This window comes from Streptomyces griseus subsp. griseus (genome assembly GCF_003610995.1).
GTDB lineage: Bacteria > Actinomycetota > Actinomycetes > Streptomycetales > Streptomycetaceae > Streptomyces.
This window is the reverse complement of record NZ_CP032543.1, coordinates 5,093,975-5,149,478: the sequence shown is the minus strand read 5'-3', so window position 1 is coordinate 5,149,478 and position 55,504 is coordinate 5,093,975. Positions and strand designations below refer to the sequence as shown.

Here is a 55,504-nt window from a genome sequence, read left to right as displayed (position 1 = left end):
CCACCAGATCGTGGCCGTCGGCCCCGGTCCCGCCTCCGTCCCCGTACAGCATCCTTGCCACGCCCGGGAGTTGGCGGGGCAGGGAGAGGTGGATGAAGCCCTCCTCCTGGAGGGTGCGGCCCCGGGTGGACATCTCGTACGTCCCGGTCCCGCGGGCCGCCTCCCAGAGGGCTGCTTCGGCGAGGTGCAGCAGTGGTTCGGTCATCGAACCACGCTAGCGGGCGCTGCTAGTAGGTGCGGCGGCGCGCCCTGCGGGTGGCGAAGAGGACCGTTCCACCGGCGGCCACCAACGCTGCCGCGATGGAGCCGATGATCCATTCGCCGCCGCGCGATCCGGTGTCGGGCAGTTCACCCGGGTGAGACGGGGAGGGCGTCGGCTTCCACGTCGGCGTGGGGTCGGTGGGATGCGGCGTGGGGTGGGTGGGGGTGGGGGTCGGATCCGTGGGGGTGGGAGTGGGGTCGGTGGGGGTCGGGGTCGGATCCGTCGGCGTCGGCGTCGGGTCCGTGGGGGTCGGCGTCGGGTCCGTCGGCGTGGGCGTCGGGTCCGTGGGCGTCGGGGTCGGATCCGTAGGCGTCGGTGTCGGCGTCGGATCCGTCGGCGTCGGCGTGGGGGTCGGGTCCGGGCCGCAGGCCGGGAGGTCGCCGTCGAACGGGTAGGAGTGGATCTCCTGGCCGCCCGAAGCGCCCGACGAGGTGTGGGTGAGCGAACCGGCGGTGTAAAAGCGGCCGTTGGTACCGCTCATGGAGAGCGTGGTGGTGCTGGCGGGCTGCCCGACCAGCACGCTCCCCTGGAACTGGGCCGGCCCGGTCATCGTCAGGTCCGTCGCGTCCGGGAAGTTCCACAGCAGGCGCTCGCGGAGCCCCGGGTTGGGGAGGGCGCCCATGAACGAGGCGACCGTGCGGGCGTCGCCGTAGACGTTGACGAGGACGGTCGCCCCGGCGGGGATGCCGTTGAAGGTGAACCCGGCGTTGCCGCCCGCCGCGGAGACCAGGTCCGCATCCACGTCGAAGACCTGGATCGGCGAGGTGCCGTCCCCGGTGAAGGTGAACGTGTCACCGGACCGCGTCCAGCTGCCGGTGGCCGCGCGGTGCGCGTCACCCTCGTACGCGTAGCACCGGCTGGCCTCGGTGAGCTGCGGGCGCAGGCCGGTGAACGGGGTGACGGCCGCCGGATCGGGGCGCGGGGCCGTCAGCGGGTTCACCGTGCCGGTCAGGCTTCCCGCGTAGGCGACCCGCCCCGCGTGGGTGCCCTCCTCCGCGAGGAGGCGCTCGCCGGGGGCGATGAGGATGTCTCCGCCCACCGACAGGTAGTCGGATCCGTCCGGCGGCGGGACCCGTGAACCGACGCCCACGACACCGACGTTGTAGATCTGCGAGACCCCGGCCCGCTTGTCCATGTCGAACCGGCCGAGGGTGACGATCTTCCCCTCGGCCTCGGCGGCGGCCTCCCGGACCAGGAAGTCCCCGCCGACGTAGATGTTGATGTTCTCGTCGAACCCTACGACCGGGCCGTTGTTGGGGTCGTTCCACACGGACGGGCACCCGCTGCCGAGGCAAGGGCCGAGCCCGCCCGGCAACGGATCGGCGGCGGCGGCCGGGGCCAGCATGCCCACCATCGCCGCGGCCGTGGCCACTGTCACTGCTGCCCGGATCGTGTTGCCGCGCCTGCGCGCCTGTTGTTCCATGCCGCGCAATATGCATCTTTAATGCTAGTCATTTGTTATGACACGCCGGATCTGCCCGCATACGTAGGCCTATAGGAGGGCCAGGAGGGTTCAGAGGGCCAGCAGCCTCTCCTCCAGCCGGGGATCGAGGCCGACCGTCGGCCGGTCCGGCCGCTGGGGCGCGGTACCGCCGCGCTCGCACAGCCAGCTCCAGGTGTCGGCGACGGTCCCGCCGACCGGACGGCAGCGCAGCCCGGCCGCCTCGGCCTTGGCATGGCCGCCCCGGTGCATCGCGTCGTGCAGCTCCCCCTCCGGCAGCCAGATCGGCAGCCCGCTCCAGGGCTCGGCCCCGGCAGCCAGCAGGGTCTCCGGGTCCGTCCAGCGCAGCTCGGCTCCGGAGCCCGTGACCTGGACGCAGGCGTCCAGCAACTCCCCCATGGTGGCGTGGCCGGGGCGGCTGACCGTGTTGTACGGGCCGTGCAGTCCGGCCGCCCCGGCGTCCAGGATCCAGCGGGCGAGGTCGCGCGCGTCGACGTACTGGAGTTCGGTGGTACGTGGACCGGGGGCGATCACCGGGCCGCCGCGGGCGATCCGCGTGAGCCACCAGGGCAGCCGCCCGATGTTCTCCCCGGGGCCGATGATCAGCCCCGCGCGGGCCAGCAGCGCGCGGTCGCCGAAGGCGTCGAGGGCCGCCAGCTCACCGCCGCGCTTGGCCCGGTCGTACGGCACTTCCCCGCCCTCGCCGCTGTCGTCGGGCGAGGCGCCGGTCACCAACGGCCCGTCCTCGTCCAGTCCGGCGGGCGCGGGGTAGGCGTAGACCGAGCGGCTGGAGGCGTACGTGTAGTGGCCCGCGCGGTCCGCCAGGAGCCGGGCCGCGTCCCGTACGGCGGTGGGCACACCGCTCCAGGTGTCGACGACCAGGTCCCAGTCGCCCGCGTGCTCCGCCAGCGCCGCCAGGCCCCGGCCCCGGCCCCCTCCCGTACGGTCGCCCGTCAGCGCGCGCACGCCCTGCGGCGGTGCGTGGTGGCCGCGGTGGAAGACGGTGACCTGCCAGCCCCGCGCCAGGGCGGCCTCGGTGACGGCCCGGCCGACGAACTCCGTACCGCCCAGCATCAGCAGCTTCATGTACCGAGCGTGCCCGCCCGGGCCGCTCCGGGGAACACCCGCACGCTGTCAGCAGAACGGGGAGCTCCCCCGGGTCTCAGGTCCTCGGACTTCCGGGGTTCAAGGACTCAGAGCTCACGGGCTCACGGTCTCAGAGCTCATGGGCTCAGGGCCCTCAAGTCCTCACGGCGTGCGGGCCAGTGGGCTGCGGTGGCGCAGGAGCCATTCGTAGTAGCCGCTGGAGCGCCGGGCCGCCTCCCGGTACGCCGCCTCCAGCTCCGCGTACGCCACCGAGATGTCCGTCTCCGGCCGGGAGACCAGGAGCAGCCGGACGGCCAGCGGGTCGTCGCGCAGCGGACGGATCGCCATGTCGTCGCGCGGCCCCGAGGTGGGCTGGCAGGGCGCGACGGCCTCGCCGAGCACGACGAGGGAGGCGGCGGTGAGGTAGTCCCCGTGCAGGACCGGCGGGTCGATCCCGGCGGCACCCAGCACACGGCGCACCCCGTCCCACTCGCCGTCCACCGTCGGATCGACCATCCACCGGTCGCCGGCCAGCTCCCCGAGCTCCACCACCCGGCGGCGGGCGGCCGGGTGGTCCCGGGACAGGGAGATGAACTGCGGTTCCCGGTCGACGAGTACGCGCTGGACCAGGCCGCCGGGCAGCGTCAGCGGGCTCCCCTCCACCTCGTGCACGAAGGCGACGTCCAGCCGGCCCGCCTCCACCGAGCCCAGGAGGGCGTGGGCCGAGACGTCGACCCGCAGGGAGATCTCCGTACCGGGCAGGGCGACCCGCAGCCTGCGCAGCCAACTCCCCACGACCCGGCTCGCGGTGGAGCCGATCCGCAGCCGGGGCCCCCGGGACCGGGTGGCGTCGGCCTCCGCCAGGGCGTGGCTGACCAGGGCGCTCATCCCGTCGACCAGCGGCCGGGCCCGGCTGAGGACGGCCCGGCCCAGGGGGGTCGGGCGGCAGCCCGTGCGATCGCGGCGGAACAGCTCGGCGCCCAGTGAGTTCTCGATCCGCCGCAACTGGGTGGTCAGGGAGGGCTGGCTCACGCCGAGACGGCGGGCGGCCTGGTGCAGACTGCCCGCGTCGGCGATGGCGCACAGCGCCCTGAGGTGTCTCACCTCAAGCTCCATGGAGCGGAGACTACGACCGGTCGTGCCCACTGCACCAGCGGACTCAACCCCACCAAAGGGCGTTAATTCAGCGGGTGTTGGGCAGGGCGTCATACCGCGATGACAGGGTTGCCCTCCCCGGCCGGGCGGGTGGTGGGCGCGGGGATAGGGCCGCGCTATCGCCGGTTGGCATCATCCCCGGCGGCCGTCCGCTCCCCCACACTCTCCCCGTACCGCCCCGCGCCCCGTCCGTTCAGCGGACAACCCCCACGGCGCGGGTTCACCGGACAGTAGGAGATATCCCCCATGAGACACCTCAGGACCGCCATCGCCTCCGCCATCGCCGGTCTCGGCCTCGTCGCCGCGCTCGGCACGGCTCCCGCGGTCTCCGCCGCTCCTGCCCCTGCGGTCTCCACCCCTTCCACCATCGCCGCGTACACCGGGTCGGCCGAGAACGCCGCCGCGAACAAGGCCTTCTTCGACGCGGTGATGAAGTCCGTCGCCGAGAAGCGCGCCGCCAGTCCGGCGGGCACCCAGGCCGTCACCGTCACCTACAGCACGGCCTCCGCGCCGAGCTTCCGCACCCAGATAGCCAACAGCACGCGGATCTGGAACAGCTCGGTCTCCAACGTCCGGCTCCAGGAAGGCTCCAACGCCGACTTCACCTACCGCGAGGGCAACGACTCGCGGGGTTCGTACGCCTCGACCAACGGCCACGGCCGGGGCTTCATCTTCCTGGACTACCGGCAGAACCAGCAGTACAACTCGACCCGCGTCACCACGCACGAGACCGGGCACGTGCTCGGCCTGCCGGACACCTACTCCGGTCCGTGCAGCCAGCTGATGTCCGGCGGTGGCCCCGGCCCGTCCTGCACCAACGCCCAGCCGGACGCCAACGAGCGGGCGCGGGTGAACCAGCTCTGGCAGAACGGCTTCGCCGCCGCACTGGCCGGCACCGCCTCCTGACCCCGGGCGCCGCATGAGGAGAGGGCCGTTCCGGACGCGGAACGGCCCTCTGTGGTGTGCGCCGTCTGCTGCGCACTGTTTCCGGAGCGCTGTCGTACGGCACGGCGGTGCGCCGCTGCCGCACGCCACGGCGGTGCGCCGCTGCCGTACGCCATGGTGGATGAACTGTTCTCGTACGCCGGTGGCTGCGGCGTCAGGTGCCCAGTTCGGCGCGGACCAGCGTCAGCAATTCCTCCTCGGTCATGCCCAGTTCCCTGGAGTCCGCGACCACTTCGCGGACGCGCTCCAGCAGCTGGGCCCGGCGGGGGGAGGCGGCCGCGGTGACCACGGCGCCTCGGCCCCGGCGCAGCTCGATCAGCCCCTCCTCGCGCAGCCGCTGGTAGCCGCGGAGCACCGTGTGGACGTTCACCCCGAGGGAGTCGGCGAGCACCCGGGCGGCGGGGAGCCGCTCGCCCGGGGTCACCGTCGAGTCGGCGACCGCGCGGCGCACCGAGGCCGCGATCTGGTCGCCGAGCGGCACGGTGGAGGTGGGGTCGACCCGGAAGAGCATGGTCAGCGCCCCGCCCGGTTCCGGTCGACAAGGGTGTTGAGAAGGGCGGCGCCGGTCGCGGAGTCCTCGACGGTGACCGCGAACTCCCGTCCGCCCGTCTGCCGGGCGACGATGGCCTCGCCCGAGCGGACGATGAAGCCGGTACGGCCGGGACGGACGCGGTAGCCCCAGCCGCCGAACTCCGCGATCGCGTCGACCTCCCGGCTGTCCGCCGCCTCGATGCGCTCCAGCGGGACCTGGACCCGGGGCCAGGGCAGCAGACCGGAGACGGTGAGGCCGCGCCGGTCCACGGTGACCTGGGGGCGGCAGAAGGTGACCGCCGGCAGGGCGAGAAGGAACAGCGGTGCGGCCGCGAGCCAGTTGACCGCGTACCCGAGCACCGCCCCGGCGGCGACCAGCGCCAGGGTTCCGAGCGACAGCCATCGGGAGCCGGTGATGCGCGCCCAGCCGGCCACCTCACCGTCGGCGAGCGCGATCCGCTCGCGGTCGGCGGGGTTCTTCCCGGCGCGCGGGTCCTCCGGCGCCGGGACCTGCCGGGCCAGCAGCAGTCCGACCCCGCCCGCGAGGGCGGCCGCACCGAAGGCCACGGCGAGGTGCCACATCGGGAAGCCGTCGGCCGCACCCCCGTCGGGGGCGTCCAGGTTGACGATCAGGGTGGCGCCCAGCACGTACTGGAGGAAGGCCGCCACGGCCCAGCCGCCGCCGATGAGCAGGCGGTGGGCGCGCCCGTAGACCTTTCCGCGGACCACCACGAGCACCCACAGGGCGCCGAGCACCGGCAGCACCGGGGCGGTGACGAGGAGGTAGGTGGTGCGGTCGACATGGCCGTTCACATCGCCGGACGCGTCGAAATGGCTGGCCAGACGGGTGGGAAGACGGTCCTTGAGGACCAGGAAGAGGATCAGGTCGACGAGGAATGCGAGGACAAAGGGCAGGGCCGCGAGTGTGGTGCGGACAAGGTTCTTGCGTGTCATGGAAACCTCCGTTGTTCGCATGTTAGTAGAACAACTAGAGGAAGGGCAACGCGGTACCGGCACTCAGGTTCCGGGAACGGCTCTGCCCCGTACCGGAGTTGCGGTACGGGGCAGAGTGGGCGTCCGTCAGGAAGGGCGTGACGGTCAGGCGGGTTCGAGGGGCCCCAGAGCCTCCAGGGCCACGGATTCCCGAGGCTCCACGGGGAAGGCCCCCCGGTGGCCGGTCCCCGCGCCCCGGGCCGGGCGCGCCTCGAACTCCTGGCAGCTCCAGACCTCCTGGACGAATTCGGTACGCCGGTCCCACAGGTCCAGGACCGCGTCCTCGCCCTCCGCATCCCGGTAGGCGTCCTTGGCGCCCCGGAAGCAGGCGAGGCCGCCGGAGAGGGCGCGGCCGGGGGCCGGGAAGTAGTCGGAGAAGGCGCAGGCGACGCAGGTCTGGAGCCGGATGCCGTCCGGGAGGATGCGCTGGATCGCCGTCAGCGCGGCGGCGAAGTCGCTCTCGGCCCGGGCGGATTCGTAGGCCGCGCCGTCCAGATGGAGGGTGAGGTAGAGGTCCGGGTCGGCCCGGCGCAGGGAGAGCAGGCAGCTGAGAGTGGCCTGGCGCAGTTCGCCGTCGACGAGGACGGGCAGCGGGAGGTCCCACTCCAGTACGCAGTCGGTGAGCGCGCCGTCCGCCAGGGCGAACATGCCGCTCTCCGGAGGTGTGCCGGACACCGGTGCCAGGTCGTCGAAGCTCTCGCCCGCGAAGTCGACCCCTCTGATCCGGATCCGGAGCTGCTGTCCGTCCGTGGTGAGAACGACGGCATCGGAACCGTTGCGGTCCCGGTACCAGCCGGCCCACGACTCATCTGTCATGAGCAGGGACTGTAGCCCCTGCCCGGTGCGGTTCCCGTGCCGCCCTCCCTCTCCGCGGGCGGCTCGGCCAGGGGTGGCGGGCCGAGGGGTCAATCCGCTTGCGGTTCACGCCACATGGGCCACATCGACGGGCCGTCCGGCAGTTCGACGGCGCTTCCCAGGAAGCCGAAGCCGAGCCGTTCGTAGAGCGTGCGGCTGCGGGCGCTGCTCGCCTCCAGATAGGCGGGGACGCCGTCGCGGTCGCAGCGGTCCAGCTCCGTCCGGATGAGCTCGGCCCCGACGCCCTGGCCCTGGCGCTGCGGGGAGACCCCGACCATGAGCAGGTAGGAGTGGGCGCGGTCGTGCGGGTGCACCTTCCCGGTCAGCCTCCCGACCAGCTCGCATCGCTCGTTGTCGGGGTCGGCGGTCTGCCGCATCAGGGCGGGCGTGGGGTCCTCCTCCTCGGGCGCCCCGGCGGGCACCGGCAGCCACAGGGCCACCGCGGCGCCGTCGTCCGCGATGTCGATACGGCCTTCGGCGAGGGTGATGTCGGCGAAGACGCCGAGGAACTTGCCGTGCACCGCCCGCCGGTGCGCCTCGTCGGGGAAGACCCAGCTGCTGACCGGGTCGTGGTGGAAGGCCTCCTCCAGGACCGATACGACCAGCTCCCTGTCGTCCTGGCCCGCCCGCTGAATCCGTATGCCCATGACCGGCTTCCACCCCTTCGCCCGCCGCTCTCGGCGCTCTGCTCTCAACCAACCTCCGGAATACTAGAGTTGATGCGCTCGTGCCGCCCGGTGAGGCCGGTCAGCTGGTGCGACGGGTGACGAATTCGGCCAGGGCCAGCAGGTCACCGGCTCCGTTGGGGTCGGGGACCGCCCGGGAGAGGTGGTGGACCGCCCGGGCCATCCGGTCGGCCGCGCAGACCTGGGCCCAGTCCCGGCCGCCGGCCCGGTCCACGGCGTCGGCCGCCCGGTCCACCTCCGCGGGGGTGGCCATGGGGCCGCCGTAGAGCGCGGCGAGCTCGGCGGCGGCCGGTGTGCCGGAGGTCAGGGCCGCGACCACGGGCAGCGACTTCTTGTGGGCGGCGAGGTCGGCGCCGACGGGCTTGCCGGTGCGGGCCGGGTCGCCCCAGATGCCGATCAGGTCGTCGATGAGCTGGAAGGAGAGGCCGGCCTCGCGCCCGAAGCCGTCCATGGCGCGGACCGCGCGGTCCTCCGCCCCGGCGTAGAGGGCGCCGAGCGCGCAGGCGCAGCCGAGCAGGGCACCGGTCTTGGCGGTCGCCATCGTCAGGCACTCGTCCAGCGTGACCTCGTCCGGGCCGCGCTCCTCGAAGGCGCAGTCGGCCTGCTGGCCCGCGCACAACTCGATGACGCAGGAGGAGAGGCGGGCACCGGCCCGTTGCGCCGCGGGGTGGGTGTCCTCGGCGAGCAGCCGCTGGGCGAGGGCCAGCATGGCGTCGCCGGTGATGATCGCGTCCGGGACGCCGAAGACGGCCCAGGCGGTGGGCCGGTGTCTGCGGGTGGTGTCCTCGTCGATGACGTCGTCATGGAGGAGGGTGAAGTTGTGCGCCAGCTCCACGGCGACGGCGGCGCGCACGGCGCTCTCCGGATCGCCGCCGAGCGCCCGGGCGGCGGCCAGCACGAGGGCCGGCCGGATGGCCTTGCCCGCCTGTCCGGCGGCAGGTGTTCCGTCGGCGTTCTCCCAGCCGAAGTGGTACATCGCGATCCGGCGTATGCCACCGGGCAGCGATTCCACGGCCGACCGCAGATGCGGGTCCACGATGGCACGGGTGCGCTCCAGCAGCGCCGCGGCCTCGTGCCCTTCCGTCGCTGCGTCCGTACTGGTCATGGTCACGGTCACTCCCTGGGGCGGTGCGATGGGGCGGGGCCCCGGCGGCCCGGCCGGTGTCGGCCGACCGGGCCGCCGGGGGTGACACGGGGTCAGCGCCAGCGGCTCACCTCCACGTTCTCCAGTACGCCGAGGGCGTCCGGTACCAGGATGGCGGCGGAGTAGTACGCGGTCACCAGGTAGGAGATGATCGCCTGCTCGTCGATGCCCATGAAGCGGACCGAGAGGCTCGGCTCGATCTCGTCCGGGATGCCGGTCTGCTGGAGGCCGATGACGCCCTGTTCGGCCTCGCCGGTCCTCATGCAGATGATGGAGGTCGTACGGGCGTCGGTGACCGGGATCTTGTTGGACGGGAAGATCGGCACCCCGCGCCAGGCCGGCACGTGGTGGCCGCCGATGTCCACGCTCTCCGGGACCAGTCCGCGCCGGTTGCACTCGCGGCCGAAGGCGGCGATGGCGCGCGGGTGGGCGAGGAAGAGCTTCGATCCGCGCCGGCGGGAGAGCAGCTCGTCCATGTCGTCGGGGCTGGGCGCCCCGTCGTGCGGCTGGAGCCGCTGGCCGTAGTCGCAGTTGTTGAGGAGGCCGAACTCCCGGTTGTTGATCAGCTCGTGCTCCTGGCGCTCGCGGAGCGCCTCGACCGTGAGCCGCAGCTGCTGCTCGGTCTGGTTCATCGGCTGGTTGTAGAGGTCGGCGACCCTGCTGTGCACCTTGAGCACCGTCTGGGCGACGCTCAGCTCGTACTCGCGGGGGGCGGCGTCGTAGTCGACGAAGGTGTGCGGGACCACGGCCTCGCCGACATGGCCGGCGGAGAGGTCGATCTCCGCCTCGCCGTACTTGTTGGTCCGCTGATGCGGGATCGTGAGCAGACCGGCGAGATGGGCGCGGAGCGGCTCCGCGCGCTCCGCCAGATTGAACACGTCCGCACGGCTGAGCGTCAGCAGCGTGCACGCGGTCACGGCCCGGGCCGTGTACTCCCAGACGGCGTCGCCGTCGACGAGGCTCTGGTCGCCGAAGTACGCGCCGTCGGCGAGGACTTCGAGCTCCGCCTCGTCCCCGTAGAGACTGGTGCCGATCTTCTCGACCTTGCCGTGGGCCAGCAGGAAGACCCGGTCCGCCGCGTCCCCCTGCGCGGCGAGCACCTCCCCCGCGGCCACATCCCGCTGCTCGCACCTGCGGGCGAGCTCGGTGAGGACCTCCTCGTCCCCGAAGTTGCGCAGAGCGGGCAGCTCCCCCAGCTCGGCGGGGATCACGGCCACCCGGTCCCCGGTCTGGACGAACGTCACCCGGCCGTCACCGACCGAATAGCTGAGCCGACGGTTCACCCGGTACGTACCGCCCTGTACCTGCACCCACGGCAGCATCTTCAGCAGCCACCGTGAGGTGATCTCCTGCATCTGCGGCGCGGATTTGGTGGTCGTCGCGAGGTTCCGCGCAGCTGCCGTCCCCAGACTCTGCTGCGGCGGCGCCTGCGTGTCGCGAACCTCTTCACCAACGGACATCTGACGTCCTTTCGATCATGGGCTGACCTGCGGGAGAAGCCTTTCAGCAGGGGGACGCGGTCCGCCATTACACAAAAGAGTGTGACTAATCAGCCTTCGGGCGGGGCAGGTCGCTCCCCGTCGCTCCGCGCACCATGAAAGTTGCATCTGAGATGCCACGTATCTAGGGTGGGGCCATGCGGCTAACCCGGTACACCGACGTGGCGCTCCGCGTCCTCATGCGGCTGGCGGTCACCGAAGGTGCGGACCCGCCCACCACGCGCGAGGTCGCGGGCATCATGCGGGTGCCCTACACGCACACCGCCAAGGTCGTGGCCCGCCTCCAGCATCTCGGCCTGCTGGACGCCCGGCGCGGCCGGGGCGGCGGACTCACCCTCACCTCAGCCGGGCACTCCGCCTCGATCGGCGCTCTCGTGCGCGAACTGGAGGGCACGGACGACGTCGTGGAGTGCGAGGGCACCACACCCTGCCCGCTGCGCTCCGGCTGCCGGCTGCGCGGCGCCCTGCGGAAGGCCCAGGAGGCCTTCTACGCCTCACTCGACCCGATCACCGTCACCGACCTGGTCGCCTCCCCCACCGGCCCCCTGCTGCTCGGCATCGACAGCGGACCGCCGCCGGACTGACCCCCCGGACCCCGGAACCGAGACCCTGGCCCGGGAGCGGGGTTCACCTCGCCCAAAAATACGCATCCCAGATACCGATTAACACAGAGGAGCCCCTCCGCATGCTCTCCGACCGGTCCACCGCCACCGTCCGTGCCACCCTCCCCGCCGTCGGCGCGGCTATCGGGGACATCGCCGACCTCTTCTACGAGAAGCTCTTCGAGGCCCACCCTGAGCTGCTGCGCGATCTGTTCAACCGGGGCAACCAGGCCTCCGGCGACCAGCGCAGGGCCCTGGCCGGATCCATCGCCGCGTTCGCGACCGCGCTGGTCGAACACCCCGGCACCCGGCCCGATGTGATGCTGAACCGCATCGCCCACAAGCACGCCTCCCTGGGGGTCACCCCGGGGCAGTACGAGGTCGTCCACACCCATCTCTTCGCCGCGATCACCGACGTACTGGGTGACGCGGTCACCCCTGAGGTCGCCGCGGCCTGGGACGAGGTCTACTGGCTGATGGCGAACGCCCTCATCTCCGTCGAGGCGCGGCTCTACGCCCAGCAGGGTGTGGTCGCGGGCGACGTGTGGCGGGAGTGGGAGGTCGCCGCCCGGATCGAGGAGAACGAGGACGTCGCCACCTTCCACCTCCGCCCGGCGGACAGCGGTGACGCTCCCGCCTTCCGGCCCGGCCAGTACGTCTCCGTACAGGTCGAACTGGCGGACGGGGCCCGGCAGATACGCCAGTACAGCCTCGCCTCCTCCCCCGGCTCCCGGCTGCGCTCCATCACGGTCAAGCGGGTGCGCGGGGAGCGGACGCCCGACGGCGAGGTCTCCCGCCTGCTGCACGAGCACACCCGCGCGGGCGACCGGCTGCGCGTCTCCGTCCCCTACGGGGACCTGGTCCTCGACCACCTGGACGCACCCCTGCTGCTGGCCTCGGCGGGGATCGGCTGCACGCCCATGCTGTCGATGCTGGAGCACCTGGGCGAGCAGGGCCACGACCGCCCGGTCACCGTGGTGCACGGCGACCGCTCCCCCGCCGACCACGCCCTGCGCGCCCACCACATCCGGCTGACGGAGAAGCTCCCGGCCGCCGAACCGCACTTCTGGTACGAGTCCCCGGAGGCCGGCCACCCGGCCCACCGCACCGGCCTCGTCGACCTGAACGGCATCACCGTGCTGCCGGGCACCCACGCCTACCTCTGCGGCCCGCTCCCCTTCATGCGTACGGTGCGCACCCGGCTGCTGGACGCGGGGGTGCGCCCGGCCGACATCCACTACGAGGTGTTCGGCCCGGACCTGTGGCTGGCGAGCACCTGAGGAGGGCGCCGACGGGGCGGGCCACAATGGACGGGTGAACCGCCCCGAGACCCTTCTGCGCCCCCGGGTCCCGTCCCCGCTCCAGGAGGCCCGGGACGACCGCTTCGCCCGGCGCGGGATCACGCTGCTCCTCAAGCGGGACGACCTGATCCACTCCGATCTGCCGGGCAACAAGTGGCGCAAACTCGCCCTCAACCTGGAGGCGGCCGCCGGGCGGACCGTGCTGACGTTCGGCGGTGCCTACTCCAACCACCTGCGGGCCACCGCGGCGGCCGGCCGGCTGCTGGGCTTTCCCACCATCGGGGTGGTGCGCGGCGACGAGCTGGCGCACCGCCCGCTCAACCCCTCGCTCGCCCGGTGCGCCGCCGACGGCATGCGCCTGCACTTCGTGGACCGTACGACCTACCGGGCGAAGGCCTCACCCGAGGTCCTGGAGGGGCTGCTGAGGCTGTACGGGGACGTCGAGGTGATCCCGGAGGGCGGCAGCAACGCCCTGGCCGCACAGGGCTGCGCAGCGCTGGGGCGCGAGTTGCGCGGGCTCACCGATGTGGCGGCCGTGGCCTGCGGGACCGGCGGCACCCTCGCCGGGCTCGCGGCCGGGCTGGCGGAGGGACAGCGTGCCCTGGGTGTACCGGTGGTGCGCGGCGGCTTCCTCGGGGCGACCGTGACCGCGCTCCATGACGAGGCGTTCGGCGGCCAGGCCGGGGACTGGTCCCTCGACGAACGCTTCACCTTCGGCGGCTACGCCCGTACGACGGCGGAACTGGACGCCTTCGCCGCCGACTTCGAGGACCGGCACGGGCTGCCGGTGGAGCGGGTCTACGTCGCCAAGCTGCTGTTCGCGCTGACGGCCCTGGCCGAGGAGGGCGCTTTCGCTCCGGGCACCCGGGTGAGCGCGGTGATCACCGGCACACCGGACCCGTGGAGCCCTCAGGAGTCGTCCGTCTCCCGGTAGGCGGCCGCCTCCTCCAGGTCCAGCCGGCGCAGCAGCGTACGCATCATCTCGTCGTCGATCCGCCGCTCGTCCCGGAGCCGGACGAAGACCTCCCGTTCGGCCTCGATCATCTCGCGGGAGAGCCTCCGGTAGGTGTCGTCCGCCGACTCCCCGGTGACCGGGTCGGCCGCTCCCAGCCGCTCCCACACGGCGTTGCGGCGGCGCTCCAGCACGCTGCGGAGCCGGTCGGCCAGCGGGGGCGGCAGGCTGTTGCGCGGGTCGGTGAGCAGCCCCTCAAGGCGGGCCTCGGCGGCGACCGACGCCTCGCTCTGGGCCTGCGCCTCGATGAGGGTCTCGGTCTGCGGGTCGCGCCCCGGCAGCTTCAGCACGCGGACGAGGACGGGCAGGGTCAGCCCCTGGATCACCAGCGTGGCGATGACGGTGGTGAAGGTCAGGAACAGCACCAGGTTGCGGGCCGGGAAGGGCTCGCCGTCGTGCGTGACCAGCGGGATGGAGAAGGCGACGGCGAGCGAGACGACCCCGCGCATACCCGCCCAGCCGACGATCAGGGGCGCGGTCCAGTCGGTGCCCGGCTCCCGCTCCCGTACCCGCCGGGAGAGCCGTCGGGGCAGGTAGGTGGCCGGGTAGACCCAGATGAAGCGGACCACGACGACGGCGACGAAGATGATCGCCGCGTAGCCGAGCGCCGCCGTCGTGCCGCCCGCTTCGAGCCCCTTCAGGACGAACGGCAGCTGGAGCCCGATCAGGGCGAAGACCGTGGACTCCAGGATGAAGGAGACCATCTTCCAGACCGCGGCCTCCTGGAGGCGGGTGGCGAAGTCGACCTGCCAGGAGCGGTGTCCCAGATAGAGGGCGACGACGACCACGGCGAGGACTCCGGAGGCGTGCACCCGTTCGGCCGCCGCGTACGCCACGAACGGGATCAGCAGGGAGAGCGTGTTCTGGAGGAGGGCTTCCTTCAGATGCGTGCGCAACCAGTGCAGCGGCACCATCAGGAGCAGGCCGACCCCGACCCCGCCGACCGCGGCCAGCAGGAACTCGGCGATCCCGGCGGCCCACGTCATCCCCTCCCCCACCGCCGCTGCCAGCGCCACCCGGAAGGCGGTGATCGCGGTGGCGTCGTTCACCAGCGACTCACCCTGGAGGATGGTCGTCACCCGGGCGGGCAGCCCGACCCGGCGCGCGATCGCGGCGGCCGTCACGGCGTCCGGCGGGGCGATGACGGCCCCCAGGACGAGCGCGGCGGTCAGCGGCAGCTCCGGAATGACCAGGTACGCCAGCCAGCCCACGGCAAGGGTCGCGAAGAGGGTGTACCCCACGGAGAGCAGCGCGACCGGCCGGATGTTGGCCCGCAGGTCGAGGTAGGAGCTGTCGACGGCGGCCGTGTAGAGCAGCGGGGGCAGCAGCAGCGGGAGGACGACGTGTGCGTCCAGGTGGTACGTAGGAACGCCCGGCACCAGGCCCGCGACAAGGCCCACGGCGACCAGGACGAGCGGGGCGGGAATGGGGGTGCGGCGCGCCGCACCGGCGACCGCCGCGCTGGCCGCGACCAGCGCCACCAGCGGCAGCGCGTCCATCTCACCGTCCTCGGATCCGTCGTAACCTGCCCATCATGAGCGAGTGTGCGCACGTAGCGGATCTGCCACGCCCCGAGCCCGTACCGCTCGGGGACACCTGCCCCGAGTGCCTGGCCGCGGGCACCCACCCCGTGCAGCTGCGGCTCTGCCTGACCTGCGGGCACGTCGGCTGCTGCGATTCCTCACCTCTGCGGCACGCTACCGGGCACTTCCGGGAGACCGGCCATCCGGTGATGCGGAGCTTCGAGCCGGGCGAGAGCTGGCGCTGGTGCTTCGAGGACGGTTCGATCGTCTGACGTGTGGGTACGTCAATCCGGCGCCGGTTCTTCGTAATTGGACGCCGCAGACCCCTAGCCACTGTGCGTACTCATGGGTTTACTATGAGTGATGGCCGGGGGATGGGGTGCGGGCGACACTGCATCATGGATCCGATAGCGTCGCCGAGCTGAGAACCGTCGACCGACCACATGGCTCCGGGCCACCCTTCCCGGAACCTCGAAAGAGTTTGTGCCACCTTGGAGGTGAGGGTGTCCCAGATCGCAGGCGAGCCCGGGAATCAGGACTTCGTAGAGGTCCGGCTGCCCGCTGCGGGTGCCTACCTGTCGGTGCTGCGAACGGCCACGGCCGGTCTCGCAGCGCGTTTGGACTTCACTCTCGACGAGATCGAGGATCTTCGTATCGCGGTCGACGAGGCCTGCGCGATCCTGCTTCAGCAGGCCGTGCCCGGCTCCGTCCTCAGCTGCGTGTTCCGTCTCATCGACGACTCTCTCGAGGTGACGGTGTCGGCCCCCACGACGGACGGCCGCGCACCCGAGCGCGACACCTTCGCCTGGACGGTGCTCTCCGCACTGGCCGGCAAGGTCGACTCGACGGTCGCCGACGACCGTACGGTCAGCATCAGCCTCTACAAACAGCGCGGCGCGGGCCCCGGGCCGGCGTGAGCGACGGGAACGGGGACGGTCCTGTGCGGGACGAGACGATCCGATCCGGGGTGGTGCGACCGGCAGGCATCCCGGAGCAACAGGCCCGGCCGCATCCGGTGGACGGAGCGGACGGGCCTGAGAGCCTCAACGTCGCGGTGGAGCAGGCGCAGGAGCGGGCGGGCCAGATGAGCGAGCACGGGCACCACGATCCACACGACCGCAGCGGGGCCCGGGCCCTGTTCATCGAGTTGCGGGAGCTTCCCGACGGCTCGGCGGAGAAGGCGGAGCTGCGCAATCGGCTGGTGCGGATGCACCTGCCGCTGGTGGAGCACCTCGCCCGCCGCTTCCGCAACCGCGGGGAGCCGCTGGACGACCTGACGCAGGTCGCCACCATCGGGCTGATCAAGTCGGTGGACCGGTTCGACCCGGACCGGGGCGTGGAGTTCTCGACGTACGCGACCCCCACGGTCGTCGGCGAGATCAAGCGCCACTTCCGGGACAAGGGCTGGGCGGTGCGGGTGCCGCGCCGCCTCCAGGAGCTGCGGCTCTCCCTGACCACGGCCACGGCGGAGCTCTCCCAGCAGCACGGCCGCTCGCCGACCGTGCACGAGCTGGCCGAGCGGCTGGGCATCTCCGAGGAGGAGGTGCTGGAGGGCCTGGAGTCGGCCAACGCGTACAGCACGCTCTCGCTGGACGTGCCGGACACGGACGACGAGTCCCCGGCGGTCGCGGACACGCTGGGTTCGGAGGACGAGGCGCTGGAGGGCGTGGAGTACCGGGAGTCGCTCAAGCCGCTCCTGGAGGACCTCCCACCGCGCGAGAAGCGGATCCTGCTGCTGCGCTTCTTCGGGAACATGACCCAGTCGCAGATCGCCCAGGAGGTCGGTATCTCACAGATGCACGTCTCCCGGCTGCTGGCCCGCACCCTGGCCCAGCTGCGCGAGCGGCTGCTCGTCGAGGAGTAGCCCCCACCGCAGAAGTGGGTGAACCTGGGCCCGCGGGCCCAGGGCTCAGGACCCCGGGTCCGTCCCGGCGCCCCTGCGCAGGCCCAGGGTCCGGGTGGTCTCCGGGTTCAGGACGAGCGCCAGACCGGTCACGGCGACCGCCGCCAGGACGATCCCGGTCGGGATCAGCGCGCCCTGGGAGCGCAGCAGCGTCCAGGCCACCGGCAGCGCCATGATCTGGGTGATCAGCGCCGGGCCCCGGCTCCAGCCGCGCAGCAGCGTCAGCCCCCGGGCGGCGATGAGCGGGATCGCGCCCAGCGCGATCAGCGTGATGCCTACCGTCTCCGCCTGCTGCGGGCTCTCGGGGCGCCCGAGCACCCCCATGACCAGCAGCCAGAGCCCGCTGACCGCGAGCGCGGCGCCTTCGAGGGCGTTGATCCCGGCGAGGAGGGTGATCCTCCGCGGGCGCTCCGTCGCGGCGGGCGAGGGGGTGGAGGAGGTCGCTTCAGTGCTCACGCCTTTCAGGTTGGCATCCCCGGACCCCGGAAGTGAAGCCGGGGGGCGCGGGCGCGGCGCACGTCACGTGCGGGGAAGGCGCCACGGAGTACGCACCGGCACGGCCTCACGGAGCGTGACCGTCCAGCAGCGCAGTGAACCGCGACTTCGGTACCGAACCACCCGGTAGGTACTCTGACGGGCATGCGCGCACTCCTCGTGGTCAACCCGGCAGCTACCACCACCAGTGCCCGCACCCGTGACGTTCTCATCCACGCCCTGGCCAGCGAGATGAAGCTGGAGGCGGTGACCACGGAGTACCGGGGTCACGCGCGGGATCTGGGGCGGCGGGCGGCCGACAGCGACGACATCGACCTCGTGGTCGCCCTCGGCGGCGACGGCACGGTGAACGAGGTCGTGAACGGGCTGCTGCACCGGGGCCCGGACGTGGACAGCCTGCCGAAGCTCGCCGTCGTCCCCGGCGGCTCCACCAATGTCTTCGCGCGCGCCCTGGGGCTGCCGAACGACGCGGTGGAGGCGACCGGCGCGATCCTGGACGCCCTGGAGAACCGGACCGAACGCACGGTCGGTCTGGGCCTGGCGGCCGGCACCCCGGGAACCGAGGACGAATCCGTACCAGAACGCTGGTTCACTTTCTGTGCCGGTCTCGGTTTCGACGCCGGAGTGGTCGGCCGGGTCGAACAGAAACGCGAGCACGGCAAGCGGTCGACACATGCGCTGTACGTACGCCAGGTGGTGCGCCAGTTCCTGAACGAGGCCCACCGCAGACACGGGACGATCACGCTGGACGTGCCCGGCCAGGACCCGGTGACCGACCTCGCGCTCTCCATAATCTGCAACACCGCCCCCTGGACCTACCTGGGGAATCGTCCGGTGTACGCCTCCCCGAAGGCCTCCTTCGACACCGCTCTGGACGTCCTCGGACTGAAGCGTCTCTCCACCGCCGCGGTCGCCATGTACGGCACCCAACTGCTCACTTCGAGCCCTGACAGAGGGCCGCGCGGGAAGCACGCTGTTTCACGCCATGACCTCACGGACTTCACCTTGCATTCAAAGGTCCCACTGCCCTTCCAGATGGACGGCGACCACCTGGGACTGCGTACGAGCGTGACGTTCACAGGCGTACGCCGTGCACTGCGTGTGATTGTGTGAGTGGAAGGGCCGAAAGTCCTTTAACTCGAACGTTTGGCCTGGCCCCCACCCCTTAGAAGTGCGGCTGTGACCTAGTCGACACCGAGGAATCAAAAAAAACTTTCCAGAAGGGGTTGTATCCGCCGCCGAGGTTTGCGAATCTCTACATGGCGATCGGGACGGCCCGCAGCACCGGCCTCCCTGAGAGCAAGAACCCCTCCTCACCATCACAGACCACACCCAGTGCTCCTGGGAGTCGGCCCGTCATCCGTGGGGGGATTCGTGAAAGCGTTCACATTCACAAGCAACAAGCGTGTAATACCAAGGAGAGGTAGCAGCCATGGACTGGCGTCACAACGCCGTTTGTCGTGAGGAAGACCCCGAGCTGTTCTTCCCCATCGGCAACACCGGTCCTGCGCTGCTGCAGATCGAGGAAGCCAAGGCCGTCTGCCGTCGCTGCCCCGTCATGGAGCAGTGCCTGCAGTGGGCGCTCGAGTCCGGCCAGGACTCCGGCGTCTGGGGTGGCCTCAGCGAGGACGAGCGCCGCGCGATGAAGCGCCGTGCCGCTCGCAACCGGGCGCGTAACGCCAGCGCCTGACCGACGCCCCCCACGAACAGGCCTCAGCCAGGCGGCGCGCACAGAGCGTGCGCACAGCCCCGCCTTCGAGTCGCAGCGCGCAGTACCCCCGAGCGCATCGCAACGTGAGCAACACGGAGCGGGCCCGGACCGTCACCACGGTCCGGGCCCGCTCTGTTTGCGCGCACCCCTGCTCGCTCTCCGTCTGTGCGCGTTCCTACTTGTCGCCGCGTACCGGCAGGTCCAGCACCACCTGGGTGCCGCGCTCCGGGGCCGGGACCATGCCGAACGTGCCGCCCAACTCCCCCTCCACCAGCGTCCGTACGATCTGGAGCCCCAGATTGCCGGTCCGCTGCGGGTCGAACCCCTCGGGCAGACCGCGCCCGTCGTCGGTGACGGTGATGAGCAGCCGGCCCTCGGCCGGTGAGCCGCCGCGCACGGCGGAGACCTCCACCGTGCCCTGGTCCGCCACCGCGAACGCGTGTTCCAGGGCGTTCTGCAGGACTTCGGTGAGCACCATGGAGAGCGGGGTGGCGACCTCGGCGTCCAGGATGCCGAAGCGTCCGGTGCGCCGGCAGGTCACCTTGCCGGGTGAGATCTCGGAGACCATCGCGATGACCCGGTCGGCGATCTCGTCGAACTCGACGCGCTCGTCCAGGTTCTGCGACAGCGTCTCGTGGACGATGGCGATCGAACCGACGCGCCGCACCGCCTCGTTGAGCGCCTCGCGCCCCTGTTCGGAATCCATCCGGCGGGCCTGGAGGCGCAACAGGGCGGCCACCGTCTGGAGGTTGTTCTTCACCCGGTGGTGGATCTCCCGGATGGTCGCGTCCTTGGTGATCAACTCGCGTTCGCGACGACGGAGTTCGGTGACGTCCCGGAGCAGGACCAGCGAGCCGATGCGGACGCCCTTGGGCTTGAGCGGAATGGCCCGCAGCTGGATCACCCCGCCCTCGCCCTCCACCTCGAACTCGCGCGGCGCGTACCCGCTGGCCACCTTCACCAGGGCTTCGTCCACCGGGCCCCGGGAGGGCGCCAGTTCGGCGGTGGTGGTGCCGAGGTGGTGGCCGACCAGGTCGGAGGCGAGGCCGAGACGGTGGTAGGCGGAGAGGCCGTTGGGGCTGGCGTACTGGACGACCCCGTCGGCGTCCAGCCGGATCAGGCCGTCGCCGACGCGCGGGGAGGCGTCCATGTCGACCTGCTGGCCGGGGAAGGGGAAGGCCCCGGCGGCGATCATCTGGGCCAGGTCGGAGGCGGACTGGAGGTAGGTGAGCTCCAGCCGGGAGGGGGTGCGCACGGTGAGCAGGTTGGTGTTGCGGGCGATCACCCCGAGGACCCGGCCCTCACGACGTACGGGGATGGACTCGACCCGTACGGGAACCTCCTCGCGCCACTCCGGGTCGCCCTCCCGCACGATCCGGCCCTCGTCCAGCGCCGCGTCCAGCAGCGGCCGGCGGCCGCGCGGCACCAGGTGGCCCACCATGTCGTCCTGGTAGGAGGTGGGGCCGGTGTTGGGCCGCATCTGGGCGACGGAGACGTACCGTGTGCCGTCCCGGGTGGGCACCCACAGCACGAGGTCGGCGAAGGAGAGGTCGGAGAGCAGCTGCCACTCCGAGACCAGCAGATGGAGCCACTCGAGGTCGGTGTCGCTCAGAGCGGTGTGCTGGCGGACGAGATCGTTCATGGAGGGCACCTGTGGAGCGTACCCGGGGTCGACAGCGGCGTTCGAACCGCTCGGCTCCGCGGGCCGTGCCTCAGGTCAAGGCGCCCGTGCCGGACGGGATGCCGATGGACAGGGCGCGGCGTGCGGCCGGAGAATGTCGTGCACATGGATGGACACAGGCAATTGGTCTAGTCCACAATGGGTTCACCAAGACCTCCACTCTCCCCGCACAGGAGAGTGGACCGAGGCACCCGGCGCTCTCTGCCCTGACCGCGCCAAGGTGCCTCCTGTGGCCGGGGGCACCGCACACCGCCGGCCAGGTAGCTCCGGGCTGCGGTGCCGGGCGGGCTGAGGGTCCCGTCCTGGCGCCGCGGCCCGCGGGTGTTTCCGGGGCCTGTGTACGGGTGTGCGCTCAGCGGGTCTCCGTGACCTTCGCCAGCGCCCGGGGTGAGTCCGGGTCCTGGCCGCGCGCGATGGTGACCTCGTACGCCAGCATCTGGAGCGGCAGGATCTCCAGGATCGGCTGCAACTCCTCCGGCACCCCGGACGTCGGCAGCGAGAAGCCCGCCGAGGCCGCCTCCACCTGCACCTTCGGCCCGACCACGAAGAGGTCCGCGCCGCGTCCGCGCAGCCGGTCCAGCACCGGCTGGAGGGCCTCACCGCCCCGGCCGTCGGTGACCACGGCGATCACCGGGGAGATGTTGTCGACCATCGCCAGCGGGCCGTGCAGCAGATCGGCGCCCGAGTAGGAGAGAGCGGGGATGTAGCTGGTCTCCATGAGCTTCAGGGCCGCTTCCTTGGCGGTGGGGTAGCCGTAGCCGCGCGAGGTGATCACCATGCGCTCGGCGAAGCGGTAGCGGGAGGCCAGCGCCCTGACCTCGGCCCGGCGGCCCAGGATCGCGCCCGCCAGATCGGGCAGGGAGGCCGCCGCCTCCGTGCCGTCGGCGCCCGCCAGTCCCTCCACGAAGAGGTACAGGGAGAGCAGGGACGCCGTGTACGTCTTGGTGGCCGGGAGCGCCTTCTCGGGGCCCGCCAGGATGTCGATGTGGTACTCGGATACGGCGGCGAGCGCGGAGTCCGGGTTGTTGGTGACCGCGAGGGTGACCGCGCCGGCCTCCCGGGCGGCCCGGGTGGAGGCCACCAGGTCCGGTGAGCCGCCCGACTGGCTGACGGTGATCACCAGGACGTCCCGGAGATCGGGCTTGGCCCCATACGCCGTCGTGGTGGACATGGAGGCGAGGCCGCAGGGCAGGCCGAGCCGGATCTCCAGCAGGTACTTCGCGTAGAGCGCCGCGTTGTCCGAGGTGCCGCGCGCGGTGAGCAGCACGAAGCGGGGCTTCCTGGCGGCGATCTCGGCGGCCACCTCACGGATGCGGGGCGCGCCCCGGTCGAGGATGCGCCGCAGCATCGCGGGCTGCTCGGCCATCTCGCCGGACATGATGCGGCCGGGCGCGTCGTCCTGGTCGTCGGGGCCGGGCGGAGGGGTGGCTGACATGGGGGTGCCTCCCGGTGCGGTGTCGTACCGGACAAGTCGACCAGGCGAAGCCGGGGTGCGCCAGCGGACGGGCCCGCGGATCGATCCGCGGGCTGTTCACCGCGCAGCTGCCCGATTCTGCTAGATTGGAACCTTGATTGGTCTATACCACACGGTTCCACTCATCAGATCGGCAGGCACAGCGTGGAAGTTGTCATCGTCCCGGACGCCACGGCAGGCGGCGAACTGATCGCGGAGGCCATCGCCTCCCTGCTCAGCCGCAAGCCCGACGCCCTGCTCGGCGTTGCCACCGGCTCTACCCCGCTGCCCATCTACCGCGCGCTGGCGGCCAAGGTCGCCGCGGGTTCCGTCGACGCCTCGCGCGCCCGCATCTGCCAGCTGGACGAGTACGTCGGGCTGCCGGTCGGCCATCCGGAGTCGTACCGCTCCGTGGTCCTGCGCGAGGTCGTGGCGCCGCTCGGGCTCTCCGAGGCGTCCTTCATGGGCCCCGACGGCTCGGCCGAGGACGTCCAGGCCGCGTGTGAGGCGTACGACCGGGCGCTGGCCGAGGCCGGCGGGGTCGACCTCCAGCTGCTCGGCATCGGCACCGACGGACACATCGGCTTCAACGAGCCGTGCTCCTCGCTCGCCTCGCGCACCCGGATCAAGACGCTGACCGAGCAGACGCGGGTGGACAACGCGCGCTTCTTCGACGACGACATCGACCAGGTGCCGCACCACGTGATCACCCAGGGCATCGGGACCATCCTGGACTCCCGGCACCCGATCCTGCTGGCCACCGGGGAGGGCAAGGCGGAGGCCGTGGCCCAGACGGTGGAGGGGCCGGTCGCCTCGGTCGTGCCGGCGTCGGCGCTGCAGTTGCATCCGCATGCGACGGTCGTGGTGGACGAAGCCGCGGCTTCGAAGCTGAAGCTGGCGGACTACTTCCGCGCCACGTACGCGGCGAAGCCGGCCTGGCAGGGGCTGTAGGGCGTACGGCTGTACGTGCGGGAAGGGCCAGGACGCCGTGAGGAGTCCTGGCCCTTCCCGTTGTACCGCCCGTCCGGCGAGAGGCTTCGCCCTCGATCGCCGGACGGGCTTGGTCTGTCCGCCGACCCACCGGTCACCGCGGGAGGCGCGTACTACGCCCCCGTCACCGCTTCCACCGCCGCCTGGCCGCAGACGCGGGAGGCGCCGTAGGTGGCCACGTGGAGCGAGCCCCGGGCAGTGGACTCCGGGAGGCCCATCTCGACCACGATGGTGTCCGGACGGGCCGCGAGCAGGCCGTCCAGGGCCTGGGCCATCCAGGCGTGGCGGTGTTCGTCGCGGACGACGGCGACGATGCGGCGGTCACCCGCCGCCGCGAGGATTCCGGCCGCCGGATCGGCGCCCTCGCCGCTGTAGCGGCCCGCCTCGGTGCCCGGACGGAGGCGGGCGATCCCGTCGGCGATGCCCCACGGGGTCTCGTCGCCGACCGCGATGTTCGCCTCCGTGACGAACTCCGCGACATGGGCCGGACCGGTCAGCGGGTCGCCGGTGCCGGTGACCCTCACCGCGCGGCGGGCGGCCACCAGGCCGATGTCGGAGCTGACTCCGGTGCCGGGCGCGGTCCCCTCCTGCACTTCCGCGCCCGGCTCCGGGACGTCCCCCCGGGCCCCCTGCGTCCAGGACGCGAGGGCTCGTACACGGGCGGCCGCGTCCGCGAGCCGCTCCTCGGGCAGTTCCCCGCTCCGTACCGCCGCCACCAGGGCGTCGCGCAGAGCGACCACCGTCTCCTCGTCGGCCAGCCCGCCGCCGACGCAGATCGCGTCGGCGCCCGCGGCTATCGCGAGGACCGATCCACGCTCGATGCCGTAGGTCTTGGAGATGGCCTCCATCTCCACACCGTCGGTGACGATCAGGCCGTCGTAGCCCAGCTCCTGGCGGAGCAGACCGGTGAGGATCTGCGGGCTCAGGGTGGCCGGGCGGTCCGGGTCGAGTGCGGGAAGCAGGATATGCGCGCTCATCACGGATTTGGAACCCGCCGCGATGGCCGCCCGGAAAGGCAGCAGCTCACGGGCGTGCAGGGTGTCGAGATCCACATCGATGCGGGGCATCGCCAGGTGCGAGTCGACCGCGGTGTCGCCGTGGCCGGGGAAGTGCTTGGTGCAGGCGGCGACGCCGGCGGCCTGGAGCCCCTCGACGTACGCGGCGGTGTGCCGTGCCACCAGGGCGGTGTCGGCGCCGAAGGACCGTACGCCGATGACCGGGTTGCCCGGGTTGGAGTTGACGTCCGCGGACGGCGCCCAGTTGAGGTTGACACCGCACGCGGCGAGCCGGCGGCCGAGCTCGTGGGCGACGGCGCGGGTGAGGTCGACGTCGTCGACCGAGCCGAGGGCGAAGTTGCCCGGGAACGAGGAGCCTTCGTTGACCTCCAGGCGGGTCACGTCCCCGCCCTCCTCGTCGATGGCGACGAGGACATCGTCCCGCTCGGAGCGCAGCCGCGCGGTGAGGGCGGCGAGCTGGCCGGGCGACTCGATGTTGCGGCCGAACAGCCCGACGGAGGTGAGCCCTTCACCGACGCGGCGCAGCAGCCAGTCCGGGGCGGTGGTTCCGGTGAATCCGGGCTGGAGCACCGCGAGCGCGTCACGCGTCAGGGTGTCCGTGGTGGAAACGAGGGTGGTCATGGGACCGCACTATCCCTTCACAGCGCCGGAGGTGAGGCCAGCGGCCATCTTCTTCTGGATGATCATGAAGAAGATGACGACGGGCAGGGCGATCATGGTGGAGGCCGCCATGAGTGCGCCGTAGTCCGTTCCGCGCTCGGTGGTGAAGGTCATCAGCCACACGTTGAGCGTGTACTTGGAGTTGTCGTTGATCAGGATGTACGCGAAGAGGTACTCGTTCCACGCGTTCACCAGGGCGAAGATCGACGCGGCGGCGAGGCCGGGGGCGAGCAGCGGGAAGACCACCTTGCGGAAGGCCCCGAAGCGGGTGAGGCCGTCGACCATCGCGGACTCCTCCAGCTCCACCGGGATGTTCACGACGAAGCCCCGGATCATGATGGTGGCGAAGGGCAGCGTGGAGACCAGGTAGACGACGATCAGGCCCCAGTACTCGTCGATCCCGCCCATCGCGTTGAGCTGGGCGTAGATCGGGATGAGCATCGCCGTCGGCGGCAGCATCTGGACCAGGATCATGATCAGCAGGAGCGGCTTGCGGCCGAAGAACCGGAACCGGCCGATGGCCAGGGCCGCCAGCGTCGCGATGATCATGCCGCCGACCACCGCGGTGACGGCGACGATCAGGCTGGACTGGATGGCGGTGGTGAAGTTGGGCTGGTTGACCGCGCGTTCGAAGTTGTCGAAGGTCAGCGAGGTGGGCCAGAGCTTCTGGTCGTAGCTGCGGATCTCCTGGTTGGGCCGGAGCGAGCTGATGACCAGCCAGTAGACCGGGAAGATCATGACCACGGCGATGCCGAGGCCGATGATGTCCAGGTGGAGCCGGCTCTTCTTCCGGTCGGGACGCAGCGCCTGTGTTTCGGTCGTGCTGCTCATTCGACCTCTCCCGTCTTCATGAGCTGGCGCAGGTAGTACACGGCCACACCGGACAGGAGCAGCACCGTGATCAGGGCGATCGCGGAGCCCTGGCTGAAGGAGGTGGACTCGAACGCCTTGGAGTAGGAGTAGAGGCCGAGGGTCTCGTACTCCGGCTCGGGCTTGTTTCCGCGCAGCAGCCAGATCTGGCCGAAGACGTTGAAGTCCCAGATCACCGAAAGGGTGGCGACCATGGTGAAGACCGGCTTGATGACCGGCCAGGTGACGAACTTGTAGACGCCGTAGCCGCTGGCACCGTCGAGGGCCGCGGCCTCCTCCAGCTCCTGGGGGACCTGGGTGAGGGCGGCGTACAGGGTGACGACCACGAACGGGATGGCGCCCCAGACGACCAGCAGGGTGATGATGCCGAAGCCCTGGACCGGGTTGAGGTACCAGTTGTGGCCGAGCCAGTCCTCGCCGACGACCTTGGCGACCAGGGTGTTGATCAGCCCGTAGTCGGAGTCGGCCATGAACCGGAAGATCGAGGCGGCGACCATCAGCGGCATCGACCAGGCGGCGATCAGGGCCACCGTCAGGACGAGCCGGACCCAGGTGGAGAGCCTGCGCATGAGCAGGGCGACGAGCAGCCCGATGCCCATGGTCAGCGTCACACAGATGGCCATGAAGACCACCGTGCGGAAGGTGACCCACCAGAAGTCGGGGTCGCCGAGAATGTTCGTGAACTGCTCGAAGCCCACCCAGGGGGCGGGCTCTCCGGACCACAGTTCGCGCCGGCCCATGTCCTGGAAGGACATGATGACCGTCTTGCTGAGCGGGTAGAGGTAGACGGCGGCGATCGCCACGATCGCCGGGAGGATCAGGAAGTAGGGGAGGAGTTCACCCTTCTTCCGCTTCCTCTTCTGTACCCGGGGCCCGCCGTCGGAGGACGGCTTCCCGGTCGGCTGCGGGTCGGGCGGTAGCGGGACCGGCGGCCCGACGGCCTTGGTATCAGCGGCAGACACGTGGCTGACCTTCCATCGCGGTCCGGGGCGGGCCCCGGAATTCACGGCGTGCACTTACGGGAAGAGGGCGGGGGCCCGGCAGAGATGCCGGGCCCCCGCCTGGCGACCGGAAGGTCAGGACTTCTTGTTGATCAGGGCGTTGATCTTGTCGTCGGCCTTCTTGGAGGCGTCGGCGACGGAGCCGCCCTTCAGGATCTCCAGGAGCAGGTTCTCCAGGATGTCCTCCTTCTCGACGGAGGCCCAGCCCGGCGCGATCGGCGTGAACCAGGCGTCCGGCACCGCGTTGGCGATGGCGGCCGTCTCCGGCTTCGACTTCAGCGGCTCAAGCTGCTTCTCGTTGTTCGGGAGGACGTTCTTCGACGCGAGGACCTCGCCGCCCTTGGCGTTGGTGTAGAGGGCGATCCACTCCTCGCCGAGGTCCTGGACCTTGGACTTGGAGATCGTCGCGAGGTCGGAGCCGCCGATGAAGGACGGGAGGGCCTTGCCCTCGGGGCCGGGCATACCGGCCGTGGCGATCTTGCCTTCCAGCTTCGGGTTGCCGTTCTCGCCACCCGTGACGCTGCCGGCCTCCCAGGCCTGGCCGTAGATGACCGCGGCCTTCTCGTTGGCCATGACGTTGGCGTGGTCCTGCTCGTCCTTCGTCTGGTCGGCCTTGTTGTACTTCTTGACCAGGTTGACGAAGTGCTCCAGGCCCTTCTGCGCCTCGGGTGTGGAGAGCGCGCCCTTCCACTCCTTCGAGCCCTCGTCGTAGGAGGCTATCTGGCCACCGTAGGCGGCGACGTAGGACATCGCGGCGTACCAGTAGCGGCCCGGGAAGTAGAGCGAGGAGGCGCGCTTGTCCTTCTTGGCGAGCTCGGCGGAGACCTTGTCCATCGCCTTGAGGAACTCGTCCTCGGTCTGCGGGAGCTCGTCGCTGCCGGTGCCGGCCTTCAGCATGTCCTTGTTGTAGACGGCCAGACGGGCGCTCGCGTAGTAAGGAACGCAGTACGTCTTGCCCTCGAAGGTGCAGGTGTCCTTCAGACCCTTGATCCAGGTGTCCGAGTTCTCGTACTTCTTGGGGTCGATTTCCCCGAGCGCACCATTGAGGATGTACTGCATGGTCTCGGTGTTGCCGAGTTCGACAACGTCCGGGAATTTGTCGCCACCGAGGGAGGTGTCAAGCTTCTTGACCTTGTCAGCCCACTGCTGGTACTGAACCTTGACCTTGACGTTCGGGTACTTCTTGCTGAACTCGGCGTTGGTGTCCTTGACCAGCTCGGGCCACGTCGACTGGGCCTCGCCCATCAGCCAGACGGTCAGGTTCTCCTTGCGGTCCTTCGGCTCCTGCGACGATGCCTTGTCGTCGGAACCACACGCCGCGACCGAAACCAACATGCCCGCGACACCGATAGCCGCGATGAGCTTGCGCTTCACGTCAAACCCTCCTCAGGGATGCTGCAACCCCACCCACCGCGAAGACATTCGACGAGTTCTGCTGGGGCTGGACCTGGTCTTTAATGGTTTAGACCAGTACCGGGAGCTTGGCCTAGACCTTTAGGGGTGTCAAGGGTGTATAAGAAGTGCACTCGCGTCCGTTATAGGACCGACACCTAAGGGAGGGCGACGACCCGTGACCGGACCGTGCCACCATGTGAGCCGCGACAGACGGAGGAGCCGGTGACGGCAGTAACGCAAGCGTCGGAGAGGCGGGCCATGGGTGCCGACGGGGGCAGTTCGGGGAGCGAGACCGGTAACGGTACGCGCACCGCGCGCGTACCAAAGTACTACCGGCTCAAGCGCCATCTCCTCGACATGACCGATACCTTGCCACCCGGCACCCCGGTGCCGCCCGAACGCACCCTGGCGGCCGAGTTCGACACCTCGCGCACCACCGTGCGCCAGGCCCTTCAGGAGCTGGTCGTCGAGGGCCGGCTCGAACGCATCCAGGGCAAGGGGACGTTCGTCGCGAAGCCGAAGGTCTCCCAGGCGCTCCAGCTGACCTCGTACACCGAGGACATGCGCGCCCAGGGACTGGAGCCGACCTCCCAGCTCCTCGACATCGGCTACGTCACGGCGGACGACACCCTCGCCGGACTGCTGGACATCTCCACGGGTGGCCGGGTGCTGCGCATCGAGAGACTCCGGCTCGCCAGCGGAGAGCCGATGGCGATCGAGACAACCCACCTTTCGGCCAAACGCTTCCCGGCGCTGCGCCGCTCGCTGGTGAAGTACACCTCGCTCTACACCGCGCTGGCCGAGGTGTACGACGTCCGCCTCGCCGAGGCCGAGGAGACCATCGAGACCTCGCTCGCCACCCCGCGCGAGGCCGGTCTGCTGGGGACGGACGTGGGGCTGCCGATGCTGATGCTCTCCCGTCATTCCATCGATGGCCAGGGCGAACCCGTGGAGTGGGTGCGATCCGTGTACCGGGGCGATCGGTACAAGTTCGTGGCCCGTCTGAAGCGGCCGACCGACTGAGAGCCGACAGCGTGCGAACAGGCGGTGGCCCGGGGATTCCCTCCCCGGGCCACCGCCTGTTTTCGGTCAGGTCAGGCGGCTTCCCTCCGCGTGAACCGATTCCGCCTGCCGTCCGTGTCCTTACTGCGGACCTTCGGTGGAGGCATCGGCGATACGCGACCGGTATGCGGACAGGGGTTCCGGAGAGCGGCCGTACCACCTAGATTTCGCGCACGTTACGACTGTGATCACGCGAGGGGACGGATCGATATGCCGGAATCGCCCACACCAGCACCACCGGTTCCACAAGCACCGGGACGGCGGGCGCTGTCCCCGAAGTCCATAGTCGTCTGGAGCCTGGTCGGCCTGGTCGGCGCCATCGGCTGGGCCACCCTCGCGCTCTCGCGCGGTGAAGAGGTCTCGGCCGCCTGGATGCTGGCGGCGGCGCTGGGCTCGTACGCCATCGCGTACCGCTTCTACTCCCGGTTCATCGCCAACCGGGTCCTCAAGGCGGACAAGAACCGCGCGACCCCGGCCGAACTGCTGGACAACGGTGTCGACTTCCACCCCACCGACCGCCGGGTCCTCTTCGGCCACCACTTCGCCGCCATCGCGGGCGCGGGCCCGCTGGTCGGCCCCGTGCTCGCCGCGCAGATGGGCTATCTGCCGGGCACGATCTGGCTCGTCGTCGGCGTCATCTTCGCCGGTGCCGTGCAGGACATGGTGACGCTCTTCTTCTCCACCCGCCGCAACGGCCGTTCGCTCGGCCAGATGGCGCGCGACGAGATCGGCCCGGTCGGCGGCGTCGCCGCCCTGGTCGCGGTCTTCATCATCATGATCATCCTGCTCGCGGTCCTCGCACTGGTCATCGTGAACGCGCTCGCCCACTCGCCGTGGGGCGTCTTCTCCATCGGCATGACGATCCCGATCGCCCTCTTCATGGGCGTCTACCTGCGCATCCTGCGGCCCGGCAAGGTCAGTGAGGTCTCCCTCATCGGCGTCGCGCTGCTGCTGCTCGCGATCGTCTCCGGCGGCTGGGTCGCCGAGTCGTCATGGGCGGACTTCTTTACGCTGGAGCCGGGCACCCTGGTCATCTGGATGATCGTGTACGGGTTCCTCGCCTCGGTGCTCCCCGTCTGGCTGCTGCTGGCGCCGCGCGACTACCTCTCCACCTTCATGAAGGTCGGCACCATCGGGCTGCTGGCCCTCGGCGTGATCGTCGCGCTGCCGACGCTGAAGATGCCGGCCGTCACCGACTTCGCCACCAGCGGCTCGGGGCCGGTCTTCGCCGGTTCCATGTTCCCCTTCGTCTTCATCACCATCGCCTGCGGCGCGCTCTCCGGCTTCCACTCCCTGGTCTCCTCCGGCACCACGCCGAAGATGGTCCAGAAGGAGACGCAGATCCGGGTGATCGGCTACGGCGCCATGCTGGTCGAGTCGTTCGTCGCGATCATGGCGATGATCGCGGCCTGCATCATCGACCCGGGCCTCTACTTCGCCATCAACGCGCCCGTCGGTGTGATCGGCGACAGCGTCCAGTCCGCCTCCCAGGCCGTGGCCAACTTCGGCTTCACCATCACGCCGGACGCCCTGGCCCAGGCCGCCAAGGACGTCGAGGAGGCGAGCCTGCTCTCCCGGACCGGCGGCGCGCCCACGTTCGCGCTCGGCATGTCGGAGATCTTCTCCGCCGTGATCGGCGGGACCGCGATGAAGGCGTTCTGGTACCACTTCGCCATCATGTTCGAGGCGCTCTTCATCCTCACCACCGTGGACGCCGGCACCCGCGTCGGGCGCTTCATGCTCCAGGACATGCTGGGCAACGCCTACAAGCCGTTCCGCGAGGTCTCCTGGAAGCCGGGCGTCTGGTTCGCCAGCGCGGTCGTGGTGGGCGGCTGGGGCTACTTCCTCTGGGTCGGCGTGCACGACCCGCTGGGCGGCATCAACCAGCTCTTCCCGCTCTTCGGCATCGCCAACCAGCTGCTGGCCGCCGTCGCGCTGGCCGTCTGCACCGTCCTGCTGATCAAGTCCGGCCGCCTGAAGTGGGCGTGGGTCACCGCGGTGCCGCTCGCCTGGGACGTGGCCGTCACCCTCACCGCGAGCTGGCAGAAGATCTTCTCCTCCGACGTGAAGGTCGGCTTCTTCGCCCAGCGCGACAAGTACCAGGCGGGCATCGACGCGGGCGAGGTGCTGCCGCCGGCCAAGAACATGGACGACATGCAGACCGTCGTCACCAACTCCACCGTCGACGGGGTGCTGTGCGCGCTCTTCGCGCTCCTCATCATCGTGGTGCTGGTGGATGCCGGGCGGGTCTGCTTCAACGCCATCCGCGACCCGGAGAGCGTCAGGCTCCACGAGACGCCGTTCGTCCAGTCCAAGTTCGTCGCCCCGGCCTCGCTCATCGCCACCAAGGAGGAGAAGGCCGAACTGGCCGCCGCCGGTGTCGGCCCCGAGGGCGGCATCCGCAAGGAAGCGGCGGGAACGGGGAGCCGGACATGACCCTCGCGGACGTACGACGGGTGGCCGGACGGATCCGCTGGTACGTCCGTGAGCTGACCGGCGAGTCGACGTACGACCGCTATGTGGCGCACGCGAGGGCTCACGATCCGGACACGCCGGTGATGGACCGCCGGGCCTTCGAGCGGAGCCGCACGGACGCCCGTGAGGCGGACCCCCGCGAGGGCTTCCGCTGCTGCTGACCGCCACCGGCCGATCGGGGCCGCCGCACCCCTCCCAGGGGCGCGGCGGCCCCTTTTCGCGCCCTCCAAGAGGGCCTCTGCGCGCCGCCGATACGGAGAAAGCCGGGCGAAGAAGCCAGACCGCCATACCGACATCTGTTCACGCCGACACAACATGTGGGGGCTTCCTCATCGAGCGCCCCCCACATGTATGCTCGACCTCGCTGTCGCCGCAGGGGAATCCGGTGCGAATCCGGAACTGTCCCGCAACGGTGTGATCAGTGTGCTTTTGCACACCCGAAGTCCGAAGACCTGTCGACAGTGCGTCCGGCTCGACCGAACCGGACGCCAGACGTCCGGGCCTCGCGGATGGGCCGGTGGACGCCGTAGCAGTGCTGCCCTGGAGGGCATCGTGCTGCCCGGTTTCCCCGCTCGCCGCCGGCCCCCAGCCGAGCGAGGGAAAGCCCAGTGACCATCGCGCCCGCCGATCCGGTTTCAGCCACCGAATCCGCTGCCTCCACCACGTCCGGCGACGGCACGAACGACGGACCCGGGACCGCCCTGCTGCGGACCCTGACCGACCTCACCGTCGATCTGCCCGACACCGACCCCGGACGGGTCGCCGCCTCCGCGCTGCGCGGGCGCAACGCCCGCTCCGACGAGGCCGAGCTGCGCTCGCTGGCCACCGAGGCGGCGGCGGGGCTGATCTCCGAGGACCCGGCGTACTCCCAGCTCGCCGCCCGGCTGCTGACCCGTACGATCGCCGACGAGGCCGCGGGCCAGGGCGCGACGCACTTCTCCGCCTCGGTCGCGGTGGGTCACCGCGAGGGCCTGATCGCGGACCGCACCGCCGCGTTCGTGGCGCTGCACGCGGACGCGCTGGACGAACTCGTCGACCAGGCGCTGGCCGACGGCGCCGACGACCGCTTCGGCTACTTCGGCCTCCGCACGCTGCACAGCCGCTACCTGCTGCGCCACCCGCTCACCCGTCAGGTCATCGAGACCCCGCAGCACTTCATGCTGCGCGTGGCCGCGGGGCTGGCCGAGGACGAGTCGGTGCGCGCGCTGGACGAGGTCGCCGCGCTCTACCGACTGATGAGCCGGCTGGACTACCTCCCCTCCTCCCCCACGCTCTTCAACTCCGGCACCCGGCACCCGCAGATGTCCTCGTGCTACCTGCTGGACTCGCCCAAGGACGAGCTGGACTCGATCTACGACCGCTACCACCAGGTGGCGCGCCTCTCGAAGCACGCGGGCGGCATCGGTCTGTCGTACTCCCGTATCCGCGCCCGGGGTTCGCTGATCCGGGGCACCAACGGGCACTCCAACGGCATCGTGCCGTTCCTCAAGACGCTGGACGCCTCGGTGGCGGCGGTGAACCAGGGCGGCCGCCGCAAGGGCGCCGCGGCGGTGTACCTGGAGACCTGGCACGCGGACATCGAGGAGTTCCTGGAGCTCCGCGACAACACCGGTGAGGACCAGCGGCGTACGCACAACCTGAACCTGGCGCACTGGATCCCGGACGAGTTCATGCGCCGCGTCGACGCGGACACCGACTGGTCGCTGTTCTCCCCCGCCGAGGTGCCCGAGCTGGTCGACCTGTGGGGCGACGAGTTCGACGCGGCCTACCGCGCGGCCGAGGCCAAGGGCCTGGCCCGCAAGTCGATCCCGGCGCGCGAGCTGTACGGCCGGATGATGCGGACCCTCGCGCAGACCGGCCAGGGGTGGATGACGTTCAAGGACGCCTCCAACCGGACCGCGAACCAGACCGCCGAGCCGGGCCGGGTCGTGCACTCCTCGAACCTGTGCACCGAGATCCTCGAAGTCACCGACGACGGCGAGACGGCCGTCTGCAACCTGGGCTCGGTCAACCTGGGCGCCTTCGTGGCCAACGGCTCCATCGACTGGGAGCGCCTGGACGCCACGGTCCGCACCGCGGTCACCTTCCTGGACCGGGTCGTCGACATCAACTTCTACCCGACCGAGCAGGCCGGGCGCTCCAACTCCCGCTGGCGGCCGGTCGGCCTGGGCGCGATGGGCCTCCAGGACGTCTTCTTCCAGCTGCGGATGCCCTTCGACTCGCCGCAGGCCCGCGCGCTCTCGACGCGGATCTCCGAGCGCATCATGCTCGCCGCGTACGAGGCGTCCTGCGACCTCGCCGAGCGCTCCGGCCCGCTGCCCGCCTGGTCCGAGACCCGGGCCGCGCGCGGTGTGCTGCACCCCGACCACTACGACACCGAGCTGAACTGGCCGGAGCGCTGGGAGGCCCTGCGCGCCCGGGTCGCGAAGACCGGTATGCGTAACTCGCTGCTTCTGGCCATCGCGCCGACCGCCACGATCGCCTCGATCGCCGGTGTGTACGAGTGCATCGAGCCGCAGGTCTCCAACCTGTTCAAGCGCGAGACGCTCAGCGGTGAGTTCCTCCAGGTCAACGCCTACCTGGTGGACGAGCTGAAGAAGCTCGGCGTGTGGGACGCCCGCACCCGTGAGGCGCTGCGCGAGGCCAGCGGCTCCGTGCAGGGCTTCGCCTGGATCCCCGAGGACGTGCGGGCGCTGTACCGCACGGCATGGGAGATCCCGCAGCGCGGCCTGATCGACATGGCGGCGGCCCGTACGCCGTTCCTCGACCAGAGCCAGTCGCTCAACCTGTTCCTGGAGACGCCGACGATCGGCAAGCTCTCCTCGATGTACGCGTACGCCTGGAAGCAGGGGCTGAAGACGACGTACTACCTGCGTTCGCGCCCGGCGACCCGGATCGCCCGTGCCGCGTCCGGTCAGGCGTCGGCCGCCGCCCCCATTCCCGTACAGCAGGCTTCGGCTCCCGACGCGGACGCCATCGCCTGCTCCCTGGAAAACCCTGAGTCCTGCGAGGCCTGCCAGTAATGAGCACCACGAACAACGAGAAGAACCTGCTCGACCCGGGATTCGAGCTGACCCTGCGTCCCATGCGCTACCCGGACTTCTACGAGCGCTACCGGGACGCGATCAAGAACACCTGGACCGTGGAGGAGGTCGACCTCCACTCGGACGTCGCCGACCTCGCGAAGCTGTCGCCGGGTGAGCAGCACATGATCGGCCGGCTGGTGGCGTTCTTCGCGACCGGTGACTCGATCGTCTCCAACAACCTCGTGCTGACGCTGTACAAGCACATCAACTCCCCCGAGGCGCGGCTGTACCTGTCGCGGCAGCTGTTCGAGGAGGCCGTGCACGTCCAGTTCTATCTGACGCTGCTGGACACCTATCTGCCGGACCCGGACGACCGGGCGGCGGCGTTCGACGCGGTCGAGGAGATCCCCTCGATCCGCGAGAAGGCCCAGTTCTGCTTCAAGTGGATGGACTCGGTCGAGAAGATCGACCGCCTGGAGACGAAGGCCGACCGCCGTCGCTTCCTGCTGAACCTGATCTGCTTCGCGGCGTGCATCGAGGGGCTGTTCTTCTACGGCGCCTTCGCGTACGTGTACTGGTTCCGCTCGCGCGGCCTGCTGCACGGCCTCGCCACGGGCACCAACTGGGTGTTCCGTGACGAGACGATGCATATGAACTTCGCGTTCGAGGTTGTGGACACCGTCCGCAAGGAGGAGCCGGAGCTCTTCGACGACGCGCTCCAGCAGCAGGTCACCGACATGCTGAAGGAAGCGGTCGAGGCGGAGCTCCAGTTCGGCCGCGACCTGTGCGGCGAGGGCCTGCCGGGCATGAACACCGAGTCGATGCGCCAGTACCTGGAGTGCGTCGCCGACCAGCGCCTCGCCCGCCTGGGCTTCCCGACGGTCTACGGCTCGGAGAACCCGTTCTCCTTCATGGAGCTCCAGGGCGTCCAGGAGCTGACGAACTTCTTCGAGCGCCGCCCGTCCGCCTACCAGGTGGCGGTGGAGGGCTCGGTCGGGTTCGACGACGACTTCTAGGCCCTTCCGGATTCCGTACGGCGGAAGGCCCCACCGTGCTCAGCAGCACGGTGGGGCCTTCCGCGTCCCCGGACGGCCCGACGAGAACCGGCCGAAGGGCAGAAGGGCGCTTCGCGGGCATCCGCACGCTGCTGACCCGTGAGAAGACCGTCAAGCGTGCCGTCGACGGCGTGGACTCCACGGTGCGGCAGGGCTTCGGCCACCGGGCCCCCAACGGTCCTGGAGTCACGGACCGCTTCAGGCCTTCGCCCAACCCTTCGGGTAGGAGCGCCGCGTGACCTTGTAGGGTCGCGCGGCGCTCTCCGTTTCCGTACGCGCCGCCTCCCCCCGTTCCGCGTCACGCAGCTGGCGGTCGATGCGGCGGTCGCGGATGAGGCCGAGGGCGGCCGGGAGAGCGACGAGGGCGAAGAGGGCGGTAACGGTCAGGTAGTCCAGGAAGAGGTTCATGGCTCCACTGTCGTCCGCGCCGCCGAGAAGAGTCAGTGGCAGCACTGCCACACAGCATCAAATTACTGCCACACTGACTCCATGCTGAAAAACGTCGCCGCCCTGCTGCTGGACGAGGTCCACCCCTTCGAACTCGGCGTGGTCTGCGAGGTCTTCGGCCTGGACCGCAGCGAGGAGGGCCTGCCGGTCCACGACTTCGCGGTCGTCTCCGCCGAGGGCCCCGAGCTGCGCACCCACGCCGGCTTCACCATCCGTACCGAACACGGCCTGGAGCGGCTGGAGGAGGCCGACCTCATCGCCGTCCCGGCCGGCAGCCACTTCATGGACCGGGTGTATCCGGACGAGGCACTGGACGCGCTGCGGCGGGCCGTGGAGCGCGGGGCGCGGGTGCTGAGCGTCTGCTCCGGGGCCTTCATCCTCGGGGCGGCGGGCCTGCTGGACGGCCGCCGCTGCACGACGCACTGGCGCCACGCGGCGGAGCTGGCCCGACGCTACCCGAAGGCGGTCGTGGAGCCGGACGTGCTGTACGTCGACGAGGGCCCGGTGATCACCTCGGCCGGGACCGCCTCCGGGATCGACGCCTGCCTCCACCTCGTACGCCAGGCGTACGGGCAGGACGCGGCCAACACGATCGCCCGGCGCATGGTGGTGCCGCCGCACCGGGACGGCGGGCAGGCGCAGTACATCAGCCGCCCGCTGCCCCGGAGCGCCTGCGACACCGTCGGCTCCACCCTGGCGTGGATGGAACACCACCTGGACCAGGAGATGTCGGTCGAGCAGTTGGCGGGGCTGGCGCACATGTCGCCGCGCACCTTCGCCCGCCGCTTCCAGCAGGAAACCGGGACGACCCCGTACCGCTGGCTGCTGCGGCAGCGGGTGCTGCTGGCCCAGCACCTGCTGGAGACCTCCGGCCTGACGGTCGACACGATCGCGGGGCGGACGGGGTTCGGTACGGCGGCGACCCTGCGCCACCAGTTCGTGCGCACGCTCGGGACGACGCCGAACGCCTACCGCCGGACCTTCCGGGGCCCGGCGGGCACGGTGCCCGACGTCGCCTGAGCGCCGTGCGGCCGGGGCGCGTCCTCAGTCGTTGGGGACGGTCTCGTAGCGCGGCGTGCCCTCTTCCATCTGGCGCAGCGCGTCCTTGCGGTCGCGCTTGGAGAGCCGGTCGATGTACAGGTAGCCGTAGAGATGGTCCGTCTCGTGCTGGAGGCACCGCGCGAAGTAGCCGCTGCCCCGGACCTTGATCGGGTCGCCCTTCGCGTCCTGGCCGCGCACCACCGCGTAGTCGGGGCGGGCGAGGGAGGCGTACGCGGTCGGGACCGAGAGGCAGCCCTCGTTGGAGTCGTCCAGCACCCGCGCCTCGGGGGCCAGCTCGTCCAGGACCGGGTTGCAGACCACGCCGGTGTGCCGCTTGCCGTCGTCGTCCGGGCAGTCGTAGACGAAGACCTTGAGGTCCACGCCGATCTGGTTGGCCGCCAGGCCCACGCCCTCGGCCGTCTTCTGGCTGGCGAACATGTCGTCGATCAGCTGCGCCAGCTCGTCGCCGAACTCGGTGACGTCCTTGCACTCCTTGTGCAGCACCGGGTTGCCCACGACCGTGATCGGGCGCGACGTGCCGCGCTCCCGGTGCGCCGTCTCGCGCTCCTCACAGTCCTCGGTGTCGATGACGAATCCCTCGTCGTCCACGCCGATCCGCCCGTCCGTCTCCTGCTGCGACATGTCCGCCGTACGCCTTCCTGCAAAACCTGAACTCGGTGACCCCGCGGGCCGGGCCGAAACCCGGGAACCACGGGAGGAACAGCACCGCGATCGGTGCGCGTACAGCCTACGGGCAGCGGTCAGCAGACTTCTTCGAGATCCCGCCACTCACGGCTGTCCGGACTGTCGGCGACCCAGCCGTCCAGCAGCCCGCGCACCAGACCGGCCGGGGCCGCGAGACCGCACTCGCGCTCGGGGACCCACAGGTCACCGCCGCCCGCCGTGCGGTGGCCCAGCGGTCCCGGGTGGCCCGGCTCGCTGTGGTCGTGCGGGTCCAGGTGCTCCCCGTCGCCCTCGTCGCTCTCCATCCGGCTCTCCGAACAGGCCCGGCACAGCAGCCGGACGGAGGAGGACCAGTCCTCGGCGGCGAACCCGGCGTCCGAGGCGAGCTTCTCCAGCGCGTCCCGGTCCTCCTCGGTGGCCGCCTCCAGCAGCACCACCCAGGTCGGCACCGGGGAGGGCGCCCACAACTCGATCTCGTCGAACACCGGGTACGAGGGTCCGGCGGCGGTGACCCGCTCGCCGTTGGGCACCCCGTCGTGCAGCACGACCTCGCCCCAGCGCCGCCCGGAGGACGGCAGCGGGATGGAGAGGACCTCCATCCGGGCCGGGTCCAGCCGCCGCCCCCACACCACCTCGGCCTCGCCCTCCGGGGAGAGCCGGACCGCCGCGCTGCCCAGCTCCATGCCGGACGGCTCGGTGGTGGCCCCGCTGTTCAGCCCGGAGCCTGGCACCTTGAGCCCGTACGCCTGCCAGGCCCGGCGCGCCAGCGGCCAGTCCTGGAGCGCGGTGGCCGCGATCCCGACGTTCCACCAGTCCGGGGCGCCGGCCTCGCGGTCCAGCAGCGCGACCGCCCGCAGGCCCGCCGCGCGCGCCTGCTCCCAGTCGTGCCGGAACTTGTGGAGCAGCGCCAGGTTGAACCAGGACTCCGAGAGCCAGGGCTCCAGATCCGCCGCGCGCGTCAGCAGCGCCCCCGCGTCCTCGTACCGGCCGTCGCCGATCAGCGTGAACGCGCGGTCCGTGGCCTGCCGCCAAGAGGCGGACGGCCGATGCCGTACCTTCCCGAAGATCCTCACGATTCCCGCCTGTCCCGACTGGACACCCTCGTTTTCCGCTCTGCTTTCGCATCCAACCATGCCCGGCCGGACGCCCGCTCATTACCCATGGGTTACCCAGCCCCGGCCCGGGTCAGACCGCTCCGGCCGAGGACTCTCACGAGGGCCTCCACCACCTGCGGCTGGTGGTCGTGTCCGGTGGCGAGCCTGAGCTCCTCCAGCGCTTCCAGCGACCCGCCGACGCCTTCCCCGCACAGGTCGTCGTATGCGTTGACCGTCCGGACGATCCTGGCGGCGGGCAGCTGTTCCCGGTACGGATCGGCCTGCTGCTCCACCACCGCGGCCACCTCCGGGTCCACCCCGGTCCGGCGCACCACGGCCCCGCCGAGCAGGGCGATCCGGCGTTGCTCGGCGGCGGGCAGCCGGGCGGTGGCCCCGGCGGCGACCGGGTCCAGGAGGGAGAGCTGGCCGATGTCGTGCATCAGGGCCGCGTACTCCAGCACGGTCAGCTGGGCCCCGGTGAACCCCAGCTCCCGCCCCACGGCGGTGGCCAGGGCGGCGACCCGGCGGGCGTGGCCGGGCGGGGTGTACCCGGCGATCTCGGTGGCGCGGGCGAGCGAGGCGATGGTCTGCCGGTAGGTGGTGCGGACGGCCGCGTACCGGCGGAAGGCGACCTGGGTCAGCAGCAGCGGGACAGCGAGCACGGGCAGCGCCCACAGCCCGGCGACGGCCACTCCCAGCGCCAGGACCACCCCGCTCGCCCCGACCGCGGGCCCGATCCCGGCGAGCGCCCGCAGCTCGTCGCCGAGGAACGGGCCGTACGGGGGCGGGGCGGGCGGTCCGTACGGAAGCGGCTTCTCCGTGCCGTACGGGGACGGCCTCCCGGTGCCGTAGGGCAGGGCCCGCGCACGCGCCACGAGGGCGGCGAGCAGCGCGTCGCAGACGGCGGTCAGCGCCAGCAGGCCGAGCAGGAACAGCGCGAAGTGCAGCCCGCCGCCGAACCACCGCACCGCCTGCCCGGAGGCGTACAGCGGCTGGAAGCAGACGGCGGCGAACCCCACGGTGAGCACCCGCCGCGCCACGCGGTCCACATCCGGGGCGGGTTGCCGCACGGCGGTCACGAGTTGGGCGGCGAGTTGTGCGGCGACGACGACGGCGACCACCTGGAGGGGCCCGGGCCCGGTCGGCTCCCCCGCGCTGTCCCCGAGCAGGGCGTACGCCAGCGCCCCGGCGGCGGCGAGCGGCGCGGGCTCCCGCTCCCCGGGCGCCCCGCCCCACCGGGCCTGCTCCCCGACGGCGACGAGGAGCCCGAAGGCGAGGGCGTGGCCCGGATCGGCGAGGCCGTGCCGGAGGGTGTGGGCGAGCGCGGCGAGGGCGAGGAGGAGCGCGGCCCCCCGGACGGCGAGGAGGGCGGGCGGGGTGAGACTTTTCACGGGGATCGCTCCGGGGAGGGGCTTCGCCGACCGGTCCCCCTGCGGGCGTCGGGCACGACGGCCGCCGCCCCCGCCTCGTCCGCGGTGACGGCGGTGTCCGCGCCGCTCCAGCCGTGCCGGTCCAGGGCGCGGGCCAGCGCCCGCACCATGCGCGGGTCGAACTGGCTGCCCGCGCACCGGCGCAGCTCGGTCAGGGCGGCGGGAACGGGCCTGCCGCGCCGGTAGGAGCGGGTCGAGGTCATGGCGTCGAAGGCGTCGGCGACCGCGACGATCCGGGCGGACTCGGGGATGCGGCGGCCGCTGAGCCCGTAGGGATAACCGGTGCCGTCGAGCCGTTCGTGGTGGTGCAGGATCGCGGCGCGGGCCTCGTCCAGGAAGCCGATGGACCGGACGATCTCGTGTCCGTACTCCGGGTGCAGCTCCATGACCCGGCGCTCGTCCGGGGTGAGCGGGCCGTCCTTGCGCAGCACCCGGGTCGGTACGCCGAGCTTGCCGATGTCGTGGAGGATCCCGGCGAAGCGGAGCGCCTCCAGGCGGGCGGGGTCCATGCCGAGTTCCCGGGCGATCAGGACGGAGGCCCGGCCGACCCGCTCGCTGTGGCCTCGCGTGTAGGTGTCCTTGATGTCGACGGCGTGGACCAGCGCGCGGATGGTGGCGCGGTGGGCGGCGTCCTCGCGGTGGTACTGGGCGAAGACCCAGCAGGAGAGGTACATCGGCAGCAGGACGAAGAGCGCGGAGACGGGCCCGTACGGGCTGCGCCAGAGCACGGCCATCATCAGCCCGGCGAGCGCGTGCACCAGGTGGGGCCCGAGCGCGCGCGGCAGCAGGGTGCGCCAGGAGCGGGGTACGGGCTGTCCTTCGGCCGCCGCGAGGATCAGGCAGTCCAGGGCGGTGAGCACCAGGGAGAAGGTGAGGGACGCCGCGCACGCGGGGAGCAGGGCGTACGGGAAGTCCGGGACGCCCCCGAGGGTGGCGGGGCCGCCGAGGAGCGTGTACGTCCAGGAGGCGGCGCAGCAGGTGAGGGCCAGCTGTGCGGCCCGCCAGATCCGGCGGGCCGCGAAGGGTGGCCGGTCCACCCGGCCCGCCAGGGACGCCACGGCCGCGACCAGGGCGGCGGCCGGGGGCGGCAGGAGGAACGCGGCGGCGGGCAGCAGCGGGAGGAAGGATCCGGCGCCGGCCTGGACTGAGCCCGGGTCGAAGCGGCGGCCGACGGCCTCACAGACAAGGCAGAGGGCCGCGAGCAGGGCCGCCGCGCCCCACGGGACCGAGGCCCCGGGACGAGACACCGGGAGGGTGCAGCAGACGGCGGCGATCACCGCCGCCAGGATGCAGCCGCGCGCCGCCACCGGTGTGCCTCTCACGCCCGCACTCGCCCCCCATGGTCCATGGAGGCGCCACGCTAGCGAGTCGGCGGGTCCGCCGAGCCGCTACAGGTGCGATTAGCACATTCGGGTGACTATTCCCGCGCGGTGGTGGTCCGGTCCGTGCCGCTGACGGTGATGTCCTGCTCGGGCACGGCCTCGCCGGCCCGGATCAGGTCGATGCGGCCCATCACCTTGGAGCGCAGGTCGGCCGGGACGTCGTCCTGTCCGCAGCAGCGCTTGACCAGCTTCTTCACGGCCTGCTCCAGGCCGTACTTCTCCAGGCACGGGGAGCACTCCTCGAAGTGCACCTCGAACTTGGTGCAGTCGCCCTCGGGCATCTCCCGGTCGAGGAACTCGTAGAGATGGTCGAGGACCTCCGAGCAATCCGTCTCGTGCGGCTCTCCGCAGCTCATGAGGTAGAGCCCTTCCGATCGTCCGAGTCACCGGCACCGGCCGCGACGAGCCCGCGCTCACGGGCGTAGTCCTCCAGCATGCCGCGCAGCTGACGGCGGCCGCGGTGGAGCCGGGACATCACCGTACCGATGGGAGTCCCCATGATGTCCGCGATCTCCTTGTAGGCAAAGCCCTCGACATCGGCGAGATAGACGGCGATGCGGAACTCCTCGGGAATCGCCTGGAGCGCCGACTTCACGTCGGAGTCCGGCAGGTGGTCGAGGGCCTGGGACTCGGCCGAGCGCAGACCGGTCGACATGTGCGACTCGGCGCGCGCCAGCTGCCAGTCCTCGATCTCCTCGGCGGCGCTGCGCTGGGGCTCGCGCTGCTTCTTGCGGTACGAGTTGATGAAGGTGTTGGTGAGGATGCGGTACATCCACGCCTTGAGGTTCGTGCCCTCACGGAACTGGTGGAAGGAGCCGTACGCCTTCGCGTAGGTCTCCTGGACCAGGTCCTCGGCATCGGCGGGGTTGCGCGTCATGCGCAGCGCGGCCGAGTACATCTGGTCGAGAAAACCGAGGGCGTCCCGCTCGAAGCGCGCGTTGCGCTCGGCGGTCGTCTCGGGTGCACGGCCGTCGTCGGTCCCTGTGTCGGTCCCAGTGACCGGACCCACCTCCTCCAACGATGTGGCGGAGCCGAAACCGGACCCGCTCGCCTCGGAGAATAGTCGACCTTGCTTGGAGACGGGCTGTCGATCGGCGCCGCCCATCGACCGCTCACGGGTGGTCTTCGCCGCAGGCAGCACGGTCCACTCCAGATCAGCGGCGTTCGAGCGGCTGGGGCAGATGGTCGAACCCATGCGACGGACTCCCTCTCCACGTACGACGTTGTTGTACCGACGTCCCGAACAACAGCGCCCCCGTACGCCGCATTCCCGCGGTCCGTGTCACCCGAGTCCGGCGAGCCACCCCGTCACCGCGCCGGTGAGGACGTCCATCGTCTGAGCCTCACTCAGCCCGGATCTCTTCGGCACGGCGAAGCCGTGGTCGCCGTAGGCCACTTCCGCCAGCTCGTACGGCCCGGAAGGGAACTCCTCGGGTCGGCCGAACGGGTCGTTGCCGCCCTGGACGACCAGGGTGGGCACGCCGGTGCCGAGCAGTTCGCCGGCCCGGGACTTCTCCGGCTTGCCCGGCGGGTGGAGCGGGAAGCTGAGGGCGAGGACGGCGAGGGCACCCAGCTCGGTGGCGGTCCGGCAGGCGACCCGGGCCCCGGCGCTCCGCCCTCCGGAGACGACCGGCAGCCCGGGTGCGGCCAGCGCGGGCCACAGTCCGCGCCACCCGGTGTCCAGGGTCTTCGGGGCGGGCGCCACCTTCTTTCCGGCCACCCGCCAGGGCTGCTCCACCAGGGCGACGGTGACCCCCTGGGCGGGCAGGGCGGCGGCGAGGGCCTTCAGGTCCCGGGCCTCGATACCGCCGCCCGCTCCGTGGCTCACGGCCAGCACGAGGCGGGGCTCGGGCGCGGGGACCCAGGTGATCCTGGCCTCACCGGCGTCGGTGGTGACGTTCTGCGTACGTGGTCGACGGCTCACGCGGACATCCTCCCCCGCGTGGCCGACGGCTCACCGGGACTCCCCCGCGCGCCCCTCAGAAGAGGGTCTCCTCCTCCGGCGCGGCCAGCTCCTCCAGCAGCTCCGGCCCGTTGTTGCGGACGTTGCTGACGGCGGTGGCGACCGGGTAGGCGCGCATCAGCCCGCCGGGCGGCGGCTCCAGCAGCGCGCGCAGCTCGTCCGGACCGGTGTGCGAGGGGTCCAGCCAGGTGTCCCAGCGGTCCGGGGTGAGCATCAGCGGCATCCGGGGGTGGATGTCGGCGAGTGCGCCGGGCCCCTCGGCGGGGGCGACGCCCAGCGGTGTGGTCTCGGCCTCGGTGGTGATCACCGAGCACGTCACCCACCAGGCGTTCTCGTGGTCACCGGGGAGGTTCGGGTCGCGCCAGAACTCGTACAGCCCGGCCATCGCGAAGACCGAGCCGTCGGCCGGGGTGACGAAGTAGGGCTGTTTGCGCGCCCGCTTCTTCCCCTTCTTCTCCTCCAGCTGCCGCTCCTCGGCGCCGGTGACCCACTCGTAGTACCCGTCGGCGGGCAGGATGCAGCGGCGCTGGGCGAAGGCACTGCGGAAGGACGGCTTCTCGTGCACGGTCTCCGCGCGGGCGTTGATCATCCGGGCCGCGCCGTCGGGCGTCTTCGACCAGGAGGGCACGAGCCCCCACTTCAGGGTCCGCAGCTGGCGAACCGGACGCCGGTCGTCCGCGTCCTTAACAGGGCGCTCCAGCACCGCGTAGACCTCTTTGGTCGGCGCCACGTTCCAGTCCGGCTCCAGGGTCTCGGTGGGTTCCCACTTCTCGACCCCGAAGACTCCGGTCAGATCCTCTGGTCCCCGACTCGCTGCATACCGTCCGCACATAAGTGCCAGACTGCCACGACCGCCCGCCCCCGCCGCAAGGAGTCGCCCGGCCGATGAACAGCACCGAACTGGGCGACCTGTGGGATCGCCTCACCGGCACCCAGCCCGCACCCGAGCAGTGGCTGGTGGTGGTGACGGCCGCCCTGGCGCTCATCGCCGTCGTGCCGAACCCGATATGGCGCCTGGCGCGGAACACCATCACCATCGCGCACGAGGGCGGCCACGGGCTGGTGGCCCTGCTCACCGGGCGCCAGCTCTCCGGTATCCGGCTGCACTCGGACACCAGCGGGCTGACCGTGAGCCGCGGCAAGCCGACCGGGATCGGCATGATCCTCACCGCGGCGGCCGGCTACACGGCCCCCTCGCTGCTGGGTCTGGGCGGTGCGTGGCTGCTGACCAACGGGCGGATCACGCTGCTGCTGTGGATCGCGACGGCGCTGCTCGCCGCGATGCTGGTGATGATCCGCAATGTGTACGGGGCGCTCACCGTCATCCTGACCGGTACGGCGTTCCTGCTGGTGTCCTGGCTGACCTCGTCGGACGTGCAGTCGGCGTTCGCGTACGCGGTGGTCTGGTTCCTGCTGCTGGGCGGGGTGCGGCCGCCCTTCGAGCTCCAGTCCAAGCGGCGGTTCGGGGGCGCCCCGGACTCCGACGCGGACCAGTTGGCCCGGCTGACGCACGCCCCGGCGGCGCTGTGGCTGTTCCTCTTCCACGCGGTGTCGCTGTGCTCGCTGATCGGTGGGGGGCGCTGGCTGCTGGGGTGGTGAGACCCCCGCTCCCGCACGGCGCACGATCCGGTCCGTACCAGTCTTTCGTTACGGACCGGTTTACGCTCTTTTGGTGACGATCCGGTTCTGCGCGGAGCCACTAAAGTAAGGGCCATGACCGAGAGTTCCGTGCAGCCCGCCCTCTGGCCCGCCCCTCACGCGAGTGGAGCCGTCGATGCGACCGTCACCGTGCCCGGATCGAAATCGGTCACCAACCGGGCGCTCGTGCTGGCTTCGCTGGCCTCCGAGCCGGGCTGGCTGCGCCGCCCGCTGCGCTCCCGCGACACCCTGCTGATGGCCGAGGCGCTGCGCGCCATGGGCGTCGGCATCGAGGAGACGATCTCCTCCAGCTCCACCGCATCGGGCGACGCCGAGATCACGGGCGAGGCCTGGCGGGTCATCCCGGCGGGGCTGCACGGCCCGGCCACCGTCGACGTCGGCAACGCCGGCACCGTCATGCGCTTCCTGCCGCCGGTCGCCACCCTCGCCGACGGACCGATCCGCTTCGACGGCGACCCCCGCTCGTACGAACGCCCGCTGACCGGCGTGATCGAGGGGCTGCGGGCGCTGGGCGCGCGGATCGACGACGACGGGCGCGGCGCGCTGCCGCTGACCGTGCACGGCGGCGGGGCGCTGGACGGCGGCCCGGTGGCGATCGACGCGTCGTCGTCCTCGCAGTTCGTCTCGGCGCTGCTGCTGTCGGGGCCACGCTTCAACCAGGGCGTGGAGGTCCGGCACACCGGCTCCGTCCTGCCCTCCATGCCGCACATCCGGATGACCGTCGACATGCTGCGGGCCGTCGGGGCGCAGGTGGACGAGCCGGAGACGGGCGGCGAGCCGAACGTCTGGCGGGTCTCGCCCTCCGCGCTGCTGGGCCGGGACCTGACGGTGGAGCCGGATCTCTCCAACGCGCAGCCGTTCCTGGCCGCCGCACTGGTCACCGGGGGCAAGGTCACCATTCCGGACTGGCCCGAGCGGACCACCCAGCCGGGTGACGCGCTGCGAGAGATCTTCACCGCGATGGGTGGCAGCTGCGAGCTGACCGAGCGCGGGCTCACTTTCACGGGCACCGGCCGGATCCACGGCATCGACGTGGACCTCGGCGAGGTCGGCGAGCTGACCCCGGGCATCGCGGCGGTCGCGGCGCTGGCCGACTCCCCCTCCACGCTGAGCGGCGTCGCCCACCTGCGACTGCACGAGACGGACCGGCTGGCCGCGCTCACCAAGGAGATCAACGAGCTGGGCGGTGACGTCACGGAGACGGCCGACGGGCTGCACATCCGCCCGCGCCCGCTGCACGGCGGCGTCTTCCACACGTACGACGACCACCGCATGGCCACCGCCGGGGCGATCATCGGCCTCGCGGTCAAGGGCGTGGAGATCGAGAACGTGGGCACCACCGCCAAGACCCTGCCGGACTTCCCGGACATGTGGACCGGAATGCTCGGGATCTAGAACATGCGCCGCTACGGGAAGAATCCCGACGAGGACGACATCCGCGTCCGCCCCAACCGCAAGGGCAACCGGCCGCGAACGCACACCCGGCCCAAGCACGAGGACGCCGAGGACGGCATGGTCCTCACCGTCGACCGGGGCCGGCTCACCTGCCTCGTCGACGGCCGGACCGTGGTGGCGATGAAGGCCCGCGAGCTGGGGCGCAAGGCCGCCGTGGTGGGCGACACCGTCTCCATCGTCGGGGACCTGTCCGGCGAGAAGGACACCCTGGCCCGGATCGTGCGGATCGCCTCGCGCCGCACGGTGCTGCGCCGCACGGCCGACGACGACGATCCGTACGAGCGGGTGGTCGTCGCCAACGCCGACCAGCTGGCGATCGTGACGGCGCTGGCCGATCCGGAGCCGCGCCCGCGCATGATCGACCGCTGTCTGGTGGCTGCGTACGACGGGGGGCTCACCCCGCTGCTGGTGCTGACCAAGTCCGACCTGGCCTCGCCGGACAAGCTGCTGGAGGCGTACACCCCGCTCGGCGTCCCGTACATCGTGACCAACCGCGAGGAGCTGGAGAACGGCGGCGCGGCGGACCGGGTGCGCGCGCAGCTGGACGGAAAGATCACGGCCTTCGTCGGGCACTCCGGGGTCGGCAAGACGACCCTGGTCAACGCCTTGGTGCCGAAGGACCGGCGGCGTACCACCGGCATCGTCAACGCGGTCACCGGCCGGGGCCGGCACACCACCACCTCGGCTCTCGCCCTGCCGCTTCCCGAAGGACGCGGCTGGGTCGTCGACACCCCCGGCGTACGGTCGTTCGGGCTGCACCACGTCGACCCGTCGCGCGTCATCAACGCGTTCCCCGACCTCCAGCCGGGCACCGAGAACTGCCCGCGCGGCTGCACCCACGACGCGGACCAGCCGGAGTGCGCGCTGGACGCCTGGGTGGCCGAGGGACACGCCGACCCGGCGCGTCTCGACTCGCTGCGCCGACTGCTCTCGACCCGCGAACGCCGCGAGGGCGACTGACCCGGCCCTGCTGCGGAGTGGCGGTATTCGGCCGGTGTGACACGGGCATGTTTGCCGGTTTCAACGATTGGTAAAGGCATAATCGCACCGTGCGGGACCAACCAGTCACCTATGCGGGAGGCAACGGACGATGGCATGGCTGCTGGTCGTGGTCGCCGGGCTGCTGGAGACCGGCTTCGCTGTCTGTCTGAAGCTTTCGCACGGCTTCACCCGGCTCTGGCCGACCATCGCGTTCGCCGCGTTCGCCCTGGGCAGTTTCGGCCTTCTGACGATGGCCCTGAAGAAGCTGGACGTCGGACCGGCGTACGCGGTATGGACCGGCATCGGCGCGGCCGGGACGGCGATCTACGGCATGGTCTTCCTCGGTGACGTCGTCTCGACGCTGAAGCTGGTGTCGATCTCGCTGGTGATCCTCGGAGTGATCGGGCTCCAGCTGTCCGGCTCCGCGCACTGAGCGGAGCGGCGGGGCACGATCACGTGGGAGAGCGCGAGCCGGAGGGCGGTCTCGCAGCGTTCCGGCGACACGGGGGACGACGCCGCGGCCACCATCCGGTCCCTGGCCAGCGCGAGCAGTTCGGCCGGGCCCGGCACGTCGTGGCCGGGGCGGGGCAGCCCCTCGTTGTGGCCCGGGCGCGGCAGCCCCTCTCCCCAGAGCCCCGTGAGCAGCCCTTTGACCAGCGGGTCCGCACCGGCGGCCCGGACGGTCCAGCGCGCCACGGCGGCCGGGTGCTCCGGCGCGGGCGCCGTCAGCGCGCGGTCCACGCCGCTCAGATAGCCGTCGGCGGCCTGGCGTAACAGGGCGGTGGCCAGGCCTCCCTTGGTGCCGAACTCGTTGTAGAGGGTCTGCCGCGAGACACCGGCCAGCGCGGCGACGTCGACCATCCGCACCGTGCGCCAGGGCCGGTCGCCGAGCGCCCTGAGCGCGGCGTCCAGCAGGGCTTCTCGCGCTGTCGGCATCGCCGCCTCCCACACCCGGGGCCTGCGCTTCAGGGTTGAGGCGCTCCTGGCGACTGTCAAGAGGCCGCGTACGGGCCGGAGCTGCGGGCCCAAGCCCGGGGGCGGGGGCCGGTGGCCCGTGCCCCGTACCGCTGGATACTGTGACGGCATGCCCGACTACCACGATGATCTGCGCCTCGCCCATGTACTGGCGGACGCCGCCGACGCGGCGACCATGGACCGGTTCAAGGCTCTCGACCTGAAGGTGGAGACCAAGCCGGACATGACGCCGGTGAGCGAGGCCGACAAGGCCGCCGAGGAGCTGATCCGCGGCCATCTGCATCGGGCGCGCCCGCGCGACGCGATTCTGGGCGAGGAGTACGGGGTCGAGGGCACCGGGCCGCGGCGCTGGGTGATCGACCCGATCGACGGCACCAAGAACTACGTCCGCGGTGTGCCGGTCTGGGCGACGCTGATCGCGCTCATGGAAGCGGGCGGAGGGGGTACCTCCCGCTCGAGCGGAGGCGAGAGTGGGGGAGGCTTCCAGCCGGTGGTCGGGGTCGTCTCCGCGCCGGCGCTGAACCGGCGCTGGTGGGCGGCGAAGGGCGCCGGCGCGTACTCCGGGCGCAGCCTCACCTCCGCGACCCGGCTGCAGGTGTCGAAGGTGGACGCGATCGCGGACTCCTCGTTCGCGTTCTCCTCGCTGAGCGGCTGGGAGGAGCAGGGCCGCCTGGACGGCTTCATGGACCTGACCCGGGCGTGCTGGCGGACACGGGGGTACGGGGACTTCTGGCCGTACATGATGGTCGCCGAGGGGTCCGTGGACATCTGCGCGGAGCCGGAGCTCTCGCTCTGGGACATGGCGGCGAACGCGATCATCGTCCAGGAGGCGGGCGGCCGGTTCACCGACCTGGACGGGACCGACGGCCCCGGCGGCGCCAACGGGGCCGCGTCGAACGGCCTGCTCCACGAAGAACTGCTGGGCTACCTGAACCAGCGCTACTGACGCCCCTGCCGGCCCCCGGGCGCCCGGGGGCTCCGGCGCGCGCTCGCGCACTCCCCCGGTACGCGCCCCGTCCACCCCTTGTCTGCCCACCCCGGGGATGCAACTCTGAGACTCCCCCACTTGTGAACTTGTGAATCGACTCACGGAGTCGGCGCACCGAGGAGGTGGCTCGTTTCATGCTGGTCCGTGACGCCATGAGCACGGTGCTCCTCACCATCGGCCCCACCCACACGCTCCGCCAGGCGGCCCGGCTGATGTCGGCGCGCCGCATCGGGGCGGCCGTCGTCCACGACCCGGACACCTGCGGGCTCGGGATCATCACCGAGCGCGACATCCTCAACGCGGTCGGATCGGGCCAGAACCCCGATCGGGAGACCGCGTCCGCCCACACCACCACCGACGTGGTGTTCGCCGCCCCGGCCTGGACCCTGGAGGAGGCGGCGGAAGCCATGACACACGGCGGGTTCCGGCATCTGATCGTGCTGGATGACACCGGCCCGGTGGGCATCGTGTCGGTGCGCGACATCATCCGCTGCTGGGCACCCGACCGTCGCCGTACGGTGGCGGCCTCCGGGTCGGCGTAAGGCGCCCCGGCCCGCCGGACGAGCCCCGCAGGCGGCTGCGGGGCTCGGCCCGAACGCCCGGTGGGCCGGATCCCCGTGAAGGGGAGCCGGCCCACCGTCGACGGCAAGCGTCCGGTCAGCCGCGAAGGGCCTGAACCGCGGCGTCCAGCCGCTTGCCGAAGTCGCCGTCCGCACGGCGGAAGTTGTCGATCGCGCGCTCGGCGATCTCGTCGCGCGAGACCTGGGAGATGAACCCGGCGAGGTTGTCGATCAGCCGGCCCTTCTCGTCCTGCGACATCAGCCGGTAGAGGGTGCCGGCCTGCACGAAGTCGTCGTCCTCGGCGTGGGCGGGAGCCTCGGTGCCGCCCGTGGCGCCGTTGACCGGCACGGGCTGCCAGAGCGGGCGGTCCGTCTGGACAGGCCCGCCGAAGCTGTTCGGCTCGTAGTTCTTCGTGCCCTTGTGGCGGCCGTCGTACAGGAAGCCGTCGCGGCTGTTGGTGCGCGCCTCCGTGGCGTGCGGGCGGTTCACCGGCAGGTGGTCGGCGTTGATGCCCACGCGGTAGCGGTGGGCGTCGCCGTACGCGAAGAGACGGCCCTGGAGCATCTTGTCCGGGGACGGTCCGATGCCCGGCACGAAGTGGGCGGGGCTGAAGATCGACTGCTCGACCTCGGCGAAGATGTTCTCCGGGTTGCGGTTGAGCTCCAGCTTCCCGATCTCGATCGGCGGGTAGTCCGCGTGGGGCCACACCTTGGTGAGGTCGAACGGGTTGAAGCGGTACGTCGCCGCGTCCGCCGCCGGCATGATCTGGACCTGCACCGTCCAGGACGGGAAGTCACCGCGCTCGATCGACTCGCGCAGGTCGCGCTGGTGCGAGTCGGGGTCGACTCCGGAGAGGCGGACGGCCTCCTCGGTGGTGAGGTTCTTGATGCCCTGGTCGGTCTTGAAGTGGTACTTGACCCAGAAGACCTCGCCGGCCTCGTTGTTCCACTGGAAGGTGTGCGAGCCGTACCCGTTCATGTGGCGGAGGGTCGCGGGGATGCCCCGGTCGCCGAAGAGCCAGGTCACCTGGTGGGTCGACTCGGGCGACAGCCCCCAGAAGTCCCAGACGTTGTCCGCCTCCTGGGAGCCGGTGTACGGGTCGCGCTTCTGGGTGTGGATGAAGTCGGGGAACTTGATGGCGTCCTTGATGAAGAACACCGGGGTGTTGTTGCCGACGAGGTCGTAGTTGCCCTCCTCGGTGTAGAACTTCAGCGCGAAGCCACGCGGGTCGCGCGCGGCGTCGGCGGAGCCGAGGTTGCCGGCGACGGTGGAGAAGCGCAGGAACGTCTCGGTCTGCTTGCCGACCTCGGAGAGGAACTTCGCCCGGGTCCACTGCGACACGTCGCGGGTCACGGTGAAGGTGCCGTACGCGCCGGCGCCGCGGGCGTGCACGACGCGCTCCGGGATGCGCTCCCGGTTGAAGTGGGCGAGCTTCTCCAGCAGCGCCTGGTCCTGCACGAGCACCGGACCGCCGACGCCCGCGGTCTCGCTGTTCTGGTTGTCGGCGACCGGAGCCCCGGCCTCCGTGGTGAGCGGTCCCTGCGTCACGTGCGCCTCCTGCGTCATGTCCTGCACAGCCTGTTTCCTGTACAGCCCTGTCCCTTGGCCAATGCCGATCTCGATCCTACAATGGACAATGTCTAAGTCAAGTGAGCATCCAAAGTCACACCCGATCGGGACTCGGTCCCTCCACTGTTAGGCTGGGCTCCATGAGCGACCTGCTGGAACGACTCCGTGGACGCGGCTGGCGCATGACGGCGCAGCGGCGTGTCGTGGCCGAGGTCCTCGACGGGGACCACGTACACCTGACGGCTGACGAGGTCCACGCGAGGGCCGTCGACAAGCTGCCCGAGATCTCGCGCGCGACCGTCTACAACACCCTCGGCGAGATGGTGTCCCTCGGTGAGGTGCTGGAGGTCTCCACCGACCGCCGGGCGAAGCGGTACGACCCGAACGCGCACCGCCCGCACCACCACCTGATCTGCGGCCGGTGCGGCGCCATCCGCGATGTGCACCCGGCGGGCAACCCGCTCGCGGACCTGCCGTCCGAGGAGCGCTACGGCTTCACGGTCTCCGGCGTCGAGGTGACGTACCGGGGACTCTGCCCCAGCTGCGCCGCCGCTGCCTGAACCTGCCGAGAGCCTGTGCCGGGCCCGCCTCCTGCGAGGCGGGCCCGGCTCTCTCTTTCTCGGAGGCCCGCCTCTTCCGTTCCCGGACGTGTCTTTTGTTCGCGGACATGACGAAGGCCCGGACCTCTGATCGAGATCCGGGCCTTCGCTCTTCAGTAGCGGGGACAGGATTTGAACCTGCGACCTCTGGGTTATGAGCCCAGCGAGCTACCGAGCTGCTCCACCCCGCGTCGGTGAATGCAACATTACGTCAGCAGGTCGAACGGCGCAAATTCATTCACATCGCCCCCGGAGGCCCGGCTTTCGCAGGCCACGCGGGCTACGCGGTGAGCTCCTGGTGGAGCGCATCGCGCAGCCGGGCCGCCCGCTCGGCCACCTCGGCGGGGCCCAGCTCCACGGCCCGGGCGCACCAGCGCTGCCCCTCGGTGAGCTCGCCCCGGCGGGCGGCGAGCAGCGCCAGACGCAGCGCGGCCCGCCCGTGGCCTGCGTTGGCGGCGCGGCTCCACCACAGGGCGGCCTCACGCTCGCTGCCCTCGCGGGCCAGCAGCAGCCCCAGGTTGAAGGCGCCGTTGCGGCTGCCCGACTCGGCGGCCTCCCGGTACCAGTGCGCGGCGCTCTCCACGTCGCCCCGGGCGGCGGCGAGCATGCCGACCCGGACCTGGGCGCGGCGGTGACCCTGCTGGGCGGCCCGCTCGTACCACTCCTCGCACTCGGTCTTCTCCGGCATCGGCTCGCCCAGCGCGGGCGGGCCCGGCGGCGGCTGGCGCGCGTCCAGCACCCCGGCCAGCCGGAACGCCGCCTCGGCGCTGCCGCCACCGGCCGCGCAGCGCAGATGGCGCTCGGCCTCCTGGTCCTCGCCGTCGCGCAGCAGGGCCATGGCGACCTGGAGCGCGGCGTCGGTGTGCCCGGCCGCCGCCGCACGCTCGTACCAGCCCAGCGCCGTACGGTCCTCGTCGCGTCCGGCGTGCAGGATGCCGAGGTTGAAGGCGGCGTCCACGCTGCCCGCCTCGGCCGCCTTGGAGAACCAGGGTTCGGCGCCGGTGTGGTCCCCCGCCTGGAGGAGGAGCACGGCGAGCGCGTTGGCGGCCTCGCGGTGACCGGCGTAGGCGGCGCGGCGATACCACTGCTCGGCCTGCGGCGTACGGTCCTGGGCGGCGCAGAGCAGCCCGAGGTTGTACGCGCCGTTGACGTCACCGGCGTCCATGGCCGCCCGGTACCAGCGCTCGGCGGTCTGCTGCTCGCCGCGCGCCGCGTGCAGGGCGCCCAGCGCATTGGCCGCGTTGCCGTCGCCGTCCTGGGCGGCGCGCAGCCACCAGACGGCGGCGCTCTCCTCGTCACCCGCGTCGCGCAGCAGGAAGCCCAGCGCGCAGGCGGCGCGGGCCTCGCCGTCCTTGGCGGCGGTGAGGTACCAGCGGCCCGCCTCCTTGAGCTCGCCACGCTGTTCCAGGATCGCGCCGAGGTGGAGGGCGGCACGGCGGTGCCCCCGGGCGGCGGCACGGCGGTACCACTGCTCGGCCTCGCCGACGCGCCCCGCGGCGGGACCGGCCACGGGGCTGTCGCCGCCTACTCCGCCCTTCGCGCCCTGCGTGCCCGCCTTCAGGGCGTCGGGGGCGGCCGGTGCCGGATCGGCGGAGAGCCCGAGGCGGCTGCGGCCGGTGGACCGGCCCAGGCCGAAGGCGTCGTGCGGGTCCTCGACCGCGTTCCGCTCCAGGGCGCGGGCCAGCCGGTAGGCGGCCTCCCGGTGGCCCTGCTCGGCGGCGGCGCGCAGCCAGCGCTCGGCACCGATGTCGCCGCGGTGCTCCAGGAGGTCGGCCAGGGCGTAGGCGCCCAGCGCGTGGCCCTGCTCGGCGGACTGGCGCAGCCAGTATTCGGCGCCGGGCTCGTCCCCGCGCTCGCGGAAGTGGCGGCCCAGCGCGTGCGCGGCGGCGGCGGAGCCGGCCACCGCGGCGACACGCCACCAGCCCGCGGCCTCGTCCGGGTAGCCCCGCTGGTGCAGCAGGACGCCCAGGTTGTTGGCGGCGGCCCGGTCGCCGTCGGCAGTGGCGGCGCGGAGGTAGGTCTCGGCGCCGTCCAGCTCGCCCCGGCGGAGCAGCAGCGCGCCCAGCACGCTCATGGACGCGGTGTCCCCGGCCTCGGCGGCCCGGCGGTGGCGCGCCTCCGTTTCGGCGCTGTCCGCCGCGTCGACGGCGTCCGTGGTGCCCGCGTCGGCGTCGGCGGTGGTCGCGTCGGCGTCGATGGTGGCCGTGTCCGGCGTGGTCACGCCCGTGGCGCCGGTGGCGTGCACGGCGTCCGCGTCCAGCTGCCCCACCGTCGCGGTGTTCTCGCTCGTGGTGCGCCCCCTGCCCCGGGCCGGCGCCTCGACGGCGGGCCCTGCTTCACCGGCGGTGGTGGCGTCTCGTGGTCCGGGTGTGCTCGTGCTCGCTCCGGCCGCCCCGGCGATGACGGCAGCGAAGGCCGCATCTGCCACCTTGTCCGCCTTCTGGCCGCGCCGCTGCACAAACCGCCCTGTCTCCAACAGAGTTGCCCTGTCCCCCATAAATACCATCGTCGCACCACCTGTAACCCGCGTACACCTGGTATATCGCGGCCAGTGAGGTCACTTCAGCGTTTTGTCGACATGCCCACAGAGAGACAAGTCAAACACGTCGGAACCCAACTGGTGCCCAGCGAACCGCACTTCACGCCTACGGAACAGGAAAGACATGAGGACACGACGAAGGCCCGGATCCCATGGGATCCGGGCCTTCGTCTTTGAGTAGCGGGGACAGGATTTGAACCTGCGACCTCTGGGTTATGAGCCCAGCGAGCTACCGAGCTGCTCCACCCCGCGTCGTTGTGTTCAAACCGTACCACGACGCGGGGTGGAGCTTTCTCAGGTGCCCTGGTC

Annotated in this window: 54 protein-coding genes, 2 tRNA genes and 1 riboswitch (2 of these 57 cut by a window edge); of the genes, 23 read left to right on the top strand and 33 right to left on the bottom strand. The window is 71.3% G+C overall.

The features are described from left to right. The 4 genes from D6270_RS23380 to D6270_RS23365 all read right to left on the bottom strand — a co-directional run. On the bottom strand, window positions 1-205 hold the 5' portion of the coding sequence (locus D6270_RS23380; RefSeq protein ID WP_109163659.1) for a DUF952 domain-containing protein. It extends 173 nt beyond the left edge of the window; only the first 205 of its 378 coding nucleotides appear in the window; its start codon is at window positions 203-205; the stop codon falls past the left edge of the window. A gap of 22 nt (window positions 206-227) precedes the next feature. Continuing rightward, window positions 228-1,685 carry a choice-of-anchor A family protein gene (locus D6270_RS23375; RefSeq protein ID WP_318780029.1) on the bottom strand — a complete coding sequence of 486 codons (1,458 nt, stop codon included), beginning with the start codon at window positions 1,683-1,685 and terminating at the stop codon, window positions 228-230. 90 nt (window positions 1,686-1,775) lie between these two features. Then, window positions 1,776-2,789, bottom strand: a complete 1,014-nt coding sequence (locus D6270_RS23370) for an NAD-dependent epimerase/dehydratase family protein (protein WP_225976931.1) — start codon at window positions 2,787-2,789, stop codon at window positions 1,776-1,778. A 162-nt stretch (window positions 2,790-2,951) separates the two neighbouring features. Then, the gene (locus tag D6270_RS23365) at window positions 2,952-3,905 is read right to left on the bottom strand and encodes a LysR family transcriptional regulator (RefSeq protein ID WP_109163661.1); all 954 of its coding nucleotides are present in this window, start codon (window positions 3,903-3,905) and stop codon (window positions 2,952-2,954) included. A gap of 285 nt (window positions 3,906-4,190) precedes the next feature. Here D6270_RS23365 and snpA point away from each other — a divergent pair, with 285 nt between their 5' ends. Next, the gene (gene snpA, locus D6270_RS23360; RefSeq protein ID WP_109163662.1) at window positions 4,191-4,850 is read left to right on the top strand and encodes a snapalysin; all 660 of its coding nucleotides are present in this window, start codon (window positions 4,191-4,193) and stop codon (window positions 4,848-4,850) included. Between the two features lie 193 nt (window positions 4,851-5,043). On the opposite strand, the gene D6270_RS23355 is transcribed toward snpA, so the two are convergent. The 6 genes from D6270_RS23355 to D6270_RS23330 form a co-directional block, all read right to left on the bottom strand. Next, window positions 5,044-5,400 (bottom strand): GntR family transcriptional regulator, encoded by a 357-nt coding sequence (locus tag D6270_RS23355; RefSeq protein ID WP_109163663.1) that lies wholly within the window; start codon window positions 5,398-5,400, stop codon window positions 5,044-5,046. Window positions 5,401-5,402: 2 nt separating this feature from the next. Beyond that, window positions 5,403-6,374, bottom strand: a complete 972-nt coding sequence (locus D6270_RS23350; RefSeq protein ID WP_109163664.1) for a DUF1648 domain-containing protein — start codon at window positions 6,372-6,374, stop codon at window positions 5,403-5,405. Window positions 6,375-6,518: 144 nt separating this feature from the next. Next, on the bottom strand, window positions 6,519-7,229 hold the full coding sequence (locus D6270_RS23345; RefSeq protein ID WP_109163665.1) for a DUF6304 family protein: 711 nt from the start codon (window positions 7,227-7,229) through the stop codon (window positions 6,519-6,521). Between the two features lie 89 nt (window positions 7,230-7,318). Further along, entirely contained in the window at window positions 7,319-7,915 is a 597-nt protein-coding gene (locus D6270_RS23340; RefSeq protein ID WP_109163666.1) for a GNAT family N-acetyltransferase, read from the bottom strand. Between the two features lie 100 nt (window positions 7,916-8,015). Further along, complete coding sequence (locus tag D6270_RS23335) at window positions 8,016-9,059, bottom strand: family 2 encapsulin nanocompartment cargo protein polyprenyl transferase (protein ID WP_109163667.1); 1,044 nt, start codon at window positions 9,057-9,059, stop codon at window positions 8,016-8,018. 92 nt (window positions 9,060-9,151) lie between these two features. Then, window positions 9,152-10,558, bottom strand: coding sequence for a family 2B encapsulin nanocompartment shell protein (locus tag D6270_RS23330; protein ID WP_109163668.1), 1,407 nt, complete (start codon window positions 10,556-10,558; stop codon window positions 9,152-9,154). Window positions 10,559-10,734: 176 nt separating this feature from the next. Between D6270_RS23330 and D6270_RS23325 the strand changes: the two genes are divergently transcribed. The 3 genes from D6270_RS23325 (at window position 10,735) to D6270_RS23315 (ending at window position 13,434) form a co-directional block, all read left to right on the top strand. Beyond that, entirely contained in the window at window positions 10,735-11,181 is a 447-nt protein-coding gene (locus D6270_RS23325; protein ID WP_109163669.1) for an RrF2 family transcriptional regulator, read from the top strand. A 101-nt stretch (window positions 11,182-11,282) separates the two neighbouring features. Then, window positions 11,283-12,479 (top strand): globin domain-containing protein, encoded by a 1,197-nt coding sequence (locus D6270_RS23320; RefSeq protein WP_109163670.1) that lies wholly within the window; start codon window positions 11,283-11,285, stop codon window positions 12,477-12,479. 34 nt (window positions 12,480-12,513) lie between these two features. Then, on the top strand, window positions 12,514-13,434 hold the full coding sequence (locus D6270_RS23315; protein ID WP_109163671.1) for a 1-aminocyclopropane-1-carboxylate deaminase/D-cysteine desulfhydrase: 921 nt from the start codon (window positions 12,514-12,516) through the stop codon (window positions 13,432-13,434). On the opposite strand, the gene D6270_RS23310 is transcribed toward D6270_RS23315, so the two are convergent. Further along, a complete protein-coding gene (locus tag D6270_RS23310) occupies window positions 13,410-15,011 on the bottom strand; it encodes a Na+/H+ antiporter (RefSeq protein ID WP_109163672.1) in 1,602 nt (533 codons plus the stop codon). The genes D6270_RS23315 and D6270_RS23310 overlap by 25 nt on opposite strands. A gap of 35 nt (window positions 15,012-15,046) precedes the next feature. On the opposite strand from D6270_RS23310, the gene D6270_RS23305 reads away from it, so the two are divergent. From D6270_RS23305 to D6270_RS23295, 3 genes are all read left to right on the top strand, one after another. Further along, window positions 15,047-15,307 carry a UBP-type zinc finger domain-containing protein gene (locus D6270_RS23305; RefSeq protein ID WP_109163673.1) on the top strand — a complete coding sequence of 87 codons (261 nt, stop codon included), beginning with the start codon at window positions 15,047-15,049 and terminating at the stop codon, window positions 15,305-15,307. 231 nt (window positions 15,308-15,538) lie between these two features. Next, entirely contained in the window at window positions 15,539-15,952 is a 414-nt protein-coding gene (locus D6270_RS23300) for an ATP-binding protein (protein ID WP_014048265.1), read from the top strand. Next, window positions 15,949-16,899, top strand: coding sequence for an RNA polymerase sigma factor SigF (locus D6270_RS23295; protein WP_376197499.1), 951 nt, complete (start codon window positions 15,949-15,951; stop codon window positions 16,897-16,899). The genes D6270_RS23300 and D6270_RS23295 overlap by 4 nt, the downstream gene beginning before the upstream one ends. 45 nt (window positions 16,900-16,944) lie before the next feature. Here D6270_RS23295 and D6270_RS23290 read toward each other — a convergent pair whose 3' ends face one another. Further along, on the bottom strand, window positions 16,945-17,394 hold the full coding sequence (locus D6270_RS23290; RefSeq protein ID WP_109163674.1) for a hypothetical protein: 450 nt from the start codon (window positions 17,392-17,394) through the stop codon (window positions 16,945-16,947). A gap of 183 nt (window positions 17,395-17,577) precedes the next feature. Between D6270_RS23290 and D6270_RS23285 the strand changes: the two genes are divergently transcribed. Further along, window positions 17,578-18,546 carry a diacylglycerol/lipid kinase family protein gene (locus tag D6270_RS23285; protein ID WP_109163675.1) on the top strand — a complete coding sequence of 323 codons (969 nt, stop codon included), beginning with the start codon at window positions 17,578-17,580 and terminating at the stop codon, window positions 18,544-18,546. A gap of 319 nt (window positions 18,547-18,865) precedes the next feature. Beyond that, entirely contained in the window at window positions 18,866-19,123 is a 258-nt protein-coding gene (locus D6270_RS23280; protein WP_003953983.1) for a WhiB family transcriptional regulator, read from the top strand. 196 nt (window positions 19,124-19,319) lie between these two features. On the opposite strand, the gene D6270_RS23275 is transcribed toward D6270_RS23280, so the two are convergent. Together D6270_RS23275 and D6270_RS23270 are read right to left on the bottom strand one after the other, a co-directional pair. Beyond that, window positions 19,320-20,786 carry a sensor histidine kinase gene (locus D6270_RS23275; RefSeq protein ID WP_109163676.1) on the bottom strand — a complete coding sequence of 489 codons (1,467 nt, stop codon included), beginning with the start codon at window positions 20,784-20,786 and terminating at the stop codon, window positions 19,320-19,322. A 391-nt stretch (window positions 20,787-21,177) separates the two neighbouring features. After that, window positions 21,178-22,260 carry an SIS domain-containing protein gene (locus D6270_RS23270; protein WP_109163677.1) on the bottom strand — a complete coding sequence of 361 codons (1,083 nt, stop codon included), beginning with the start codon at window positions 22,258-22,260 and terminating at the stop codon, window positions 21,178-21,180. A 183-nt stretch (window positions 22,261-22,443) separates the two neighbouring features. On the opposite strand from D6270_RS23270, the gene nagB reads away from it, so the two are divergent. Further along, a complete protein-coding gene (gene nagB / locus D6270_RS23265; protein WP_109163678.1) occupies window positions 22,444-23,229 on the top strand; it encodes a glucosamine-6-phosphate deaminase in 786 nt (261 codons plus the stop codon). 152 nt (window positions 23,230-23,381) lie between these two features. On the opposite strand, the gene D6270_RS23260 is transcribed toward nagB, so the two are convergent. The 4 genes from D6270_RS23260 to D6270_RS23245 all read right to left on the bottom strand — a co-directional run bounded on the left by D6270_RS23260 (window position 23,382) and on the right by D6270_RS23245 (window position 28,189). Next, window positions 23,382-24,905 (bottom strand): glycoside hydrolase family 3 protein, encoded by a 1,524-nt coding sequence (locus D6270_RS23260; RefSeq protein ID WP_109163679.1) that lies wholly within the window; start codon window positions 24,903-24,905, stop codon window positions 23,382-23,384. 9 nt (window positions 24,906-24,914) lie between these two features. After that, on the bottom strand, window positions 24,915-25,775 hold the full coding sequence (locus D6270_RS23255) for a carbohydrate ABC transporter permease (protein ID WP_109163680.1): 861 nt from the start codon (window positions 25,773-25,775) through the stop codon (window positions 24,915-24,917). Next, entirely contained in the window at window positions 25,772-26,776 is a 1,005-nt protein-coding gene (locus tag D6270_RS23250; protein WP_109163681.1) for a carbohydrate ABC transporter permease, read from the bottom strand. The genes D6270_RS23255 and D6270_RS23250 overlap by 4 nt, the downstream gene beginning before the upstream one ends. Before the next feature lie 114 nt (window positions 26,777-26,890). Next, window positions 26,891-28,189 carry a sugar ABC transporter substrate-binding protein gene (locus D6270_RS23245; protein WP_109163682.1) on the bottom strand — a complete coding sequence of 433 codons (1,299 nt, stop codon included), beginning with the start codon at window positions 28,187-28,189 and terminating at the stop codon, window positions 26,891-26,893. 279 nt (window positions 28,190-28,468) lie between these two features. Here D6270_RS23245 and D6270_RS23240 point away from each other — a divergent pair, with 279 nt between their 5' ends. The 5 genes from D6270_RS23240 to D6270_RS23220 all read left to right on the top strand — a co-directional run bounded on the left by D6270_RS23240 (window position 28,469) and on the right by D6270_RS23220 (window position 35,789). Beyond that, a complete protein-coding gene (locus D6270_RS23240; protein ID WP_018489091.1) occupies window positions 28,469-29,233 on the top strand; it encodes a GntR family transcriptional regulator in 765 nt (254 codons plus the stop codon). Window positions 29,234-29,482: 249 nt separating this feature from the next. Then, entirely contained in the window at window positions 29,483-31,708 is a 2,226-nt protein-coding gene (locus D6270_RS23235) for a carbon starvation CstA family protein (RefSeq protein WP_109163683.1), read from the top strand. Beyond that, window positions 31,705-31,908 (top strand): YbdD/YjiX family protein, encoded by a 204-nt coding sequence (locus tag D6270_RS23230; RefSeq protein WP_109163684.1) that lies wholly within the window; start codon window positions 31,705-31,707, stop codon window positions 31,906-31,908. Before D6270_RS23235 ends, D6270_RS23230 begins: the two co-directional genes overlap by 4 nt. Window positions 31,909-32,086: 178 nt before the next feature. Beyond that, window positions 32,087-32,222, top strand: a riboswitch (cobalamin riboswitch). A gap of 133 nt (window positions 32,223-32,355) precedes the next feature. Beyond that, window positions 32,356-34,770 carry a ribonucleoside-diphosphate reductase subunit alpha gene (locus D6270_RS23225; protein WP_109163685.1) on the top strand — a complete coding sequence of 805 codons (2,415 nt, stop codon included), beginning with the start codon at window positions 32,356-32,358 and terminating at the stop codon, window positions 34,768-34,770. Next, entirely contained in the window at window positions 34,770-35,789 is a 1,020-nt protein-coding gene (locus tag D6270_RS23220; RefSeq protein WP_109163686.1) for a ribonucleotide-diphosphate reductase subunit beta, read from the top strand. Before D6270_RS23225 ends, D6270_RS23220 begins: the two co-directional genes overlap by 1 nt. A 237-nt stretch (window positions 35,790-36,026) precedes the next feature. Here the strand turns inward: D6270_RS23220 and D6270_RS23210 are convergent, their stop codons facing one another. Then, on the bottom strand, window positions 36,027-36,236 hold the full coding sequence (locus tag D6270_RS23210) for a hypothetical protein (protein ID WP_109163688.1): 210 nt from the start codon (window positions 36,234-36,236) through the stop codon (window positions 36,027-36,029). 81 nt (window positions 36,237-36,317) lie between these two features. On the opposite strand from D6270_RS23210, the gene D6270_RS23205 reads away from it, so the two are divergent. Continuing rightward, the gene (locus D6270_RS23205) at window positions 36,318-37,295 is read left to right on the top strand and encodes a helix-turn-helix domain-containing protein (RefSeq protein ID WP_109163689.1); all 978 of its coding nucleotides are present in this window, start codon (window positions 36,318-36,320) and stop codon (window positions 37,293-37,295) included. A gap of 24 nt (window positions 37,296-37,319) precedes the next feature. On the opposite strand, the gene def is transcribed toward D6270_RS23205, so the two are convergent. The 8 genes from def to D6270_RS23165 all read right to left on the bottom strand — a co-directional run bounded on the left by def (window position 37,320) and on the right by D6270_RS23165 (window position 44,701). Then, complete coding sequence (gene def / locus D6270_RS23200; protein WP_109163690.1) at window positions 37,320-37,958, bottom strand: peptide deformylase; 639 nt, start codon at window positions 37,956-37,958, stop codon at window positions 37,320-37,322. A gap of 119 nt (window positions 37,959-38,077) precedes the next feature. Next, window positions 38,078-39,073 carry a tetratricopeptide repeat protein gene (locus D6270_RS23195; protein WP_109163691.1) on the bottom strand — a complete coding sequence of 332 codons (996 nt, stop codon included), beginning with the start codon at window positions 39,071-39,073 and terminating at the stop codon, window positions 38,078-38,080. 92 nt (window positions 39,074-39,165) lie between these two features. Next, window positions 39,166-40,485: an HD-GYP domain-containing protein gene (locus D6270_RS23190; RefSeq protein ID WP_225976930.1), complete on the bottom strand. Its 1,320-nt coding sequence runs from the start codon at window positions 40,483-40,485 to the stop codon at window positions 39,166-39,168. Next, window positions 40,482-41,846 carry an HD-GYP domain-containing protein gene (locus D6270_RS23185; RefSeq protein WP_109163692.1) on the bottom strand — a complete coding sequence of 455 codons (1,365 nt, stop codon included), beginning with the start codon at window positions 41,844-41,846 and terminating at the stop codon, window positions 40,482-40,484. Before D6270_RS23185 ends, D6270_RS23190 begins: the two co-directional genes overlap by 4 nt. A 95-nt stretch (window positions 41,847-41,941) precedes the next feature. Further along, window positions 41,942-42,262, bottom strand: coding sequence for a mycothiol system anti-sigma-R factor (rsrA, locus tag D6270_RS23180; protein ID WP_109163693.1), 321 nt, complete (start codon window positions 42,260-42,262; stop codon window positions 41,942-41,944). Further along, a complete protein-coding gene (locus D6270_RS23175; RefSeq protein WP_018510075.1) occupies window positions 42,259-42,915 on the bottom strand; it encodes a sigma-70 family RNA polymerase sigma factor in 657 nt (218 codons plus the stop codon). Before D6270_RS23175 ends, rsrA begins: the two co-directional genes overlap by 4 nt. 273 nt (window positions 42,916-43,188) lie before the next feature. Continuing rightward, on the bottom strand, window positions 43,189-43,830 hold the full coding sequence (locus D6270_RS23170) for an alpha/beta hydrolase family protein (RefSeq protein WP_109163695.1): 642 nt from the start codon (window positions 43,828-43,830) through the stop codon (window positions 43,189-43,191). Between the two features lie 55 nt (window positions 43,831-43,885). Next, a complete protein-coding gene (locus D6270_RS23165; protein WP_109163696.1) occupies window positions 43,886-44,701 on the bottom strand; it encodes an SOS response-associated peptidase in 816 nt (271 codons plus the stop codon). A 53-nt stretch (window positions 44,702-44,754) separates the two neighbouring features. Between D6270_RS23165 and D6270_RS23160 the strand changes: the two genes are divergently transcribed. From D6270_RS23160 to D6270_RS23145, 4 genes are all read left to right on the top strand, one after another. Further along, complete coding sequence (locus tag D6270_RS23160; protein ID WP_109163697.1) at window positions 44,755-45,468, top strand: M50 family metallopeptidase; 714 nt, start codon at window positions 44,755-44,757, stop codon at window positions 45,466-45,468. 114 nt (window positions 45,469-45,582) lie between these two features. Beyond that, on the top strand, window positions 45,583-46,923 hold the full coding sequence (aroA, locus tag D6270_RS23155; RefSeq protein WP_109163698.1) for a 3-phosphoshikimate 1-carboxyvinyltransferase: 1,341 nt from the start codon (window positions 45,583-45,585) through the stop codon (window positions 46,921-46,923). 3 nt (window positions 46,924-46,926) lie between these two features. Continuing rightward, the gene (gene rsgA, locus D6270_RS23150; RefSeq protein ID WP_109163699.1) at window positions 46,927-47,943 is read left to right on the top strand and encodes a ribosome small subunit-dependent GTPase A; all 1,017 of its coding nucleotides are present in this window, start codon (window positions 46,927-46,929) and stop codon (window positions 47,941-47,943) included. 130 nt (window positions 47,944-48,073) lie between these two features. After that, window positions 48,074-48,397, top strand: a complete 324-nt coding sequence (locus D6270_RS23145; protein WP_109163700.1) for a DMT family transporter — start codon at window positions 48,074-48,076, stop codon at window positions 48,395-48,397. Here D6270_RS23145 and D6270_RS23140 read toward each other — a convergent pair. Next, window positions 48,289-48,900, bottom strand: coding sequence for a TetR/AcrR family transcriptional regulator (locus D6270_RS23140; protein ID WP_109167292.1), 612 nt, complete (start codon window positions 48,898-48,900; stop codon window positions 48,289-48,291). The genes D6270_RS23145 and D6270_RS23140 overlap by 109 nt on opposite strands. 148 nt (window positions 48,901-49,048) lie before the next feature. On the opposite strand from D6270_RS23140, the gene hisN reads away from it, so the two are divergent. Further along, window positions 49,049-49,885: a histidinol-phosphatase gene (gene hisN / locus D6270_RS23135; RefSeq protein WP_109163701.1), complete on the top strand. Its 837-nt coding sequence runs from the start codon at window positions 49,049-49,051 to the stop codon at window positions 49,883-49,885. 176 nt (window positions 49,886-50,061) lie between these two features. Further along, the gene (locus tag D6270_RS23130; protein ID WP_109163702.1) at window positions 50,062-50,469 is read left to right on the top strand and encodes a CBS domain-containing protein; all 408 of its coding nucleotides are present in this window, start codon (window positions 50,062-50,064) and stop codon (window positions 50,467-50,469) included. Between the two features lie 115 nt (window positions 50,470-50,584). On the opposite strand, the gene D6270_RS23125 is transcribed toward D6270_RS23130, so the two are convergent. Then, on the bottom strand, window positions 50,585-52,054 hold the full coding sequence (locus tag D6270_RS23125; protein ID WP_109167293.1) for a catalase: 1,470 nt from the start codon (window positions 52,052-52,054) through the stop codon (window positions 50,585-50,587). A 143-nt stretch (window positions 52,055-52,197) separates the two neighbouring features. On the opposite strand from D6270_RS23125, the gene D6270_RS23120 reads away from it, so the two are divergent. Beyond that, window positions 52,198-52,617 (top strand): Fur family transcriptional regulator, encoded by a 420-nt coding sequence (locus tag D6270_RS23120; protein ID WP_109163703.1) that lies wholly within the window; start codon window positions 52,198-52,200, stop codon window positions 52,615-52,617. Between the two features lie 156 nt (window positions 52,618-52,773). Here the strand turns inward: D6270_RS23120 and D6270_RS23115 are convergent. From D6270_RS23115 to D6270_RS23100, 4 genes are all read right to left on the bottom strand, one after another. Further along, window positions 52,774-52,847, bottom strand: a tRNA-Met gene (locus D6270_RS23115). Between the two features lie 89 nt (window positions 52,848-52,936). Continuing rightward, complete coding sequence (locus D6270_RS23110; protein WP_109163704.1) at window positions 52,937-55,162, bottom strand: tetratricopeptide repeat protein; 2,226 nt, start codon at window positions 55,160-55,162, stop codon at window positions 52,937-52,939. Window positions 55,163-55,373: 211 nt separating this feature from the next. After that, window positions 55,374-55,447: transfer RNA gene (locus D6270_RS23105), tRNA-Met, on the bottom strand. Window positions 55,448-55,489: 42 nt separating this feature from the next. Continuing rightward, on the bottom strand, window positions 55,490-55,504 hold the 3' portion of the coding sequence (locus D6270_RS23100) for a UPF0182 family membrane protein (protein ID WP_109163705.1). 2,946 nt of this gene lie beyond the right edge of the window; only the last 15 of its 2,961 coding nucleotides appear in the window; its start codon lies beyond the right edge, outside the window — the gene reads right to left on this strand; the stop codon is at window positions 55,490-55,492.

Excerpts from the sequence above, each read along its gene's own strand:
- D6270_RS23375 (WP_318780029.1), bottom strand. The coding sequence starts at position 1,685 with ATGGAACAACAGGCGCGCAGGCGCGGCAACACGATCCGGGCAGCAGTG.
- D6270_RS23370 (WP_225976931.1), bottom strand. The coding sequence starts at position 2,789 with ATGAAGCTGCTGATGCTGGGCGGTACGGAGTTCGTCGGCCGGGCCGTC.
- D6270_RS23365 (WP_109163661.1), bottom strand. The coding sequence starts at position 3,905 with ATGGAGCTTGAGGTGAGACACCTCAGGGCGCTGTGCGCCATCGCCGAC.
- snpA (WP_109163662.1), top strand. The coding sequence starts at position 4,191 with ATGAGACACCTCAGGACCGCCATCGCCTCCGCCATCGCCGGTCTCGGC.
- D6270_RS23355 (WP_109163663.1), bottom strand. The coding sequence starts at position 5,400 with ATGCTCTTCCGGGTCGACCCCACCTCCACCGTGCCGCTCGGCGACCAG.
- D6270_RS23350 (WP_109163664.1), bottom strand. The coding sequence starts at position 6,374 with ATGACACGCAAGAACCTTGTCCGCACCACACTCGCGGCCCTGCCCTTT.
- D6270_RS23345 (WP_109163665.1), bottom strand. The coding sequence starts at position 7,229 with ATGACAGATGAGTCGTGGGCCGGCTGGTACCGGGACCGCAACGGTTCC.
- D6270_RS23340 (WP_109163666.1), bottom strand. The coding sequence starts at position 7,915 with ATGGGCATACGGATTCAGCGGGCGGGCCAGGACGACAGGGAGCTGGTC.
- D6270_RS23335 (WP_109163667.1), bottom strand. The coding sequence starts at position 9,059 with ATGACCAGTACGGACGCAGCGACGGAAGGGCACGAGGCCGCGGCGCTG.
- D6270_RS23330 (WP_109163668.1), bottom strand. The coding sequence starts at position 10,558 with ATGTCCGTTGGTGAAGAGGTTCGCGACACGCAGGCGCCGCCGCAGCAG.
- D6270_RS23325 (WP_109163669.1), top strand. The coding sequence starts at position 10,735 with ATGCGGCTAACCCGGTACACCGACGTGGCGCTCCGCGTCCTCATGCGG.
- D6270_RS23320 (WP_109163670.1), top strand. The coding sequence starts at position 11,283 with ATGCTCTCCGACCGGTCCACCGCCACCGTCCGTGCCACCCTCCCCGCC.
- D6270_RS23310 (WP_109163672.1), bottom strand. The coding sequence starts at position 15,011 with ATGGACGCGCTGCCGCTGGTGGCGCTGGTCGCGGCCAGCGCGGCGGTC.
- D6270_RS23305 (WP_109163673.1), top strand. The coding sequence starts at position 15,047 with ATGAGCGAGTGTGCGCACGTAGCGGATCTGCCACGCCCCGAGCCCGTA.
- D6270_RS23285 (WP_109163675.1), top strand. The coding sequence starts at position 17,578 with ATGCGCGCACTCCTCGTGGTCAACCCGGCAGCTACCACCACCAGTGCC.
- D6270_RS23280 (WP_003953983.1), top strand. The coding sequence starts at position 18,866 with ATGGACTGGCGTCACAACGCCGTTTGTCGTGAGGAAGACCCCGAGCTG.
- D6270_RS23275 (WP_109163676.1), bottom strand. The coding sequence starts at position 20,786 with ATGAACGATCTCGTCCGCCAGCACACCGCTCTGAGCGACACCGACCTC.
- D6270_RS23270 (WP_109163677.1), bottom strand. The coding sequence starts at position 22,260 with ATGTCAGCCACCCCTCCGCCCGGCCCCGACGACCAGGACGACGCGCCC.
- D6270_RS23260 (WP_109163679.1), bottom strand. The coding sequence starts at position 24,905 with ATGACCACCCTCGTTTCCACCACGGACACCCTGACGCGTGACGCGCTC.
- D6270_RS23255 (WP_109163680.1), bottom strand. The coding sequence starts at position 25,775 with ATGAGCAGCACGACCGAAACACAGGCGCTGCGTCCCGACCGGAAGAAG.
- D6270_RS23240 (WP_018489091.1), top strand. The coding sequence starts at position 28,469 with ATGGGTGCCGACGGGGGCAGTTCGGGGAGCGAGACCGGTAACGGTACG.
- D6270_RS23235 (WP_109163683.1), top strand. The coding sequence starts at position 29,483 with ATGCCGGAATCGCCCACACCAGCACCACCGGTTCCACAAGCACCGGGA.
- D6270_RS23230 (WP_109163684.1), top strand. The coding sequence starts at position 31,705 with ATGACCCTCGCGGACGTACGACGGGTGGCCGGACGGATCCGCTGGTAC.
- D6270_RS23220 (WP_109163686.1), top strand. The coding sequence starts at position 34,770 with ATGAGCACCACGAACAACGAGAAGAACCTGCTCGACCCGGGATTCGAG.
- D6270_RS23210 (WP_109163688.1), bottom strand. The coding sequence starts at position 36,236 with ATGAACCTCTTCCTGGACTACCTGACCGTTACCGCCCTCTTCGCCCTC.
- D6270_RS23205 (WP_109163689.1), top strand. The coding sequence starts at position 36,318 with ATGCTGAAAAACGTCGCCGCCCTGCTGCTGGACGAGGTCCACCCCTTC.
- def (WP_109163690.1), bottom strand. The coding sequence starts at position 37,958 with ATGTCGCAGCAGGAGACGGACGGGCGGATCGGCGTGGACGACGAGGGA.
- rsrA (WP_109163693.1), bottom strand. The coding sequence starts at position 42,262 with ATGAGCTGCGGAGAGCCGCACGAGACGGATTGCTCGGAGGTCCTCGAC.
- D6270_RS23165 (WP_109163696.1), bottom strand. The coding sequence starts at position 44,701 with ATGTGCGGACGGTATGCAGCGAGTCGGGGACCAGAGGATCTGACCGGA.
- D6270_RS23160 (WP_109163697.1), top strand. The coding sequence starts at position 44,755 with ATGAACAGCACCGAACTGGGCGACCTGTGGGATCGCCTCACCGGCACC.
- aroA (WP_109163698.1), top strand. The coding sequence starts at position 45,583 with ATGACCGAGAGTTCCGTGCAGCCCGCCCTCTGGCCCGCCCCTCACGCG.
- rsgA (WP_109163699.1), top strand. The coding sequence starts at position 46,927 with ATGCGCCGCTACGGGAAGAATCCCGACGAGGACGACATCCGCGTCCGC.
- D6270_RS23145 (WP_109163700.1), top strand. The coding sequence starts at position 48,074 with ATGGCATGGCTGCTGGTCGTGGTCGCCGGGCTGCTGGAGACCGGCTTC.
- D6270_RS23140 (WP_109167292.1), bottom strand. The coding sequence starts at position 48,900 with ATGCCGACAGCGCGAGAAGCCCTGCTGGACGCCGCGCTCAGGGCGCTC.
- hisN (WP_109163701.1), top strand. The coding sequence starts at position 49,049 with ATGCCCGACTACCACGATGATCTGCGCCTCGCCCATGTACTGGCGGAC.
- D6270_RS23130 (WP_109163702.1), top strand. The coding sequence starts at position 50,062 with ATGCTGGTCCGTGACGCCATGAGCACGGTGCTCCTCACCATCGGCCCC.
- D6270_RS23125 (WP_109167293.1), bottom strand. The coding sequence starts at position 52,054 with ATGACGCAGGAGGCGCACGTGACGCAGGGACCGCTCACCACGGAGGCC.
- D6270_RS23120 (WP_109163703.1), top strand. The coding sequence starts at position 52,198 with ATGAGCGACCTGCTGGAACGACTCCGTGGACGCGGCTGGCGCATGACG.
- D6270_RS23110 (WP_109163704.1), bottom strand. The coding sequence starts at position 55,162 with ATGGTATTTATGGGGGACAGGGCAACTCTGTTGGAGACAGGGCGGTTT.